This is a genomic window from Streptomyces sp. NPDC104202, from assembly GCF_055584185.1.
This window is the reverse complement of record NZ_JBVJMN010000045.1, coordinates 1-55,937: the sequence shown is the minus strand read 5'-3', so window position 1 is coordinate 55,937 and position 55,937 is coordinate 1. Positions and strand designations below refer to the sequence as shown.

The window sequence follows — 55,937 nt, the reverse complement described above, 5'->3', positions numbered from 1 at the left end:
GGGACGGATCTCCGGGAGGCGCCACGGCACCCCGCGGGATCCGCCGCGTCCCCGTCGCACGTGTCACGGTCACCCGAGGAGAGGCCACGCATGGAGCAGGTCCCCACCGGACACGAAGCCCGCTCCGCCCTCGACCACCAGGCCCTCCGTGAACTCCTCGCGTCCCAGCGCGCCCGCATCAGCGCCTTCGCGCGGGGCTACCCGGTCCGGCGGCACCCCGCCGGCCCGCCGCCGGCCGCGGAACCGCCGCCGCCGCTCCCCGACCTCGCCCAGCGGATCCTGGACGCCGTACCCATGGCCGGCATCCTCGTCGCCCCCGTCCTCGACGCCGACGGACACCTCACCGACTTCCTGTACGTCACCCAGAACACCCGCGCCGCCTCCTACTCCGAGGCCCACGTCCCCCGCGAATCGGTCGCCCCCTGGACCGGCCCCGTCTCCCTCTTCGACCGCTTCCCCGTCCTCGAACACACGGCCCTGCCCCGCATGCTCGCCGACGCCCACCGCACCCGCGCGCCCCAGGGACCCGAGCCCGTCGAATGGTTCATCCCCCGGGCCTCCGGCCCGCCCGCCCGGCTCAGCAACGACGTCCACGTGGCCCCCTGCGGCGACTACCTCCTCATCCTGTGGGAGCCCGGCCACCGCGTGCCCATGGCCGTCGCCGCACAGAAACTCGTCCGCACCTGCTGGGCCGAATGGAACATCTCCGACGGCACGGTCGCCCCCTCCCGCGGCTTCGGGTACGTCCTCGGCCTCGGCCCCTCCGTCCCCGCGCCCGCCGACCTCCTCGGCCTGGCCGACCTGGTCTCCCCCGGCAGCCTCCCCGAGCTGTACCGCCTCCTCTACGACGTCCTCCTCCGCAAGCGGCGCTCCGCCTGCGACCTCCGCCTGCCCGGCGCGTACGAGCGCACCATCCGCATGGTCGCCGAGCCGGTCCGCGCCGCCCCCCGCGGACCCGTCTGGGCCATCCGCGCCGTCCTCGTCGACGTCACCGAGGACCGCCGCCGCCGGGCCCTCGCGGAGGCCGCCGGCGCGGAGGCGCGTCGCCAGCACGACCGCGCCCGGGCGCTCGGCGAGGTCGCGGACTCGCTCCGCGACGCCGTCCTGCCCCGCTCGACGGGCGAACTCACCCCGTACGGCCTCGACGCGGCCGCCGTCTACCGCCCCGACTCCACCGGTGCCGGCATCGGCGGCGACTGGTACAAGGCCCGCAGGCTCCCCGGCGGCAAGCTCCTCATCGCCCTCGGCGACGCCCGCGGCCACGGCCTCGACGCCGTCACCCTCATGGCCAAACTCCGCTACGCCCTGGCCGGCCTCGTCTACACCGACGCGCGCGTCGAGCAACTCACCCGCTGGCTCAACGACATGGCCTGCGACGACGGCATCGAGTCCACCGCCACCGCGATCATCGCCCGCTACCACCCCGACCTCAGCGTGCTCCGCTGGACCTGCGCGGGCCATCCTCTCCCCGTCCTCCTGCGCGACGGCCGGGCCACGCTCCTCCCCGTGCCGCCCGGCGGCCCCGGCCTCACCCTCGGGGTCCTCCCCGGCAGCCGCTACACCGCCACCGAGACCCTCCTCGCCCCCGACGACATCGTCCTGCTCTACTCCGACGGCCTCGTCGAACGCAGGGACACCGACCCCGACGAGGACACCGCCCGACTGCTCGCGGCCGCCGAGGAGTGCCTGCGCGAGGCCGGCCCCGTCCACGACCACCCCGGCCTCCAGCACTTCGCCGAGCACCTGGTCGCCCACCTCGACGGCGCCCACCGCTCCGACGACGCCACCCTGCTCGCGGTCCGCCGGACCCGGTGACCGCGCCGCACCGATCCGGACCGGGCGTCCGTTTCGAGCCCGCCTCCTTCGTCGTCGGCACCGCGCGGGCGCAGCCGGCGCCGTACGGACCCTGGGCCGTGCGGCCTGGCCGCGCACGGGGAACCGCCCCGAAGGTGCCGGCTGCCTTCGGGGCGGTTCCCCGTCCGTGCGACGCGCCCGGGCGGCTCGGCGTGCGGCTTCGCCGGTGCGCGGCGGGTGGGTCCTACGGGACGATCTTCAGGAGACGGTTCGGGGAACCGCTGCCCGGACTGGTCACCTTGTTGGGCGTGGCGCCGTTCACGAGGGCCGTGGAGACCTGCGCGGGCGTCGCGGAGGGGTGCCCGGCCAGGTAGATCGCCGCGGCGCCCGCGACGTGCGGGGTCGCCATCGAGGTCCCGGAGATGGTGTTCGTCGCCGTGTCGCCGGTGTTCCAGCCCGCGGTGATGGACACACCGGGTGCGAACAGGTCCAGCACGGAACCGTAGTTGGACCAGCTCGCCTTGGCATCGGTGTTGCTCGTGGCGCCGACGGTGATGGCCGCCGCGACGCGCGCGGGGGACGAGGACGAGGCGTTCACCCCCGAGTTGCCTGCGGCGACCGCGTAGGTGACACCGTCCGCGATGGAGTTCTTCACCGCGTTGTCGAGGGCGGTGGAGGCCCCGCCGCCCAGGGAGAGGTTGGCCACCGCCGGGGCTCCCGCCGTGTGGTGGGCGGTGACCCAGTCGATGCCCGCGATGACGCCGGCGGTCGTGCCGGAGCCGTTGTTGTCGAGCACGCGGACGGCCACGATCTTCGCGGCCTTCGCCACGCCGTACGTCGACCCGGCGATGGTGGTGGCGACGTGGGTGCCGTGCCCGTTGCCGTCCTGGGCGACCGAGTCGCCGTCGACGGCGTCGTACCCGTTGACCGCCCGGCCGCCGAACTCGGTGTGGCTGATCCGCACGCCGGTGTCGATGACGTAGGCGGTGATCCCGCCGCCGGCGCTGTCCGGATAGGTGTACGTGCCGGACAGCGGCAGGTTCGCCTGGTCGATGCGGTCCAGGCCCCAGGGCGCGTTGTTCTGCGTCGCGTCCGAGCGGACGACCTGGTTCTGCTCGACGGACGCGACGGCGGGGTCGGCCGCGAGGCGGCGGGCCGCCGCCGCGTCGAGCGTCGCGGTGTAGCCGTTGACCGCCGCGCCGAAGGTCGTGCCGACCTTGCCGCCGTAACCGGCTATCAGCTGACGGCCCTTGGCGGAGCCGGCCTTGAAGCCCGCGCCCTGCCTGAGCGTGACGATGTAGCTGCCGGGGACCGCGTCGGCCGACTCGGCCGCGAGGACGACGCCCTCGGCGGGCGCCGCTTGGGCGGGAACGGCGGCGAACGTGCCTAGCAGAGCGGCGGTGGTCGCCGCCGAGACGGTCACGGCGAGGCGCGTCGTGGTGCTCTTCGGGAGTGCCATGGCGAGGGAGTCCTCCTCGTGTGCGTCGCGCGCCCGGGGTGGGGCGGCGCGACGGCTGTGGGGGGTGCACGTGGGGTCACGCACACGGCCGGAGCGGGTGTCCCCGATCCCGGCGTGATCAGCAGCCTGGCCGTTCCGAGGGCGCGGCTCAAGGAAGTTGAGGCCTTGTCATGCATCTGCCATATGCCTGCAATCGAAGCCCCGCCGAACCCGCCGGAGGTGGCCGGAACAGGCACGTCACCGGCCGGAACCGAGCCGTCAGGGCAGGCGCGGCCGACCATGGCGGAACACCCCGCGCGACAGCGAGGGGCGACCCCTCCCGCTCAGGGCGACTCCGCGCAACGCACGCCGAGCGCGGCCGCACGCTCCCACAAGTGGGCCCGCAGTGACGCCGGTTCCAGCGCCTCCGCGTCCATCCCCAGCCTCCACAGCGCCCGCTCGGCGTGCCGCGCGTCCTGGAACGTCACCTCCCACCGCAGCCGGCCGTCCGCCTCCGGCGCCTCCGCCCGCACCACGAGCGCCGTGTCCATCAGCGCCTCCCGCCGTGCCGGTTCGACCCGCAACCGCACGACGAGATGGTCGCCCCCGGCCAGGAAACGGGCCGACCACTGCCGCCACGCCCGTTCCGGATCCACCTCGCTCGGCCGCTGGGCCGCCTCCGCGCGCCCCTCGGCCGCCAGCAGCCGCGACAGCCGGTACGTACGGTCCTCACCCGCCCTCGTGGCCAGTAGGTACCCCCGGTCCCGCACCGTCACCAGACCGATCGGATCCACCGTGCGCCACCGCGCCTCCTCACCCGTCGCCGCGTAGTGGATCCGCAGCTTCCGCCCGATGTCGCGCAGCACGGTACGAGTGGACACCTCCAGCTCCCGCGCCAGGGTCTCCGCGGTCGACCGCCGTGGCCTGATGCGAACGTGGCGCCGGTCGGCTCTGAGGCGTGTCGCACCGAGGGCAAGGCCCTTGCTCCGAAGCGGAGATGCCGTGTGCACGGGAGTCGACGACTCCCGCGCACACGGCATTGAGTGGGGCGCCCGCAACGCTGTAGATCACGGCAAGGTAACGGGTCTGAACCAGACGTCCTCCATTCATCTGCGAGGGGGATGGCGTCCATCTGCTGATCCTCGGGCAGGCCCAGGCTCTTCCACGCCCGGCCACGACGGCCGTGCGCCCACCCCGCAGGTCCCTCCCCAAGGAGATGTCGTGCACCTGTCCCGTACGCTTCGCGCCGTCCTCGCAGGCACCGTCGCGGCAGCAGTGCTGCCGCTCGCCGCCGCACACGCCACCGCAGCGGGCGGCACGGAGGCGTCGGCCTCCGGCGTCGGCGCGGCGGCCAAGCGCCCCAAGTCGTTGGTGATCGGCGTCGACGGGGCGACGTTCGCCAAGTTCGAGAAGGCGCAGATGCCCCGGGTGAAGGGCCTCATGGCGGCCGGCATGACGGCGACCGGCAACCTCTACGCGAACCCGCTGGCCCCCACGTACTCGGGGCCGGGCTGGTCGACCATCGCCACCGGTGCGTGGCCCGACAAGCACAAGGTCGTCGACAACACCTTCAACGGCGCCCGGTACGACCTCTACCCGGACTACGCGACCCGGCTGGAGGCTGCCGACCCGACCGTCGACACGCTGGTCGTGGGTACCTGGAGCCCGATCCGTGACACGGTCTTCGGGGCCGCGGTGGACACCCGTCGCGGCGGGGTCAGCGACGCCGACACGACCACGACCGCCGTCTCCAAGCTGACCACCACGGACGCGGACGCCACCTTCGTGCACCTCGACGAGGTCGACGGCGCCGGCCACTCCTACGGCACCGAGAACCAGATCTACCTGGACGCCCTCCAGGCGGCCGACACCCGGATCGGCCGGATCCTCGACGCCGTCACCTCCCGTGCCACGTACGCCGACGAGGACTGGCAGATCATCGTCACCGCCGACCACGGCCACACGGCCGGCGGAGGCCACGGCGGGAACAGCCCGGCCGAACGGCAGACGTTCGTCATCGCCAAGGGAGCCGGCTTCACCGCGGGTTCCGTCCGCCAGGACGTCAAGATCACGGACATCGCCCCGACCGTCCTCACCCACTTCGGCGTCACCCCCGCCCCCGCCTGGCAGCTCGACGGCCAGGCGATCGGTGCCCTCGTGCCCGACGCCTTCGACGCCCTCCGCCCGTCCCTGAAGACCCGCGTGGACGAACTCGCCCTGCCGGCCGCCCTCAAGGGCTGGACGACCACCGCGCCCACCGGCTGGACCATCGACAACTCCGCCATGCCCACCGGCGGCGTGACCGAGTGGCGCGGCTGGTCCTTCGCGACCGACGAGTTCTGGAGCAACTCCCAGCTGGGCCAGGGCCGCGAGACCAACGTCCGGGCGCGCAACGTCTTCGCCGTCGCCGACTCCGACGAGTGGGACGACAAGTCCCACGGCGCCGGCCAGTTCGACTCCACCCTCGTCAGCCCGGCCTACAGCGTGACCGGCGGCGCCAAGGCGACCGTCTCCTACGCGACGAACTACAAGGTGGACGGCCCGCAGACCGGGGACGTCTACGTCTCCTTCGACGGCGGCACCCCGCAGCTCCTCCAGTCCTACCGCGCGGACCGCAACACCGTCGAGAAGCTGAGCTTCGCCGTCCCCGCCGGTGCCACCACCGCTCGGCTGCGCTTCCGGTACACGGGTACCAACAGCGCCTTCTGGACCATCGACCAGGTCACCGTCACCTCCTGACCCGCAGCCTCCCGAGGGGACGGAAGCGAGAGCGCACCTCGGCGCTCCCGCTTCCGTCCCCGACGGCGTCACCACCACCGGCCCCACCCGCTGCCCCGTGCACGGCCGGCCGGCCTCGCGTCTCCTCGCGGAGCCAAGGGGTCGGAAGTGCCCTCCGCGACCGGCGTCACCAGAGGCGGAGAAAGCTCCGCACGTCGTCGTAGCCGTCCTGCGCCCTGGCGTCCACATCCTCCGGGTCCGCCTCCGACCGCGCCGCCAGCGACTCGGCCGGCGCCAGAGCCTCCGCACCGAGGCGCCCGAAACGCCGCGCGGCGTGCCCCGGACACAGACCTGCCAGCCCGAGCAGAGGACTACCCGCCACAGCCCGGGTGCCGACCCGCACACACCAGTACTCGACGAACTCCGCGTCGTCGTGCAACGCCGTCCCGACCAGGACGGACGCCCCGTCGAACTCAGCCGACCCGTCGCGCAGGGCCCGTTCCAGCGTCTCGACCACCACGGCGTGGGGGAGCGCCGGCGGGTTCTCGAAGCTCCGATGCACGTGCATCCCGCGAGCGTACGCGGCTGCGTCGCCTGCCCTGCCTGCCGCACCCGCCCCTTCCGTATCGCCCATGTCCTCCTCTGACCGCGAGACGTGGGCTGACGACGGGACCTACGACGATTCCCGTCCGCCGGCCAGCCGGGCCTCCGCGTCGCCGAGCAACGTGTCCAGGACGGCCGGATAGGCGCTGTGGTTCATGCGGGCCGCGAGGAGGCGGGCGGTGGCGGAGATGTGGGGATGGGTGTCGGGCGGCAGCTGGGCGTAGGTGGAGGTCCACATGTCCTCGTCCGCCTCTCTGACCTCGTCGCCGATGGCGAGGGCGCCGGCGTCGAGCGCGGCGAAGGCGAGCGCCAGGTCGATGAAGGCGTGGTAGGTGGCGACGGCGTCGGTGTCGCCGAAGCCTGCGGTGCGGAGGACGCCGAGGATGGTCTCGTCCACCTCGATCTCGCGGGGACGGCCGGTGACGCGGCTCGCGGTGAGGAGGGCGGCCTGGGGGTGGGCGAGGTAGGAGGCGTGGATGGCGAGGCCGAGCGAGCGCAGGTCGGCCCGCCAGGCCCCGGTGGCGGTCCAGCTGTCCAGGGCGCGGCCCATCAGCTCCTCGCCGATGGCGCGGGTCAGACCGTCGAGGCCGGCGAAGTACCGGTAGAGGGTGCTGGGGTCGGCGCCCAGCGCGGCCCCCAGACGGCGGGCCGTCAGGCCGGCGCCGCCGTGCTCGCGGAGCATCCGCAGCGCCGTCTCCACGATGAGCTTCTCGGAGAGCACGGTGCCCTGGCGCGTCGGCCGCCGTCTGCGCCGTTCCCCCTCCGCGACCACCTTCTTCGGCATCGCGCACCGCCTTCCGCGAGGGGCGAGACGCGCCGGTTCGCCCTTCCGCCCATCCTTATGCCAACGCCGTAGACTTTAACGGAGCACATCGGGTTCCATCGAGCCGTGCCCGGCCGCACGCCGGGAGCGACTCGACGAAAGGGTGTCTGACATGCGTGTTCTTCTGGTGGGTGCGGGCGGCGTCGGCACCGCCGTCACCCGTATCGCGGCCCGTCGCGGCTTCCTGGCCCACATGGTCGTCGCCGACTACGACGTGGCCCGCGCGGAGGCCGCCGTGGCCGCGCTCGACGACGGTGAGGGCCGCTTCAGCGCCCGCCGCCTGGACGCCACGGACGAGGAGGCGGTCCGCGCACTCCTCGCCGAGGAGCGCTGCGACGTCCTGCTCAACGCGACCGACCCCAGGTTCGTCATGCCCCTCTTCCGCAGCGCCCTCGCCGCCGACGCGCACTACGTCGACATGGCGATGTCGCTGTCCGTGCCGCATCCGACCACCCCGTACGAGCAGTGCGGGGTCAAGCTCGGCGACGAGCAGTTCGCGATGGCGCGGGAGTGGGAGAGCTCCGGACGTCTGGCGCTCGTCGGCATGGGCGTGGAGCCGGGGCTCTCGGACGTGTTCGCCCGGTACGCGGCCGACGAGCTGTTCGACGAGATCGAGGAGCTCGGCGTCCGTGACGGCGCCAACCTGACCGTCGAGGGCTACGACTTCGCGCCGTCCTTCAGCATCTGGACCACGATCGAGGAGTGCCTCAACCCGCCCGTCGTCTACGAGAAGGACCGCGGCTGGTTCACCACCGCCCCCTTCAGCGAGCCGGAGGTCTTCGACTTCCCCGAGGGCATCGGCCCCGTGGAGTGCGTGAACGTCGAGCACGAGGAGGTCCTCCTCATGCCCCGCTGGCTCGACGCGCGCCGCGTGACCTTCAAGTACGGTCTCGGCGACGACTTCATCGCCAAGCTCAAGACCCTCCACGCCCTCGGCCTCGACGCGACCGCGAAGGTGACCGTCCCCGGCCCCGACGGCCCCGTCCAGGTCTCCCCGCGTGACGTGGTCGCCGCCTGTCTCCCCGACCCCGCCACCCTGGGCGACCGCATGAAGGGCAAGACCTGCGCCGGCACCTGGGTGAAGGGCACCAAGGACGGCGCCCCGCGCGAGGTGTACCTCTACCACGTCGTCGACAACGAGTGGACGATGCGCGAGTACGGCTCCCAGGCCGTGGTCTGGCAGACCGCCATCAACCCGGTGATCGCCCTCGAACTCCTCGCCGACGGCACCTGGAAGGCGGGCGGCGTCCTCGGCCCCGAGGCCCTTCCGCCCCAGCCCTTCCTCGACCTCCTGGGCGAGTACGGAGCCCCCTGGGGTCTTCGCGAAGAGCGCTGACCGCATACGGGCCCCGTCCTCGTGACGGGGCCCGGTCGCAGGTGCCGGTCGCCCGTCTGTGCCGGCCTCGGTCGACTCACAGCAGGGCGTACCGCGCCGGCGGCGGGCCATGCCTTGGTCCCGGGCACAGACCCCCGGGGCACCCCGGTGTGCCGGTGACCCGTCTGCGGCCGTGCCCCTGCCCTGGGGGCGGGGGCCGTGTTCTCGTGGGGCCGACTCCCCGTCTCTCGTGCCCCTGGAGAACGATGACCGCCCACGTCCTCTTCGCCGCCGCACCCTCCATGTCCGCCGGTGACACGCGGAGCGCGGTCCTGATCGGCTTCCTCCTCGTCGTCGTCGCGTCGCTCTTCGCGTGCCTGCTCCTGGGGCCCCAGCGCGAGGAGGCGGAGACCTTCTACGTCGGCCGGCGGCGCGACAAGCCGCTGCGCAACAGCCTTGCGCTGGCCGGCGACTACGTCTCGTCGGCGACCGTGGTGGGCACGGCGGGAACCGTGGCCCTGATGGGGTTCGACGGGCTGTTCGTGGCGGGCAGCACCCTTGCCGCGCTCGGCGTCCTGTACTTCCTCGCCGGTCCGCTGAGGGCACGCGGACGGTTCACCCTCGCCGACGTCTTCGCGGACCGGGCGCCGGGGACGGCCGTACGGGTCACGGCGGCCGTCGTCACCCTGATCGTCTGCCTGCTCTACCTGGTCGTGCAGCTCTCCGCGGTGGCGCTGGTCACCGCGCAGCTCCTGGGCCTGGAGACGGTGGGCGCGCAGCGCGCGATCGCCGTGATGACCGGCGTCCTCATCACCTGCGCCACCGCCGTCGGCGGCATGCGCGGCGCGACGGCCCTGCAGACGGCCAAGTCGGTCGTCGTCCTGATGGCGCTGACCCTCGTCGTCGGTGCGCTGCTGACCCGTTTCGGCTGGAACCCGGCCGGCCTGCTCGACGCCGCCGAGACCAACAACGGCGCCGGCCCCGCCTACTTCCGGCCCGGACTCCTCCAGCAGTCCAACCCCAGCGCCAGCTGGGGCTTCGACTTCGTGGGGCTCCAGCTCAGCATCGTGCTCGGGGCGGCCGTCATGCCGCACGTCCTGATGCGGCTGCACGCCACGCCCGGCCCCACCGCGGCCCGCCGGTCCGTCCGCGGGGCCCTGTTCGCCGTGGGAGCCGTCCTCGTCCTCACCGTGCTGATCGGCCTGGGCGCGGCGGCGACCGTCGGCGGCGCCAGACTGGCGGCGGTCAGTCCCGGAGGCACCGGAGCGCTGATGCTCACCACCGGCACCCTCGCGGGAGGCCCCGGGGCCACCTGGGGCGCGGTGCTGTTCGTCCTCGTCGCCACCGCCGTCTTCGCGACCTCCCTCGCCGTCATCGCGGGCATCACCCTGACCGCCTCGGCCGCGATCGGCCACGACCTCTACCGGCACGCCCTGCGTCGGACGGACGGACGGGACAAGGGAGTCGAACTCGGCACCGCCCGCTGGGGCGCCGTCGCCGTCAGCGCGGCGGGCATGGCCCTCACCTACGCGGCCCTCGCGTGGAACATGCAGATGTTCAGCTGGGTCGCCCTCGCCCTCGCGGCCTCCAGCCTCCTGCCCGCCCTCGTGTACTCCCTCTTCTGGAGCCGCTTCACCGAACGCGGCCTGCTGTGGACGCTCGCGGGCGGCGCCGCCCTCGTCCTCGTCCTCCAGGTCTTCACCCCCGTCGTGTCCGGCCTCCCCTCGTCGCTCCTCCCTCGGTACGACTTCGCCTGGCTGCCGCTCCAGTCCGTCGCCCCGCTCTCCATTCCGGCGGGGTTCGCCCTCGGGTGGCTCGGGAGCATCGTCGGCGGGGGCTCACGCGGCGCGGAGCGCGGTTCGGCGACGTCGACGGTGAAGGAGGCGACGACGAGGGTGACGGCCACGCCGTCGTGACGCGGGCCGTCGGCCGGCCGGCCGTGCGGGAGGTGAGGGCGAGCTCGTACGTGGTGACCGTCGTGGAGCCCCCTCCCTTGATCACTCTCACTCCCCAGGGTGAACCCAGACCGTCAAACAGGCGCACGAGGCATCGGCCGTACAGGCCGGACCCTCGCGCGCCCCACCGCACTCCCGGGCGCCGTTGGGGCCCGGCGAGTCGGGGGCAGGATGGCGACGACCCTCGACGGAAAGGCTGACCGTGGCAAGTGAGTTCCAGCGCGACAAGCTCCTGAACATGTTCCGCGCGTTCGACGCCGACGGCAACGGCTACCTCGACCAGAGCGACTTCCGGGCGCTCGCCGAACGCTGGAAGGAGCTGCCCCGCGTGCGCCAGGGATCCGACCTGGCCGGCCGCGTGGACGCGGTCATGCTCGGGTGGTGGGACCACCTCGCCGCCCAGGCGGACGCGAACAACGACGGCAAGGTCGACCTGGACGAGATCCTCGCCATGGTGGACCGGCTCCCCACGATGCGCGAGGTGGTCGCCGCGACCGCGGAGACGATCTTCGACGCCGTCGACGAGAACGGCGACGGCCGCATCTCTCCCGGCGAGCACCGGCAGCTGGTCGACACCTGGCACGGTGAGCGCGTCCAGGTCGACGACGTCTTCCACCGCCTCGACCAGGACGGGGACGGGTACCTGAGCCGTCCCGAGTTCACCGAACTGTGGATCCAGTTCTGGGTCAGCGACGACCCGGCCGAACCGGGCAACCACGTGTGCGGCCCCGTCCCGACCCGCACCTGACGACCACGGCGCCGACTCCGGCACGCGACGGCGCACGGAAGGAGAGGGGGAACACCGGTGGCACCCGGAGAGCTCGCGCGGAGCGTACGGGCGGCACCGGACCTCAGAGGTGTTCGTCCAGCACCCTCTGCATCTCGACGGTGCTGGTGCTCCCGGGACTGTGGGCCACCACCTGTCCGTCCTCCAGCAGGACGTAAGCAGTGGCCCCGGTGATCCCGTAGCGCTTGGTCGCGTCCGGGCAGCGCGTGATGTCCACGCGAACGGCCGTCAGCCGGTCCCCGTACTCGTCGGCGACGCCGCCGACGAGCAGGTCCATCGCACGGCTGGGCTCGATCGCCTTCGGCCACGTCCCGGTGAAATACGCGAGCACGGGAACTCGGCTCATCCTGAGGATGAAGTCGAACTCCGCGTCCTCCCGGGGCTGGTGGACCCGCTTCGCCATGGGAAGCTCCTGACCTCGTGTTCCGTCGTCTTCCGTCCATCATCTCCCGCGCGGGACGGGGTCCGGCCGCGCCCTGCCCCGGCCCGCGCCGCAGCATTCGGCAGGCCCCGGCCACCTCGTACGCCGTGGACGCGCGCCCGGCCCCACAGCGCGATGCCCTCCTGCGCCGGCGCTTCCTCTCCGCCGACAAACCGGTTGATCCGGAGCCGCGTGAACGCGCACCCTTGCGTGATGATCGTCGACCTGGCACCCCGCTTCCTGACCTGGGACGACGTGGATCCCGCCCGTCATCCCTTCGACAGCGCGTCGGTGCCGGAGGTGATCCGGTCGCTGGGACCGGCCCGCGCGGTGCCCCGCCGCCCGGAGCCGGGCCGGGACGGCGACGAGGAGTCGGGCCCGTACGGCAACGCGACGAGGGACTGGAGCTGGAACGAGGGCAAGCCCTGGGCCGACGCCATGTCCGCGGCCCTCGCCCGGCACTACGGCCCGTGGGCCGTCGGCTGGAGGTGGGCCCACGACGAGGGCGACTTCGACGGCGGCCCCGTCGGGAACTGGTGCTGCCCGAGCCACTCGATCACCACGCCGGAGGAGACCCTCGCCCGCGTCGCGGCGGCGCTGTGTGAATGGCGCGACTGGCTGGAGAGCCTCGCCGACCGGTTCGACGCGTACCCCCTCACGCTCGCCGACATCGAGGACCAGAGAATCCTGTGGGAGCGGGCGGCCCGCCATCTGATCCTCCAGGTCGTCGACCGCACCGGCTGCGGTAGCGGCTGGTACGGACACTGCGGCCAGGTGCTCGTCTGGTTCCTCAGCCGGTGGGGCGTCGCACCCGAGCGGGCGGAGAGCCTCGTGGAGGAGGCCGTCGGCGGACGCTTCGGGAGCTGGATCGGCCCTGACCAACGGCTCGTCGACGAGGTCGCGGAGCGCCTCGCGCTGTCGGTGGGACCCGCCGACCCCGCCGTACGCGCCCCCGAGCCGGTTCCCGACCACCTGGAACGCTGGCTGACCGTACGCGAGACCGTGCCCTGGCAGGAGGCCCCGGACGGCGGCGGGGACGGACCGGTGACGCCCGCGCGCGACGGCGCCGCGGAGGACATCCGCTCCTTCGACGCCGTACTGGACCCCGCCCGGGCCGCCGGCATGCTCGCCGCACTGGAACGGCTGCGCGCCGACGCGGCAGAGGGCGCCGTCCTCGACTTCGCCCTGCTCCAGAGCTGGCAGCAGCACGTACTGGGAACCCCGGGACCGCCCCCGTTCCGTCACCTGCCCGCGTTCGCCAAGGCAGGCCGGGAGCGCTACGGCATCGACCCGGACACCCGGCCCCGCCTGGACGCCTGCCTGGCCCAGGCCGTGAAGGACACCCGCAACCCCCTTCCCCTGACGGTCCGCGCCGCCCGCGCGTCTCTCGACGTCTGCTTCTTCCACCCCTTCGCCGACGGCAACGCCCGGGCCGCCTTCCTCACCCTCCTCTTCGTCCTCGCCCGCGAGGGTGTCGCACTCGACGACGTCACCCTGCTGCGCCGCATCACCTTCCAGGCCGACGCGCCGGAGGACGCACTGATCCTCACCCGCTACCTCGACTGCCACCTCGCCTCGACCCGGAAGGCCGTGAACGGTTCGTAGGACCTGCGCGACCATGCGGACCCGATCAGGCCGGTCGGACCGGACCCGAGGGGAAGGGGCAGGCAGACCCCAGGAAGGTCCCCCACGACCGGGCACTCCCGTCCGGCACCGGTGTGCCTGGTGACGGGTGCCCGGCCGGTCGAGGGTGCTCAGGCAGGGCCGGGGACGTATGCCAGGCCGTGTGCGCCGGCCTCGCCCAGCTTGGGGACGTCGAGCCGGGCCAGACGGTCCAGCGTCCCCAGGTCGACCACGTCGACGGTCGAGGAGACGGCGCAGGCCACATAGGCGAGCCGGCCGTCCGGCGACGAGGTGATCGTCAGCGGGAAGAGCCCGACCTCCAGCTCGCCCAGGTTCTCGCGGGTGTCGGCGGAGAACACCGTGAGGCGCCCCGGGACGTTGCGGCCGAGCCGGGAGTCCGGATCGGGCGCCATGCGCACCTCGCCGACGAGCAGCCGGCCCGTCGACGTCAGATGCACCGGCAGCACGATGTCCTGCGTGGGCAGCGTGTCGACGACGGTGGCCGTCAGCGCGTCGATGACGCGGATCCCCGGGGCGGCCTGCTCCTGTCCGGCGCCGGAGAAGCTGCCGTAGGGCCCGGCGACGAACACGTGGGACCCGTCGGAGGAGACGGCGAGGCCCTCACTGCCCGGGACCTCGACCTTCGAGGTGAGGGTTCCCCGTTCGAGGTCGACCACCGAGACGAAGGGCGCCTCCTTGTTGGTGGCGTAACCCGTCGTCCCCGCCGGGTCGATGGCGAACCAGTGCGGGCCGGGGGCGTCCGTGTCGATCCGGCCCAGGGGCCGACGGGTCGCCGTGTCGACCACCACGACACCGCCCGGCCGGGCCTCGCCGCCCTCGACGCTGACGTAGAGCCGACCGCGCGCCGCGTCCAGCGCCAAGCCGTGCGGCCCGTGCTCCGGGGCCAGGTCGACGATCTCGACGACGCGACGGGTGTCGGGGTCGATCACGGCCAGCTCGGTGCGCCGACCGCTGTTCGCGTGGTAGTACCCCGAGCGGTACGTCAGCGTGCACCACAGCAGGCGCTGCGCGGGATCGAAGCACAACTCATGCGGCTCGGCGGGGACATGCACCGTGCCGAGCGGCCGGTCCGAGGACGCGTCGAAGAACGACACCGTCGGCCCGCTCTGACTGACGACGGCCAGGACATCGCCTTCCCGACCGGTACGGGGGGACTGCTGCACAGCGACTCCTCGAAAGAGACGAAGGGAGGGAAGCCACGCGTTTTCGCGGGCATCCCCACTCTCGGCGCCGGAGACCGCCACAGCCATGCAAAGATTGACACACCATCATTGCCGCAGACGCAAAAATGCAGTTCAGGAGCGTCACGCATGGATCTCAACCTGCTACGGGTCCTGGACGCCCTGCTCCAGGAGAACAGCGTCACCCGCGCCGCCGAGCGCCTCGGCACCTCGCCAGCGGCCGTCAGTCGCACCCTGGCCCGACTCCGCCGCACCGTCGGCGACCCCCTGCTCGTCCGCGCCGGCCAAGGGCTCGTCCCCACCCCGCGTGCGACGGAACTGCGCGACGAGGTCGGAGCCCTGCTGCGCGGCTGCGACAACGTCCTGCGCCCCGGCCCCGGCTTCGACGCCGCCCACCTCCGCCGCACCTTCACCGTGCAGGCCGCCGACCTCCTCCTCGTCGGCCTGGCCGCGAGCCTCACCGAGCGCATCCATGCCGAAGCACCGCAGGTCGACGTCGTCTTCCTGCCGGAGGCACTGGAAGGCGGCCCCGGCCTCCGCGACGGCGCCGTGGACGTCGAACTGGGCGTCCTCGGTCACCTCGACCCGGAGATCCGTACCCGGCACCTCACCCGGATGACACCCGTCGGCATCGCGCGCAGCGGCCACCCCCTGTTCGACCGGCGGATCGACGCCCGCCGCTTCGCCGCCGCCGACCACATCGGCGTCTCCCGCCTCGGCAAGCGCCTCGGCCCCATCGACACCGCCCTCGCCGACCTCGGCCTCCGCCGCCGTACCGTCGTCGTGGTCCCCACCCACACCAGCGCCATGATGCTCGCCCGCGACACCGACCTCATCGCCCTCGGCCTCGCCGACTGGCTCCCCGACACCCTCTCCGCCATGGGCCTCACCCCCTTCCCCATCCCTCTCGACCTCGCCCCTCTGCACCTCGGCATGGCCTGGCACCCCCGCAACTCCGCCGACCCCGGCCACCGCTGGTTCCGCCGGCACCTGGCGGCCGCGGTACGGGACCCACGCGGAGGCCCGCAGGGCCGGCACGTGGACCGGCAGCGGGCCGAGGAGGCCGGCTGATCCGCTGGCCGAGATCGCACCTCCCACCGGGGAGGGCGCCCCATGCGGTGTGAAGAGGAGAGCCGTTGACCGCGTCGGGCGGGTCCCCGCCCTGTGCATGCCCCGGCCCCAGGCTCCCGGCTCCAGGCCCGCGGCCCCCGGCCCGGCCCCGCCACCCCGAGGCCCCGCCACCCACGACGCCGTACCCTGCCCGAGGTCCACCACTTCCTCCGATGATCGGGGTCCGCGTGAGCAAGAGGCCGTTCCTGTACGTCGTCGTCTGCGCCGCCGGCATCGCGGTCGACGCCCACCGACTGATCACCGCGGCCCAGGACCAGGGCTGGGCCGTCGGCGTCATCGCCACCCCGCAAGGTCTCGGCTTCCTCGACACCGAAGCCGTCCGAGCACAGACCGGCCACCCCATCCGCTCCGCCTGGCGCAGTCCGGGTGACCCCCGCCCCCTCCCGCCGCCCGACGCGATCGCCGTCGCCCCGGCCACCTTCAACACCATCAACAAATGGGCCGCCGGCATCGCCGACACCCTCGCCCTCGGCATCCTCTGCGAGGCGTACGGCCTGGGCATCCCCACCGCCGTACTCCCGCGCGTCAACGTCGCCATGGCCGCCCACCCGGCCTACGACCTCAGCCTCGACCGACTCCGATCCATGGGCGTCCGGATCGCCGCACACGACCCCCACCGGCCCAAGGGCGACGGGGGAAGCGACGACTTCCGCTGGGAAGAGGCGCTGGAGCTGCTCGACATCGAGGCCGTGCGGTGAGTCGCCGTCAGGCCCGGCGGCGCGCGCACGTGTCGTAGCGGTCGAGGAACGCGTCCGAGCATGCTCCAAGCAGCAAGACGACGAGCCTCCAGGGTCGCGGACGACGGCGAACGCCTCTGCGTGATCGCCGTCGTCCGCAAAGGCTCACCCCCTAGGCGCTCTGCCCGGCCCGCACGCCCTCGCTGATGCGCTTGCCGAGGGCGGCGTCGATGTTCGTCCAGTACGTGAAGGCGCGTTCCAGGACCGGCTCGCTGACGCCGTCGAGGAGGTGACCGACGACGTTGTTCACGAGACGGTCGCGGGCCGCGTCGTCGAGGACCTCGCGGACGAGGGTGCCGGCCTGGCCCCAGTCGTCGTCCTGCGGGTGGGAGACGTAGGCCGCACGGGTGATCTCCCCGTCGGCCGCCCAGCCGGGCGGGGTGCCGTACCGCTCGGTGTCGGCCGCGGGGCCGCCCTTGGAGTTGGGTGCGTAGACCGGATCGGACGTCTTCCGATAGGCCATCGCCCCGTCCTTCGAGTACGTGTGGACGTCGGAGACCGGGGCGTTGACGGGGAGCTGCTGGTAGTTGACGCCGACGCGGGCACGGTGGGCGTCGGCGTAGGAGAACAGCCGGCCGAGCAGCATGCGGTCGGGGCTGGGGCCGATGCCGGGGACGAAGTTGTTCGGCTGGAAGGCCGCCTGCTCGATCTCGGCGTGGTTGTCGGTCGGGTTGCGGTCCAGCGTCATCCGGCCGACGGGGATGAGCGGGTAGTCGCCGTGCGGCCAGACCTTGGTGAGGTCGAACGGGTTGAAGCGGTAGCCGGCCGCGTCCGCGTACGGCATGACCTGGACGTGCAGGGTCCACGACGGGAAGTCCCCGTCCCGGATGTGCTCGAACAGGTCCCGCATGTGGAAGTCCGAGTCCGCGCCCGCCATGCGGTCGGCCTCGTCCTGGGGGAAGAACTCGATGCCCTGGTCGGTCTTGAAGTGGTACTTCACCCAGAACCGTTCACCGGAGGCGTTGATCCACATGTACGTGTGCGAGGTGTAGCCGTTCATGTGACGCCAGGTCCGGGGGATGCCCCGGTCACCCATCAGCCACGTCACCTGGTGCGCGGACTCCGGGGACAGGGTCCAGAAGTCCCACTGCATGTCGTGGTCGCGCAGGTTGCTGTCCGCCCGGCGCTTCTGGGACCGGATGAAGTGCTGGAACTTCATCGGATCCTTGACGAAGAAGACCGGCGTGTTGTTGCCGACCATGTCGTAGTTGCCCTCGGACGTGTAGAACTTCAACGCGAAGCCGCGCGGGTCCCGCCAGGTGTCCGGGCTTCCCCGCTCACCGGCCACGGTCGAGAAGCGTGCGACCAGGTCGGTCCGCACGCCGGGCTGGAAGAGAGCCGCCTTCGTGTACCTGCTGACGTCGTGCGTGACCTCGAAGTGGCCGAAGGCGCCACTTCCCTTCGCGTGTGGCTGGCGTTCGGGGATCCGCTCGCGGTTGAACTGCGCCATCTGCTCGATCAGGTACGCGTCCTGCAGGAGGATCGGGCCCCCTGCCCCCACGGTGAGCGAATGCTCGTCGCTCTCCACCGGGGCACCGGAGTCGGTCGTCGTCGCGGGTCGGCCTTCGGTCATCACTCTGCCCTTTCGTCGCGCCCCGCCTACCCTCCACCCCATCGGCCGATGCCGCTACCTGAACGACTACTTCCCGTAGCGAAGCAGGCGACGATATGGCATGCATACGCCATCATGCGCCCTTCAGGCGACCACCCCGTGTGATGAAGAGGGGGAGGTCGGGACACCATGAGCGTGCAAGGGGGAGTCTCGGGGTCCTGCACGGTCACGGAACGTGGGCATCCACGCCGCTGCGCAGGCGAACCCCGAGACAGGACCGCCCGGTGGGACCGGCGCACGTCCGGGTACGGCAGTACGGCACCGCGCGAGCAGCACCTCCTTCAGGGGACGCCCTTGGCCGATCCCGGGGTCGCCCCGGACGCCCTGCGCGTACACGCCGCCCTGGCGTTCAGCCATGCCGACCCCGGCGGGCGTACCCTCACGGTCGCCGTATCGCGCCTACGGGTCACGGACACGGCCCACCGCATCGGCGCGCTGCTCATGAACGACGGCGAGCCGGCCGGCCCCAGCCTCCACCTGCCGCTGACGAAGTCGGCCGTGATGGGCGAGGTCGCCGGCCGCTACGACCTCATCGGCATGGACCCCCGCTTCGTCGGCCGGAGCACGCCGCTGGACTGCGGCTGGGACCTCGGCTCCGCCCTCTTGCTTTGTCCACGAACGGGTTCCGGTCCACTTTCCGTGGAGGCTCACGGATCGTGACGTCAGTGGTGTGTGGTGGGATGGCCGGACTGTGCCGTTGATCTCCTGGGAGACCGTCGTGACGTCTTCGTACTCGTCCCTGACTCGTGCCTTGGCTGAGGCTTTGGCCGATGTCCTGTGGTTCATCGAGGGCAGTGACGACGAGCAGATGGATCAGGACGATGCGGTCAAGGTCATGGAGGGCGTCGCCCACGTGGTCAGTACGCTGTCGAGTGATCAGCAGCAGGAGCTGATCGCCCTGCTCGGGGCGATGGCAGCTGCCGAGACCAACCCCGCTCGCCGTGAGTTCCTGGAGGAGCTCCCGGAGGGCTTCGGGCTCATCGACGATCTGTAATGAAGGGTCTCAGCTTGCCGTGCAAGGTCGGCAGCAAACCGTGGCGCTGGCGGTTGATCCTCCACCCGGACTCGTCACCATGAACGCGACGATGTTGGATGGGCGGCGTGGTGAGACGCAAGAAGGAGAAGAAGAAGCGGCCCGCCTGGGGCATGCCGAAGGGGATCTTCCTGTGTGCGACGCCGGAAGGCTGGCGCACCAGCGTCCTCACCGAAAGCGGAAATCTCTGCGGGGAGCTGGGCGTCCCGATCAACACCGACCCGCAAGACGCGCGGGCTGCGGCGGCGGCGATGGTGACGGAACTCGCGCGCGACTTCCATGACACTGAGGTGGAGGTGAGCTGGGAGCCGCCCCAGGAGCCCTGGTCATGGACCGCGCAGGTCACACTCGCCGCCGAAAGCGCCAGCGGGTGACGGCGCGGGCGGATGGCGGTCGCGGGCCGACCGGTTGGGGCTTGTCCCGTAGGTTCCGGCTGACGTAGGCGCGGACGTTGCCGTAGCCGTCGGGGTAGCCCTGTGCCTTGATCTCCTCTCACAGCTTCCAGGCGTTGGTGCAGCCCTGCTGCCATCGCTGGTCGAGGTAGGGCTGAAGGCATCGAGCGTGGTGGTCGGCTTTGCCACTGGCCGGTGAACAGTCGCTCCGGCTCTGTGGCGCGGGAAAATCGGAGAACGGTGTTGAGGCCAGGTCGCGCCAGAGCCTGTACAGCCAGTCACAGAGCCGGGCTGAGGGCGGCTGGTCCAGCCGGCGAAATTCGCTGGACCGGCCGGGAGGGACCGTGCAACGGTCCTGGCATGCCGAGCGAGAGCACCCTGTCCCAGTCCTTCGGGGCCACAGCGTCGTTGGAGTCCTTCGACGGCACGGCCCTCACCTATCGCCGGATCGGCTCGGGACCAGCGGTCGTCATGGTCCACGGCTCTGGCGGTGGACTGCACTCCTGGCAGCCGGTGGCCGAGCTCCTCGCCGACCGGTTCGAGCTCTGGACACCCGCCCGCCGCGGGTACGCCCCGAGCGGGCCGGGCCGATCGCCGAAGCGGTTCGCCGACGAGGTCGGGGATCTCCAGGCGCTGATCGCCGAGATCGGCCGCCCCGTCCACCTCGTCGGCATGTCCTACGGCGCCTCCGTCGCCCTGCACGCCGCGGCGGCGGGACTGCCGGTTCGGTCGCTGGTGCTGTGGGAGCCACCTCTCTACGCGGCCGGCGAGGAACTGGTCCCCGTCCTGGCCGAGTTCGCAGCGCTGACCGCGAACGGTGAGCGGCGGCAGGCCGATCGGCTGCTGGCCGAGAAAGTGGCCCGCGTCCCGGCCGCGCTTCTGGACCTCATGGACGGGGGCGAGCCCACCGACGACCCTGCCGACGACGAACCCGATGACGCGTCCGGCTGGCTCCGCGACCTCGAATCGATGGCCGTCGACTCGGCGGACATGGAGCGCTGGTCCACGGTCACCGTCCCGACGTTGCTGATGGGGGGCGCCGACACCTGGCAGCCGATGCCGGCCACGCTCGACCGGCTCGCGACCGCACTGCCGCACGTCACCTCCATGACGTTCCCCGGCCAGATGCACTTCGCGCCCTCGGCGATCCCCGAGGCCGTGGGGGCGGAGATCGCTCGCTTCCTGTCGCGGTCCTGAGGCCGTCCGGTACCTGCGGGGCCGAGCGGGTCACGACACGACGGGAACGGGATCGGGGGCGTGCACGGGGACGGGGATGGGGCCGGAACGGGGACGTCGCCCCACCGGCCCGGCCTGATGAGCCGGGCCGAGTGGGGCGACGTCCGCCGGACAGGCCCGCCCTAGACTTCCTCGCCCTTCAGATGGAAGTTGATGCGCTCCCTGACGACGGGAAAGCCGGCCTTGGCGAAGTTCGCGGCCATGGGGAAGTTGCCCAGGTCCGTCGCCCCGGTGACGAACTCCGCGCCCTGCTCCACGAGGACGTGGGTGCACTCGGCGAGGAGGTCATAGGCGTAGCCGTGCCCGCGGTGTTCGGGGAGGACACCGATGAAGCCGATCGTCGGGCCGGAGGGGTTGTGGGCCGGGATGTGGATCCCGGCCAGCTCACCCTCCGGCGTGCGCGCGACCTGCCACCACTCCCGGGGTGAGGGGCACCAGTGGAAGAAGTCGAGCTCCTCCTGGGCGGCCCGATCGAGGCCGCCCTCCTCGATGGCCTTCAGCGCGTGCGCGTCCAGGGTGACCGAGTGGATGCGGCGCAACGCGTCGAAGAACACGGCGTCGTCGGGTTCTGCACCGAAACGCAGGCGTCCGGGCCTCTCGGGGAGACCCCGCTCCGGCGTCCAGCGGTACAGGAAGCGCTCCACCAGGGGTTCGTACCCAGCGGCTCGCGCGGCGGCGAAGCGCGCCTCGGCCGCGGCCCGCAGCGTCGACGACGCCCGCCACCCGCCGGGCAGGTTGACCTCCAGCTCGACCCGCCAGGGCGCGGAGCGCAGGAGCTCGGCCCCCGCCTCCTCCTCACCCTCGGCCACATCGAACCAGTTGATGTTCACGGGCTCCCCGTCGTCGGGGCCACCCCACCACGCGCCACGCGCGACGACCTCGCCGTCGCGCAGTGCGACGCGCTTCCACTCGGTGCGGAACTGCGTCAGCCGATGCCCCTCGCCGGCGCTCAGCGGGTCGGGGAGTGCGTCGAAGAGATGTGCATCGCTCGCCGACAGCGAGCGGATGACCAGACCGGTCATTGGATTCCTCCGGGATAAAGCCGTAGGGAGCGCTCCCGGTCAGAACTCAGAACTGACGAACCACGCCGGGGTAGTCGAGGGAGCGCTGGAACTGTGTGGACTGCACGGCACTCGCCTCCTTCATCCGTCTCAGAGCGTGGAGCCCCACCGTACGGGACCTCTCCCGGCCCCGTCCACGCAATTCTTCGTCGGCCGGACAGGGGTGGCTCCGGCGCACCCGTGATCGCTAACCTCACCGGCTATGAAGCAGCGGCAGCAGAAGAAGCTCTCCCACCGCCTGTTCGAGGCCATCTTGTCTGCCGACGCCGGGAGCGCGAGCAGCTTGCTGCGCAGGGGCGCGAGTCCTGAGCGGCGGAACGCCGAGGGCACCACTCCTCTGTATCTGGCGTCCGTACAGGGCGATGCCGCGCTGGTCCGTCTGCTCCTGGAGGCCGGAGCCGCCCCGAACACCGAGAGCCGCGGCCCGGGTTCGGACGGGACACCGCTCTGCGCGGCCGCCTGCTGGGGACACACGGCCACGGTCCGGGAGCTGTTGGCTTTCGGCGCCGACCCCGACCTGCGCGAAGACCAGGGCGAGGGCTGGACGCCACTGGACTGGGCGGACAACGGACCCCATCCCGAGACCGCCCACGTCCTGAAGGCGGCAGGAGCGCACCGCACGACCAGGGCCGCCCCGAGTCCGTAGCAGGTGAAACGCCTGCACCTTCGGTCGTCCGAGGCCCTAGCCTTCGAAGGTGATCCGTCGTACACCACAACGCCGCATAGACGTGGAGCAGTTGTTTCCCGAGCTCTCGGCCTTTCGCAAGGAGACCGTGCGGCTTCACCCGCGCGTCGGCCGCCCGTCGCACGAGCTCGGTCGGAGGGCCGTTGCTCTGGCCGGTCGAGGAGCCGTGGCCAGGATGCCCCGAACACGACGGTTCGCCGATGGTGCCCGTCGTGCAGATCTACCGCGGCGACGTTCCGGACATCGTGCCGTTTCCCGTGGGGCGTGACCTGCTCCAGGTGCTGTGGTGCCCCCGCCCCCACCGTGGCTACCGCTGGGTGCTCCCGCTCGTGCGGTGGCGAAGCGCCGACGCGGTCCGCGCGGCACGCACGACCATGCCCGACCCGGTCGAGCCGTCGGCGAGGTACGTCCCTCGCCCGTGTGCGGTGTATCCGGAGCGGGTGACCGAGTACCCCTCCTGGGACCTGCCCGAGGCGCTGTGGGACACGTGGGAACAGCCCTTCCTGGACCTGGCAGAGAGGACCGGACTCGACTACCAGAGCCACCTCTCCACCGCGCCCGGCACCAAGCTCGTCGGATACCCGGGCTGGAGCCAGGATCCCGACTGGCCGGAGTGCACCGGATGCGGACGCCGGATGGAACACCTGCTGACCGTCGAGTCCACCGAAGCCGACGCCCTCTCGCGGCACGCCTGGACCCCGGTCGAGGAGCGCCACACCTCTGTCGAGGGTCCCGGCCTGATCCTGGGAGACCTGGGCGGGGTGTACTTCTTCGAGTGTCACGCATGCCCTGGGCGCCCCTTCGCGTACCGCTACGACTGCTCGTGATGCCGGGGCCCGCCGTACGCTCCCCTGAAGGACGGTCCAGGCGGTGGAGGGCTCCCGAGAGGCCTCCGAGCCCACGACCTGGGAGAACTGGTGTCCGGGCGGCTACCGGACAGTGCCCGGCGAGGTCTCGCCGTCGTGCGTCGCCCGGCTGCGGTCGGGATCTCGGCTCGGGTGCACTGAACCCGAGACCCCGGCCGGGCATCCGACGCCCATCCACCGCCCTCGGCTCCCGCTCGGCGGCCGGCCCCGACCGGCGTGGCCCTGCTCGCCGCCGCCGTGTGTCGTCGCGACGTTCACGGCGGACATCGGGTGGGGAACGGGCTGCCTTGTTGTTCCTCGCCGTCGCCGTGGCGGGGAGCACGGCCGTCGGCGTGTTCCGATGGCTGTCCGCTCACCCTTCGGTGCCCGCCGTGCTGGTGCCGCCGCCCGGCCGCCGCCATGGCCGCCCGGGCGCACCGGCGCACCTGCACGTCCTCATCGGCGCCGGCCGTCCCGTGTACAACGCCGACGTCGTGGCGTCATGTGTCGTCCACGACCACGGACGAGGCCGACCCGACAGGGGATCGGCCTCGTCCACACGGACTGTCAGCCGCCGAGGCGAGGTGACGTCACCGTGGGCAGGAACCGCGGGGCCCGCCACGCGTCGAGCCGCTGCTCGACCGCGGCCCCCAGCGTCAGGAGTTCGGTGTCCTGGTGCTTGCCGGCCATGAGGAGCAGGCCGACGGGGAGTTCGCCGACGAAGCCGGCGGGTACGGAGAGGGACGGGTATCCGGCGACGGCGGCCGGAGTGGAGGACGGGATCACGTCGTTGTCGCCTCGCGCGCAGTCGGTGGTCCAGGCGGGCGGATTGGCCGGGGAGGCGATGGCGTCGAGGCGGTAGGCGGCCAGGGTCTCGTCGATGGACCGCCGGGAGAGGTCGTTCAGCTCGGCACGCATCGCCCGGTAGGCGGGTTCGGCGGTCGAGGGCGCGGCCAGGGCCGCCTCGAACAGTTCCTGTCCGGCGAAGCAGGTCCGTTCCGCCGCATGCGTACGGTTGAACTCCACCAGCCCTGCGAGGTCGCGGGGACCGTTGCGGGTGGCGAGGTACGCGTCGATGTCCCGGTGGAACTCGCTCAGCAGGGCCGGGAACTCCAGCTCGGCGAGCCGGGCCTGATAGGGCGGAGTCACCTCGACGACCTGGGCCCCCGCAGCGCGTAGCCGCGCCGCCGTCCGGGTCATGAGGGCGTCCACCTCGGCACCGAGGGACGGGAGCCGCCACAGCCCGATCCGCTTGCCGCGCAGACCGGAGGGGTGACCGGCGGACGGGGCGAGCCCGAAGGCGCCGTCGTTCTTCTCGCCACGCTGGTCGCCGCTGAGGACCGACAGGGTGATCGCGGCGTCGACGACGTTGCGCGCCATGGGGCCGGCGGTGTCCTGCTCGGCGGAGATCGGGACGACGCCGGACTGGCTGACGAGCCCGAGACTGGGCTTGTGGCCGACGATCCCGTTCATCCCCGCCGGGCACACGATGGACCCGTCCGTCTCGGTCCCGACCGCCACCTGCGCCAACGACGCCGCCACGGCGGCCGCGGAACCCGACGACGACCCGCACGGGTTCCGGTCCAGGACGAACGGGTTGCGCGTCTGCCCACCCACCGCGGACCAACCCGATGTCGGCTTGGTGGCGCGGAAGTTGGCCCACTCGGACATGTTCGCCTTACCGAGGATCACCGCCCCGGCCGCGCGCAGGTGGGCGACCAGTTGCGCGTCCTTGTCCGGCGGACTTCCCGCCAGAGCCAGCGACCCCGCCGTCGTCGGCATGTCCCGCGTGTTCACGTTGTCCTTGAGCAGGACGGGGATCCCGTCCAGCGGGCCGCGAGCCCGCCCGAGGCGATGCCGGACGTCACTGGCCGCCGCCTGGCTCAGCGCAGTCGGGCTGACGCGCAGTACGGCGTTGATCCGTGGGTCGACTGTCCTGATGCGGCTCAGGTACGCGAGGGTCAGCGCGGAGGCCGTCAGGTCCCCCCGCTTCATCCGGGCCTGCAACTCGGGGATCGTCACCGAGTCGAGGTCCAGCCCGCGCGGTAAGGCGGAGCCGACATGCCCGGCTTCGGCTCCGGCACTGCCACGGGCCACTGCATCGGCAGAGGCCCGCCCATCTGCGGCTCGCGCTGCTGACCGGTCACCGGCATCCAGGCCGACTTGGCTGCCGGCTTCGACCGGGTCACCGGCCTGCTCGGCCGCCACCGCACCCCCAGGGCCACCCGTCGCCAGAACGGCGGCCACGGCCAGCGCCGCTGTCGCCGACATCACGCTTCTCGTCTTCATGGGGCACAGCCCACTGCAGGGGACCGCAGGACACAAGGACGTTCTGCGCCTCTCCACCGGGTGTCGGCAAGCCGCCGTTATTCGCAGGAACGCAGGAGCCCCCCTTGGTACGGTGCGCCGATGGCAGCGATCAGGAAGTTCCAGGTCACTTTCGACTGCGCCGAACCCGAGCGACTCGCTCGATTCTGGTGTGAGGTGCTGGGGTACGTCGTACCGCCCCCACCGGAGGGCTTCGCGTCGTGGGGCGCTTTCCGGCAGGCCCAGCCGGCTGAGGAACAGGATGCGTGGTTCGCCTGCGTCGATCCCGAGGGAGCCGGTCCCCGCCTCTACTTCCAGCGCGTCCCTGAAGGGAAGGCGGCCAAGAACCGGGTTCATCTCGACGTGCGGGTCGCCACCGGACTCGTGGGGGAGGAGCGCCTCGCCGCGCTGGAGGCCGAGTGCGCACGACTGCTGGTGCTCGGCGCGGTGCACGTACAGACGCTGTACGACGGCAAGGACGCCTGCATTCCCATGCTGGACATCGAGGACAACGAGTTCTGTCTCGACTGACTGGGACTTGCACGGAACGACGGCACCGACCGCACCGATGGCACCGACAGCACCGACCGCAGCGACAGCACCGACCGCGACGTCGGGGAACTCCGTTGGAATCGACGATTTCTCTGCGGGGCCGAGCCGACCGAGGATGCGGATCAGAAGTGGGTCGCGATCCCGAACGCCTCACGGAGCTGCGCCATGTCGTGGTGGTCGCGGTCGGCGGGCTCGTACCCCTGGTGGAAGTAGACCTGCTGTTCCGCGGACAGACAGGGAACGGTGGCGCCGTCGATGCTCCCCGTGACGAAGCAGGACGACGGGTAGACGAACGGGCGCTCGGGTTCCACCGAGGACTGGGTGGCGCTTCCGTCGGGCGCGAACACCAGGGGGTGCAGGTCGATCTCCCGTCCCGAGGGGTCTGTGACGACGAACCGCACGGGGCGCCAGTCGAGCGTTTCCACGACCCGGCGTCGCCGAGGGCCTCGAGCACGATCGGCTCGTGCTCCCTTCGGTGCATCAGGTCCAGGTCGCGATGGGGCCGCGTCTGCTTGCCCAGCAGGGCGTCGATGCCCCAGCCTCCACCGATCCAGACGTCCGCGCCGGCGTCGCGCAGCAGCGTGACGATCTCCACCGCCCCATCCCCCTTCACCGGCCCACGCTCCCTCGGTTGCGTCGAGGTGGAGAGCCTACGGAGCGGATCCCCGTCCCCGCATGGCGTTTTCGGCGCTGTGCCGAACCACGGGCGGGCTGGCCGGCCACCCCTACGCGGTCGTCACGGAAGCGCAGCGACCCGATGCCGGGCCGGGGCGGTCGGTCTGCGGGCTCACGCGTCCCAGGCTCGCGGACGGTTCAGGACCTCCCACTCGGGGCGCAGCAGCGCGGACACGGAGCGGTCGTAGCGTCGTCCGCGATGGAGGCAGGCGGAACGGCTGATGCCTTCCTGGGTGAAGCCGGAGTGGGCGAGGACGGCGAGTGCGGGGGCGTTGTCGGTATGGGTCTTCGCCGTCAGCCGGTACATGGGGAGTTCGCCGAAGGCGAGGTCCACCAGCGCGTCGAGGGCGGCGCGGCCGAGACCTTTCCCGCGGTTCGGGGCGGCGAGCATCAGCTCGACGTGCGCCGTTCCGTCGACGATGTTCTGGTGGGTGAGCGCGATGTGGCCGACGGGAGTGCCATCGGGAAGGATGACGAGGAAGTCGTCGCGGTCGTCGTTCTCGATGTCGCGTTCGAGTCGGTCGCGCAGCGAGGAGAGTGGGCGGGGCCAGAATCCGACATGATGCGCGGCGACGGGGTCGGACTGCCAACTGTGCATCAGCTCGGCGTCGTCCACGTCGAGTGCGGAGAGGCCGATGGACGGGGCACGCCAGGCGATCTCCCTTTCCTTTACGGTCTCTTTGTCCTGATCTTCGGCCGCACTTCTCATGACAGTGGTCATAGGCGGATGTTAGGAGTGCCTCCCGCCCGCTGCCACCGGGTTTCCCGCACGACGGTGCACCTGGTCGTGCGGCCGCTGCTGCGAAGGCAAAGGCAAAGGCAAAGGCGAAGGACCGGAGAAGCATCGTCCAAGGCGTCAGATCGTGGACGCGAGCTTTTTCGAGCCGTGCGAAGCTCAGGCCATGACCCCTTCGACAGGTGCCACTGGCATGTCGTAGCCCCACTTCCCCGCCTTCGTCGCGAGTCCGGGTTTGGAGACGGCCTGGCCGTGTTCATGGAGACGCCTGGGTGGCCTGGCCGGCGCCAGGTGCGAGGCCGGTAGCCTCCGCGCATGCGAGAGAACGAGGTCGAGATCCAGCACCGCCCCGCCGTGTGGACGGCGGCCCGGCTGCGCGAAGCACTGGAGGGCGTGCCTGACGACGCCCTCGTCCACGTGGCCGTCGCACCCGTTCCCGGGGCCGAGGACTTCGACGACCGGGTCTTGGTCGGGTACGCGGCCGTGACGATGCATCGTCCGGCTTCCCCGGAGGAGCCGGCGCGGAGGGAGACCGAGTACACGCTGTTCGCCGACTGGCCGGCGGGCACGTACCAGGAGGACGACTTCCGGCGGGATGTGAGCTGAGGCGGCTGTCAGGAGGGCAACGCCCGGTTGGGATGCGGCTGCCCCTGTCCCTGCTGGAGGGACAGCCGCCGCAACCCGGCGGGAGACCCGAGGGTGAGGCGCTGCCCAGCCCCGGCTGCCCGGCGACACCTCTTGCCTCACCTATCGAAAATCGATAGATTCCCATCGTAACTCGATGGAAGGCTGCGTCATGGGAAAGCTGACAGTGCGGGCGCTGCGCGCCGTGCTCGTCGTGGTGCTCGTCGGCACCGTGTTGGTGCAGGCGTCGATGGTGTGGGCGCTGGGGCACGACCCGGAAGACGGGTCGCTGCCGCTGACCCCGCTGCGGGTGATCACGATCCTGGGCATGGTGTCGGCCCAGGTCGCCCTGGTGTGCGTGTGGCGGCTGGTGGCGATGGTTCGGCGAGGAACCGTGTTCTCGCACGCCGCCTTCCGGTACGTGGACGGTGTGATCGGCGCGATCGTGTCGGCCGCCCTGCTGTGGTTCGCCGTCACGGCCGTCAACGCACCGGGCCAGCGGGAGGACCCCGGCGTCACGGTGATCATGGGCGGGATCGGGCTGGCCATCCTGGGGGTCGCGCTCATCGTGCTCGTCCTGCGGATGCTGCTCGCCCAGGCGGTGGCACGCGACGTCGAGGCGACGCAGATGAAGGCCGAGCTGGACGAGGTGATCTGATGCCGATCGTCGTCGACATCGACGTGATGCTGGCCAGGCGCAAGATGTCCGTCGGCGAACTCGCCGAACGCGTCGGGATCACACCCGCCAACCTGGCCGTACTCAAGAACGGTCGCGCCAAGGCGGTGCGCTTCGCCACCCTCGCCGCCCTGTGCGAGGTACTCGAATGCCAGCCGGGCGACCTGCTGCGCTGGGAGGCCGAGGAAGTCGCGCGGGTCTGAGCCGCGTACCCCAGCGCGGGACGGATGCGGTACCTACCTCACGCCAGGCCCGGGACGGATGCGGTACGTACCTCACGCCAGGCCCGGGACGGATGCGCCTGGCCGTCATGTGCCGCCAGGCCAATCGATCCGTCCCGGCTTCGTCCGGGAGGCGCGCTCTCCTCACGACGCACGTCGGGCCCAGGGCAGCTCAGGCCGGGGCGCGGTCGGCCCGGTCGAGGGTGGGGGCGGATCAGGGGCGGGGGGCCGGACGCCACGCGGGTACAGAGCCTCTCACCAGGCGCGTAGCATCGTACGGAACCGTCCTGGAGGATCAGCGCATGGCCCGCACCACGCCCCCACGCCCCGTCGACGTCGAGAAGTTGTTTCCCGCCCTCGCCGGGTGTCGGCGGACCGCCACCCGCCTGCACCCCCGCCAGGGGACGGCGAATCCGGCGGCGAGCTCGGTGGCAGGACCCCTCCTGTGGCCGGCGGACGAACCGTGGCCGAGGTGCACCGCCTCCCACCCGAAGGGCACAGGGCACCTCCTCTCCGACGTACGGCTCCGCCGACGCGTCCTGGACGAGGCCAGGGGCCGGGAACTCACCGAGGAGGAGCGGCGCGTGCTCGACGCGATGACCCGAGCCACCCACCTCCCGGACCTCCCCGACGACGCCCCGCTGCCGATGCTGGCCGTGGCCCAGCTCTCCACCCGCGACGTCCCGGACCTCGTCGCCCCGGACGGGTACGACCTGCTCCAGGTGTTCTGGTGCCCCTTCGAAGCCCACGGCCACGACCGGACCGTCGATGTCGAACTGAGGTGGCGCCGAGCGGCCGAGGTCGGCGCCGTGCTCAATCCCCAGCCCGAACCACCCGTCGTCGGCCGCGCCGAATCCGTCCCCACGCCCTGCGTCCTCCACCCGGAACAGGTCGTCGAGTACGAGTACCTCGGGCTGCTCGCCGAGGACCTCCAGGAGGAGATCGCGGAATGGGAGGAGGGACTGCTCGGCGATGACGGGGAGGAAGACGAGGACGGGGGTGAGGGGAGCGCGGAGTGCGGAACGGAGGACGGTCACGGGCAAGAAGCGTCCTCGGCGAGCTACGCGACGTACGCGGAGTACGAAGCCGCCATGGCGGCAGCCCGTGCGCAGGACCCCGAGGAGACCGACTACATGAGCGACCTGTCGATCGCCCCGGGCTGGAAGGTCGGCGGCTTCGCCTCCTGGCATCTGACCGATCCCGCCCCGGTGGACTGCCCGACGTGCGACACGACGATGCCGCCCCTGCTCACCGTCGCCACGGTGGAATGCGACGGAGCCTCGCGGAGCTGGCTCCCGGCCGAGGACCGCGACGCGGCGGACGACCCGCGGGTGATCGACCCGGTCGGCGTCTACCTGGGCCGCGGCCTGATGCGCATCCACACCTGCCCGACTGACCCGTCCCACCCCCACCGGCTGACGTTCCAGTGACCCGACCACGTCTCGCCTGACCGCCACGTCGACTCCGGCCCCGGCGTGAGCGCCGACCTCGGCGCCGACTCCGGCACCGACCCGACCTTGCCCCACCCTGAGCTCGTCCCCCGGCCTCGACCGGTGGAGGCGAGCTTCGCGTCGCTCGTCGGGGGAGTCAACCGGAGCCGCGGGTCGTGGTCGATACTGCTCGCATGGGGGATCACGAGACCGTACTCGCACGTCTGCACGCCGCGTTGCGCGCCCAGGACCCATGGACCGCGCTGTACCTGCTCCACTCCGAGCACCCGGACGGACTCGCCGAGGCGGCCGAGGAGGTGTACCGGTCGGACGCGGACCGTTCCGCACTCCGCCCGCACCTCTCCTGGTTCCTCCGCCTTCTGGGCGAGCCTGGTGAGGCGGTCCTGCGGAGACTGATCGCCGACCCGACGTTCACGAACGAGGAGCGGGGAGACCTGCTGCGCACCGCGGTCTCCTGTGGACTCCGTCTGCCGGCCGACCTGCTGCGCGCGTTCGTCGCGGAGTCGGCGGATGCCCCGCCGCAGACAGGTCGTGGTGCACGCGCCGACGTCACGCCCGCTCCCGAGCTGGTCGACGCCATGGGGCTCAGCGGCGATCCCTCCTTCGCACCGTATCTCGGCGACCTCCTCGCGGACCCTGCCGCGCCCCGCTGTCGTGCCGCCCTCGCGCTGGGCCGCCTCGGGGCACGGGAATGGACGGCTCCGATCGCCACGCGCCTGTCGGACGTCCGGGGACTCGACCACACCGCGTTCGTCGTCGCCCTGGAGCTGATGGGCGACCCCGCCGCCGTACCGCACCTCCTGCGCTGGCTGTCCCAGACCACCGAAACCCGCGTCCACGACGTCCACCACGCCCTCGTACGGCTCACCGGACGCGACCCCCTCCTGCCGGAACTGGCCGGCGGAGAGGTGTACGCGGCGGCCGTCCGCGCCGCGTGGGCCGACGGCGGCACCCAGCGCACCCCCGCTGTGGTGCGCGACGTGGTCGTGCAGTCCGGGACGCAGGCCCGCTTCTCCGTCGACGGCGGCGCGGGCCGTATCCGCGTCGCCTTCAACCCCCCTGCACCCGGCAGCACTTGGCCGCGCTGGGACCGATCCCTCACCTTCGACGGGAAACCGCTCTACGGAATGGGTTCCTCGTGCGACACCTGCGAACTGGGCCTGACGCTGCTGGGCTGGCCCCACGACCAGGCGGCCCGAACCGCGGAGCGCCTGCGCGGCGGCCTGGCCGGCCTGGACCGGCTCGACACGGCGCTCTTCGCCGAATGGAGCCCTCTCCTCGGCGAACTCGAAACCGGCCACTACCGCGCGCTGCTGCTCGACCTCCCGCTGGAGCACGTGACCGACCCGGCCCGCTCATGGTGGTTCCGCCGTACAGCGGCCCGCATCCAGGAAGACGGCGACGACTCCGCGGACGGCGGGAGCCGCCCTGAGGACCACTGGCCCGGCACCTCGCACTTCCAGCTCACCTCACCCGTACCGGCCGGCCAGGTGCCGTCCACGTACGGCGCCCTCATGCCCTCGCAGTCGCCCGACGACCTCGATCCCGCGACCGTCGCCCGTCACGCGGCGGCCATCGCCGCCGGCGCGCGCCCCGCGGCCGTCGTCCTCGGCTGGATCGACGACCGCTACGTGCAGGCCGAGTACGACGAGCGCTGGCTCGTCGCCACGGTCCTGGACGGCCACCACCGCCTCGCGGCATACGCGGAATCCGGCGTCCCGGCCCGGGTGATCCTGCTCGCCGGTGTGGGCAAGGGGTGCGGTGCGGACGGCGGGCTGAAGGGTCTGGCGGAGCTGGCCGCGGCGTACGGTTGCCGAGGCTGAACCCGGCGCCGTGGGAAGGTGCGTCGCGGGCCTGAGGGAGACCCGGCAGCAGGCTTGCGCGGTTGCGGTTGCGGTTGCGGTTGCGGTTGCGGTCGCGGTCGCGGTCGAGATCCGGTGCGGTGCCCGGGCAGCCTGCGGTTGGCCGACTTCGGCTTGATCGACGAGCCGGAGGAGAGAAGACACGAGGCTGGGCTGTGAACACCCCCATGGCTGCCCGGGAGAGATGTGCCAGGTGTCTATCAGTCGCTGACCCCGAGGTGCAGGATCGTGGCCCAGTCGTCGGTGACCAACAGCAGGTTGCGCCACCACACGTCGCCATCAGAGGGACCGCCCACCTCGGCGCGGTGTCGGACGGGCCCGAGCTCCGCCTCGACGATGTCAGCGACGGCCCCGGCGAGTTCACCGGTCTGAAGAATCTCCACCGACGTGCGCAGGCGAGGGTCGGAGAACCTGACCACGGGCTGCGTGTACTCCTCGGTCACCTGCCGGCGGAGGATCTCCCGCCCCGCATGTGGCGACCCGGACGGATCGACCGATTCCCTCACCTCGATCCCGCTGGTCCCCGCTTCGTCCACGGCTTGAGCGAGGTCCTTCAGCAGATCGGGACCGGGCGCCGTCCCCGCACGAGGAACGACGCGGCAGAGGGAGAGGGCCGACACGTGGTGGCAGGCGTCGAGCAGCTCCACCCCGGTCTTGCGGACCGTCTCGACCAGCAGCATCGCCCCGGCCTACTCCGGCCTGCGAGACCACCGCCCGGCCGCCGCACTCGACGTGGGCGCGCGGGTGCGACCCGATGCGCTTCTTCACCTGAGACGTGCCTCGGCGCCGGCAGGGCGGGGAGCGCCGGCAACCGGACAGGGGCGGCTCTCGCGCCTCCGGCTGAGCGTCACACCTCGTCGGCCTCGGCGGCATCGGGCCAAGGGCGGAAGACAGCTTGCCTTCGAGGTCGCGCCGTCTCAGTCGGCGGCCGCGCACAGGGGTGACGCGGGCAGGACCTCCGGCGTGTGTCACGATCTCCCCAACCTGTGGGGGGTGTTGCTGAATGGCGCAGGACGTTGCGCTGCGGCCGGTGGTGGATCCGGCCCTCGACGACGCGGAGCGCGCGCTGCTGGAGAAGTCCGCCGACGGACTCTTCCCGGCCACGCTGCCGCTGCCCGAGGAGCCGGGGCTGGGCGGCCGTACCAAGGCGGACATCTGGACGGCCCTGGGGGTCTCCGCGGTGTGCGCCCTGTTGCCCGTGACGATCCTGTGGGCGCTGATCGGCGTGTGGCCCGGCCTGGCCGTCGGGCTCGCGGCGCAGGCGGGGCTGATCTGGGTCGGGGTCCACTTCGGGTTCGAGGCGTTCATCCTGACCGTCGTGGTCGTGCACCTGCTGGCCTGGCTGCTGATCGTCGTCCTCCGCTGCGGGACCGACGAGCGGCAGCGGGTGGCCCGGCTGCGCCACGGCCGCTACTACCTGGCCGAGGACTTCGGCGACGACTCCCTGCGCGAGCTGCTGGGCCACTCGCCGCTGCGCCGGATGGAGCGCGCCCAGGACGCCGTGACGGCGGTGCTGCAGTCGCAGGTCGACCGTGAAGGACTCCTGGACGACATCGCCAACGACGTGACGCTGCCGGCCCAGCAGTACGAGATCGCGCAGCGCCTGGCCGAGCTGACCCGGCTGGCGCGGAAGGTGCGCACCGCTGCCGGGGACGCCTCCGGGTCGCGGGTGGAGGAGGTGCTGCGGACTCAGCGTCAGGCGCTGCGGCTGTCGTCGAGCGCGCTGGAGGAGCGGGTGGAGGCGCTGGAGCGGTACGCCGAGAACACCCGCGCGGCGGACGCGGCGTACCGCGAGTGGGAGGCCGTACGAGAGCTGGAGCAACTCGGCGAGGACATGCACGAGCTGGTGGTGAACACGGTGCGGGACGAGCTGGCCGTCGCCGAGATCGAAGGGCTCGTCGACCGGTCCCGGTTCCAGGACCTGCACCGGATGCTGGACGAGGCGCGGGAGGCGGGGCTGCTGGCCACGCGGTTCGCCGACGAGCCGGCCGACCGCCGGTCCGGCGACGGCGGCCGGGCGTGAGGGGGAGGACGACATGACGCAGACATCCCAGCCGCGACCCGAGTTCCACTCCGGCCGCGGCAAGAAGACCTTCGACCGGATCCCGGGAGGGTTCTACCTGGTCGGCGCCCTGGTGATCCTCTTCGAAGTGGTCACGCTCGGCGCGTTGGGTCTGGCCCTGGCCGTCGGCGACCCGAGCGACGACGGGGCGTCCCCGGACAAGGAGCCCCGGCGGGTCGAGGTCACCTACATCGCGACGGGCGACCACCCTTCGGTGAACCTCACCGTCGGGGAGGCGAACGGTGACCACGAGTCCCACAGTGTCGTCATCCTGCCGTACCGCAAGACCGTCGAGCTGGCGGCGGGCGCCGACTTCTATCTGGACGTCAGAAGCCGCGAGGACCAGGAAGGGGGCACTCTCACGTGCACCGTGCTGGTCGGTGGCAAGGTGGTCCAGCAGGTGCACAGCACACCGGACGCCTCGGCCGCCACCTGCGCGGGCAGCACCGCCGACGCCCCGCAGCGGGCCATCCCCGTGCCGACTCTCACCCCCGGTGTCTCCCCGCTGCCCGAGGAGCGGCGGCTCACCGGGACCGTCAAGGTGCCGGACTACCCGGGCAAGGGCTCGCCGGTCATCGGCACCGTCACGGACTCCTCCCTGGAGTACGCGGAGCTGGGCGGCACGTGGGACCGGAGCGAGACGCTGGATCCGGTCTTCGACGGTTTCACCCGCAAACAGGAGGGGCGTCAGCGCGCACTCGTGAAGTCCACGCAGGTCGACGAGGACATCATGGCCGCGGCCGGCGGCACCGGGGAGCTGCGGGGTGTGGCGGGCGCGGTGATGGACGAGCGGCGGCGCTACGAGTACCCCCGCGACCAGGCGATCCTGGTCGACGTCGCCTCGCAGCCGCTGAAGGTCGACGGACATGACGCCTGGCTCCTGGTCAGCGAGATCCACTTCCACAAACGCGGGGTGCCGTCCACGATGGACCTGAACGCGGTCCTCGTGGTCGACACCGGGCGGGTCCGCCCCTCGGTGCTGTGGGTCGTCCTGCCGGAGACGAACAAGAAGCTCTGGCCGGACCTGAACACTCTGGTCGCCTCCGTCCAGGTCCGCTGACCTGTACGTGCACCGATGCGGGACGGGCCCGGGCGCGCGACGCGTCCCGGGCCCGTCCGGTAGAGCGCGATGCTGCGGGCCGAGCCCGGCGTGTGCGGTCGGCAGGTGATCGTGGACCTGGACGGGCTGCTCGTGCCGGAACATGCCGGCGGCGGCATGTGGGTGACAAAGGCCAGGTCATCGGTGTGAGGAAGATCTTCAAGCGGCCGTTGGAGGACATCGTTTCTGCACGAGTACGGCCCTGAGATCCGCTGTCGGGCATTGGAGTGAGACGCCGTATCCCGTCGTTCCCGGGGGCGTTTGACCGGCCGACGGGCACTTTCTGGCACGTCATTCGGAGATCTTGAGGAGTAGCTATGCGTTCTCTGGCCGCGTCTGTCCTGGCCGTGGGCATCCTGTTCGGCGGCGCCGGTGCCGCGCTCGCCAACGACGGCGTCGGAATCGGGAGTTTCTCCGAGGGTGGCGCCGGCTTCACCTCGCACTGCGCGCTGACCGGTGTTCCGTCCGTGTACGGCACGATCTTCACCGGCTCCTGCTCGGACAGCGGCTGGGAAGTGGGCGCGGAGGCCGCCTGGCTCGGCGCTCACTGAGCTGCCACCGCCTCCGGCGGCAGGTTGCGCTAGGACGAATCCCGCAGGTGCCCGCTCACGGCCTGCGGGACATGGCCCGCTCTCGCAGGTGCGAGTGCGGGCCCGTTCGTGTGCGGGACAGGCTTCCGCCCGGCCACTGACGAAGGTGCCCTGGCACCGCAGAGATGCGCGGGCCCTCGGTCCGGGGTGCCGAGACCTGAGCGGGCGGTCCGGCGTAGCCTCGCCGCCATGAGCGGTGACGTCGTGGCGTTGGTGACGATCTTCGGAGGTCTCACGGCCGTGGTCGTCGCCCTCGCGTGGCCGGCACGCCGTGTGCGGCGTCGGGGCGCGGCGAGCGCGGGCGTGGCCGCTGCCCTGGCGGCCTATCAAGAGGCCTATCGGGTAAGCGCGTACGAGGCGCACTGGGAGCTCACAGCGCAGGCGGAGCGTCAGGTCCTCGTGCCGTCTCCGGACGGCCACGGGGCGAATGCCGGCCGGAAGCCGGGGGAGTACCGGGAGCAGGGCGCGAGGCCTTCGGCTGGGCGGTCGCGGAGGGGCGGCGTGAACTGGCGTCGGTTGACGCGGCGGTGTCATGGTGCTGAGTGCCGGCGAGATCGGTTTCGTGCGGGAGGGGGATCGATGGGCCGTGGGCGAGGTCAGTAACCAGTCCACCGGGTACTGCCCCGACATCGACTCCTGGCCGGACGTTGCGCGTGCTGTGGACGCCATCGGGCTCGCCAGGCCCTCCGGTTTCACCCATGAGGTGGTGTTCCGCCGCTGCCCTGGCTGCCAGGAGCACAACATCGTGAGGGAGGACGACTTCGTCTGTGTGTTCTGCGGCGGCGAACTGCCGGAGGCGTGGAACGTGGATCCGAGCGCGTGATGCCGGAGAGGCGCGGCTGTCGGACTACCTGGAGTACGTGGCCGGGGAACGAGACTGGCAGGGGCCGACAGCCGCCGTCTCCTGCGGCATCGGACGGGGCTTCAGGACGCGGCCGGCCCCGTCGGATCCGGTCTCAGGCCATGCAACCGGGCAGGGCCTCCGTGTGACCGGTGGGGAGTGCCTTGTACGATCCTGCCGGGCGGAGCCGTAGCGCAGAGGTCGACGCGCGCGGTCTCCAAAATCGCGAGGACGCCGGTTCGATTCCGGTCGGCTCCGCCTGTTCGTCGGGTGCGAGTGACCCTGGACGCTGCGGAGTTGCCGGTCAGCGGTGCGTCCTGTCCCAGGAAAGCGCGGGAATTCCGGTAATCCGGCGGTATTACGTGCTGGTTTTCGCTCCTTCGCGGGGCTGCTCAGGCCCTCCCTTCCCGTACGCCGGTCAGTGACCGTCTGTTTTCCATCAAAGCGGCGGCATTCGGCCAACATTCCGGTGATTGAGGAACCTTGGGACAACCAGGCGCCATGACGTGCCCTCTCACCGCACGGGCGCAGCGAGTGGCTGCCACCGCGGCGGCCGGGTCCGTTCTACCGGCACGCGAGGCGGAGTGGCCCGCTGGCGGCTTCCTTTTCAGAGCATCCGGAGGACGAGGGAACGATGACCACCACGCGCACCACCCGCCTGCGGCGTCCGCTGCTGGCCGGCACCACGGCTGTTGCCGCCATGGCGGTGACGGCGGGCTTCATGGCCGCCAGTCCCGAGCAGGCGAGCGCCGCGACGGGTCCCAAGCTGAGCCTCATCGCGGCGACCGACTCGGTCACGCTGACCTCCTGGAAGGAGGAGCCGGGGGTCTACCTGGACCTGGGGACGTACCTGACGGCGGAGGGGAATCCGCTGGAGCTGAAGGTGACCCGCACGTCGTACAAGGACCCGGTGACGATCACCCAGACGGTGTACGAGGGCGGCAAGGCCAAGGCGAAGGTCCTGCCCGCGGGGACGGTGAAGGACTTCTCCGGCCTGCCGGGCTTCGCGGAGATCACCGTCACGGACAAGGACGGCAAGAAGGTCTTCAGCCGGACGGAGAGCTTCTGCCCGAACAACGCCAGCGGGCGGGTCCGGCCCGATGCGCCGGCCACGTCGAAGTACCCGGAGAGCTGCCCCACCAACCCCTTCACCCTCGGATCCGTGTGGGGCGTGGAGAAGGGGTGGGCCGCCAACACCTACGGCGGTGCCTACACGCAGCCGGTCAAGCTCGCCGCCGGCACCTACACGGCGAAGATCGGCGTCGCGAAGAAGTACCGGGACCTCTTCGGGATCGCCGACCGGCCGGCGACGGTGAAGGTCACCATCCAGGAGCGCAGCTGGGACGAAGGCCGCGGCGCCGCGGCCGCCGGGCTGACCGCCACCGGCGGGCACGCCGGGCACGGCGGCTCCCACCAGGCTCCGGCCGCCCACGCCGGGCACGGGGGTCCGGGTCACGATCCGACGCCCGCCCAGGTCGCCGCACCCGACACCAGCGGGGGCGGCCCCACGTACAACGTGGGCCACGGGCCCCTGAAGGCCGCACCGCCGGCCGTGCCGTGGGCGGTGAAGAAGCAGCAGGCCGCGGCCCTCGCCCACACGCAGGCCGGGGACACCGCCGGCCAGACCGATGGCTCGCGCCAGGCCCCGGCGCTGGCGCCGCAGGCCAAGCGGCCCACCGGCACCCCGTCCGTCCCGAACGTGCCCAAGCCCGACCTCCGGTCGCTGCCGGCGTACGGCATCACCATCAGCGACGGCGGTCAGAACGTTCCCGGCAAGGACTACCTCGCCTTCAGCGCCAACGTGTGGAACGCCGGCCCGGCCCAGCTCGTCGTCGACGGCTTCCGCTCGCCCGGCAAGGCCACGATGGACGCCTACCAGTACTTCTACGACGCCAACGGCAAGCAGGTCGGCTACACCCCGACCGGCACCATGGAGTGGGACCCGCGCCCCGGTCACGTCCACTGGCACTTCACCGACTTCGCCAGCTACCGCCTCCTGAAGGCCGACCAGAAGGAAGCGGTCCGGAGCGGCAAGGAAGCGTTCTGCCTGGCCAACACCGACGCCGTCGACTACACGGTCAAGAACGCCAACTGGCACCCCTACAACACCGACCTCTCCACCGCCTGCGGCCAGGAGAACTCCATCTCCGTCCGCGAGGTGCTGGACGTCGGTTCCGGTGACACCTACACCCAGGACCTGCCCGGCCAGTCCTTCGACATCACGGACCTGCCCAACGGCACCTACTACATCCAGGTCCTCGCCAACCCGGCCAAGCGCCTGAAGGAGACCAACCTCGACAACAACAGCGCCCTGCGCAAGGTCGTCCTCGGCGGTACCCCCGGCCGGCGCACCGTCACCGTCCCCGCGCACGACCTCGTGAACGCGAACTGATCTGACCCCGCGTGCTCCCACCCGCCCCGCCGAGCCCGAAGTCCAGGGCGAGCGGGTGGGGCCGCCGGAGGCAACGCAAAGGGCCGAGCGGGCCTTCGGGGCTCGCTCGGCCCTTTGCGCGTCGTGGGGGATTTCTGCTGTCGAACCGCGGCAGGCACTCCCCGGACCCGAGAACGACGTCGGAGGTCCCGGAGCCCGACCGTGACGATGGCGACCCGGTCGGTCCGAACCCCGGCGTCAGGACCTCGTCGCCGAGGCCGGGGCCACGGCCGCCGAGTCCTGGAGCCGCCGTCGCTGCCACCAGCGGGTCTTACGGGGCGGATGGACGGCCCGTCCGAGCCGCCGGCCGAGGAGCACGTAGCCGAGCAGCGCACCCGTCGTGTTGAGGATGACGTCGTCGATGTCGAACGCCCGACCCGTGATGAGCGCGCCCTGCACCAGCTCCACGAGCAGCATCGTGCCCGCCGTCACCAGCGCCACCCGGATGAAGCCGCGGGCCCTGCGGGACAGCAGCGGCAGCAGGATGCCGAACGGGACACCGAGGGCGATGTTGCCCCCCAGCTGCTTCACGGTCTCGATGAAGGCGGGCTGGTTCAGGTACGCCTCGATCGAGCTGCCCGGCGTCAGGTTGCTGTGCGTCAGCGGTACGGACGCCGGGGACGCCTCCAGCGTCAGCTTCGCCAGCACGACGGCGAAGGCCACCATGCCGACGATCGCCGTCAGCGCTGCCAGCGCCCGGACCACCCGGCCGGGCCGGCGACGGACCGGGGCGGCCGTCGCCGTGGGCACCGTCTCCGCACGCTTCGGCTTTCTGGCCTCGCGTTCCTTGGTCTTGGCGGCCTTGGGCTCGACCGCCTTCGGATCGGCTTCCACCGGCGTCTTCGCCGCGGGCCGTGTCCCGGCGCCCTTGACCCGGGACGCGACGCGCATCACCGTCCGCTTGCCCGCGCCGGCACCGGCCGTCTTGCTCTGTCTGCGCGGGCTTCCCCACCCGATCACACGCATGCGTCCTCCCTCAGGGCCACCGGCCATCTGCCCCCGCGTACCCAGGACGAGGAGGTGTAAGCCGACGGGATGGTAGGGGCGTCGCACGCGCATCAGCGGTCACTTGGCTGGTGGCCGGGATACGGGACGAGTAGTTGGGGCGGAGCCGGGCATCGGCGGCTTCTCTGAGCCTCTTCCCTTGTGGGGCAAGGGTGTTGGAGGATCCGCGCATGGATCAGCATGCGACTGAATCGACCGCCGACGCGGCGGCCACGTACCTCACGGCGCTCCAGGGACGGCTGACGGCCGACGGCTGCACGGTGACCTCGCCGGAGTGGAGGGACCATCGGGTGGTGATCGGCTGCCGCGCGGACCGGAAGGCCCGGTGGTTCGGGACCAAGGTCGAGGTGTTCGTCTTCGCCGCCGACGTGCCGGAGGTCGACGCGGCCACCATGGCGGAGTTCACCACGTGGGCCATGCGCTACGCCAAGAGCCTGCGCAGCGGCATACGCGGTGCCCGTAACGCGGCGTTCGTCCTTCCCGCGCTGGTGAGTGCGCGCGTCAGGCCGGACGCGGCGCAGTGGGCCGCCCAGGACGCGCGCATCCTGGACACGACGCTGATCAGCCGGCCGATCACGGTCCAGACCGCCCCGAACGCCGTGCGGACCACGATGTACCGGGGTCGGGTCGTCTGGGGCGGCATGTTCACGAAGCACGTCCTGGAGAAGGCGGCCTTGTACTTCCCCTGATCCTGCTCGGGGAGGGGCGCCGCACTGCGTGGCACCCCTCCTATTATGGGTACATGGGTTCGAATATGGGGGTGCCGGGTCGGCCGGTACTCAGTGCGGCGTTGAGCGGCGACGAGCTGTCCCGCTGGTACTGGACGCTGGCCGAGCTGACCGGCCTGGCCCGGGAGCTCGGGGTGGCGCGGGGAGGCGGGAAGGTGGCGCTCGCGGAGCGGCTGCGGGCTGCGCTGGACGGCGCGGAACTGCCCGCCGCGCCGCCTCGGAGGCCGAGTGCCGGCCGTCAACTCTCGGCGCCGGTGGACGGGGCCACGGTCCTCCCGCAGGGGCAGAGGTGCAGTCAGGTGCTGCGTGAGTTCTTCCGGCGCGAGATCGGGGCGGGCTTCCACTTCGACGCCTCCATGCGGGCGTTCGTCGCGGAGGGGGCGGGACGCACTCTGGCCGATGCCGTCGCTCACTGGCATGCCACGCGCCGGGCGGCCGCCCAGCCGCAGGAGATCGGCGCTCAGTTCGAACTCAACCGCTTCCTGCGTGACTGGAGGGCCGGGAATCCGGGCGGCAGTCACGCCGAGGCGCTCGCCGCCTGGCGTGCGCACCGTGCACGGCCGAGGGGTTCGGTCGCGGGCTGAGCGGGGCCGTTCTCGTCACCGTCCTCACCCACCGACATCGCTGCCGACCGCCACCACGTCGACAGCCGCCGCCGGGAGCCGCCGCCACCACATCGACAGCCACCGTCGGGAGCCGCCGCCACCGCCGGGAGCCATCGCCACCGACCGCGGGCCGCGTCGCGCACGACGCGGCCCGCGGTCGGTCGGTCACCTCAACTTCGCAGGTAGGAAGCACCGTTGAGGTCGAGGATGGTGCCGGACGACCACTCGGCGCTGGGGGAGGCGAGCCAGAGGACGGCTGCGGCGACGTCCTCCGTGGAACCCACGCGGCCGAACGGGCTCTGTTCACGGATCGCGTCGCCCTCCGGTCCCTCCAGGCGCGGTGCGACGCGCTCGGTGGTGAAGAAGCCGGGGGCCACCGAGGCGACCGCGATGCCGTGCGGGGCGAGGGAGACGGCGAGCGACTGGCCGAGGGCGTGGACCGCTGCCTTGGTCGCCCCGTAGGCGGGGTGGTCGGGCTCTCCGCGGAAGGCGCCGCGGGAGCCGATGTTCACGATCCGCCCGCCGGTGCCCTGCTTGATCATGAGGCGGGCGCCGAGGTGGCTCAGGTTCGCCGTGGCCAGCAGGTTCACCGCCACGTGCTTCTGCCACACGGCCACCCACTCCGCGTACGAGGTCTCCGGCAGGGGGTGGCGGATGTTCACCGCGGCGTTGTTGACGAGGACGTCGAGCCCTTCGAGCCCTTCCGTCGCCATGTCCATCACGGCAGCGGCGCCCATCGGGTCGGTGAGGTCGCCGCCGACCAGTACATGGCCCGTGCCGGTGAGGGAGTCCAGGGTCGCGCGCGCGTCGTCGGTGCGTGAGCCGAAGTGCACGGCGACCCGGTCGCCGTTGGCGGCGAACGCCTGGGCCATCGCGCGTCCGAGGCCGCGCGACGCGCCGCTGACGAGGACGCGCCTGCCCGATGCAGGCAGATTCATGAAGACTCCTTTCGAACGGCGGCGAAGGGGGAGTCCGTAGTGCCCTTGCCGTCCCACTGTGTACGCGGTCGGACGATCCGTACGGCGAGGCCGGTGCAACTCGGTCGTCCCCGGAGATCGTCGACCCGCCCAGCGTAGAGATCCGCACGGTGTGCTGGGTGCCGCCGGTCGGGCGTGGCGATCCGTTCAGGACACCTTCGCCCGATGACGTGTGAACGAGGTTTGAGTCCGTGGTCGGCTCCCCGCGCCTGGTTCTCCGTCGCAGGCTGAGCAGTTGGCCTTGAGGGCGGAGTGGAGTGAGGGTTTCCGTGCGGCGGCCGGTTGGCCGTCACACGCCGTGGAGTTCGTCAACTGGACGTTGGCCGAGGCTCGTTTGGGAGTACCTCTACCGAGTGACCGCGCGGCGCTCGTCGACGCCTTCAGCGGCGGTGTACGCGAGGTCCTCGACGGCCGTGTCGAGCGCCGGACGGGGAGCCCGTTCACCTGGGTGGGTGGGGGAGTGGTGATCTATATGATCGGCGACACCGGTGTGCGTGTGGATGCAAGGGAGAGTGCCGTGCCCCCCTACGACCTTCGAGGACGGCTGGTCATCGGTATCGCGTCCAGCGCCCTGTTCGACCTCGCGGACGCGGATGCCGTGTTCCGCGACGAGGGAGAGGAGGCGTATCGCGCGTACCAGGAGGCGCATCTGGACGACACCCTCGCGAAGGGGGTCGCGTTCTCCTTCATCCGGCGGCTGCTGTCCCTCAACGACCTGAGCCCGGCCTCGGACGACCCCCTGGTCGAGGTCATCGTCCTGTCGCGGAACGACCCCGACACGGGGCTTCGCGTCATGCGCTCGATCCAGGAACACGGTCTGCCCATCACCCGGGCCATCTTCATGCAGGGCCGGTCGCCCTACCGGTTCATGCCCGCGCTGAACATGTCGCTCTTCCTGTCCGCGAACGAGACCGACGTCCGCGAGGCCGTGGCCCTCGGCCTGCCCGCCGGCCACGTCCTCGGCACGGCCGCCGTCGAGGAGGACGAGGACGCCGACCTGCGGATCGCTTTCGACTTCGACGGAGTCCTCGCCGACGACTCCTCCGAGCAGGTCTTCCAGACCGACGGACTCGAACGCTTCCGCTCCCACGAGGCGACGAACGCCGCCACCCCGCACGACCCCGGGCCCCTCCGCGACTTTCTCGCCCACGTCAACCGCCTCCAGCGGCGCGAGGAGGAGCAACGCCTCCGGGACCCGGACTACAAGCTCCGCGTCCACGTCGCCCTCGTCACCGCCCGCAACGCCCCCGCCCACGAACGCGCCGTCCGCAGCCTCAAGGGCTGGGGCGTGACCGTCAACGACGCGTTCTTCCTCGGCGGCATAGAGAAGAGCACGATCACCAGCATCCTCCGGCCCCACATCTTCTTCGACGACCAGGTCAGCCACCTGACGGGCACCTCCGCAAGCACCCCCAGCGTGCACGTGCCGTTCGGCAAGATGAACGAAGCCAGGGACTGACGGGCGGCGGGGCCGGTGGCCGCAGACACCCCGCGGGCCGCGCCTGGCCTGACGCTGGGCTGCCCGCCGGATGACGTCGACTGGCTCCGGAAGCGACCAGGTCAGGCAGGGGACGCCGCAGTCGCCGCTTCGTTGTCCTTGATCGTCCTGCCCTGGTCGTCCTTCCAGGCCGTCCGGCCGTTCTTGCTGCCCCCGCACAGCACGCTGGCCGCGCTCGAAGGGCTGTCGAAGACGTACGTGCCGGTCAGCCGGTACTGGTCGACGCCCTCGTCGACCAGGACTCCCTCCTTGATCAGCTCCTCGCGGATCTTCTCGTACCCGGGAAGCATGACCTTGGTCTCCCTGCGGGATCGCGCTCCCGCAAGGACGACGAAGCCCCGTGCGTCGCTGTAGCCTTCGGCCTCGGTCAGGGGGGCGGTGAGGGTGTACCGCGTTCCCGTGATGTCCGCCCGGTCCTCCTTCGTCACGGCGGTCGTCGCCACGTCGGTCGGTTCGTCATAGATCTCGAAGGCGGTCACCCCCAGCAGGGGCAGCAGGACGAGAGCCTCGTCGAGATACGCCTCCATGTCTGCTGTCTCCGGCTCGGAGAGCCTTCCCGCCGTGTAGGGACTGGTGCCGTTCTCCAGCGAAGAGGTCTTCGCGGCCTGGGCCATGGAGATCAGGCGTGCCTCGAGATACCGGACGTGCGCCTTGTTGAGCGAGTCGTCCTTCGTCGACAACACGAAGGCGTGGCTCCAGAACTCCTTGTCCCGGTAGTGGGAGTCCAGGCGGATCCTCACCTCCTCACCCTCGCCGATGTACAGCCTGGGGCGCAGTCCTTCAGGGTCCCTTCCCACCAGCACGTAGACGCCGGAGTTGCGAAGCTCCTCGCGCTGACGGGCTCGGGCGTAGTCGGAGCGCGAGAAACTCAGGCAGCATCCGGTCCAACCTATGCGTTCGGTCAGACGCATTCCCTGGGGTGTTCCGTCGATCAGGAAGATACGAATGCTGGTGCCGCGCTGCTTCGAGATCATCACGCTCCACTGGTTCGGCCGGTGATGCCTTCCCGGCGCCGCGCGGAACCGCGGAAGCCGGAGGAGGCGGGAGGCAAGATCATAGGAGGACCGCTCATGACCGTGCAGGGATTCGCGCTGAGGGATCGGCAGACGGTCGCTCGATGTGGAGTTGAGCGCGTCGCACTGCGCTGGGGGTCGGAGGCCGAGCATCAGGGGTGCGTCGGCCAGGCGGCCCGAAACCGGTGGTGGTGGTGTCGAAACTCGGTGGACATCGTGGGGGCGGGTGGGGAGCGTGGAGGGCATGCAGCAGCAGGAGATCTGGGGCACCGAGACTGCCCAGCGGTATGACACGCCCGGTGCCGGGATGTTCGCGCCGGAGGTGCTGGGGCCGACGGTGGAGCGGTTGGTCGAGCTCGCGGGGGACGGGCGGGCGTTGGAGTTCGCGGTGGGGACGGGGCGGGTGGCCGTGCCGCTGGCGGAGAGGGGCGTGGAGGTCACCGGGATCGAGCTGTCGGGGCCGATGGTGGAGCAGTTGCGTACCAAGGCGGACGAGGCGACGGTTCCGGTGGTCATGGGGGACACGGCGGTCGCCGTCGCCCCGGGGGAGTACACCCTCGTCTATCTGGTGTTCAACACGATCTCCAACCTGCTGACGCAGGAGGAGCAGGTGCAGTGCTTCCGTAATGCCGCCCGTCATCTCGTGCCCGGTGGGCGGTTCGTGATCGAGCTGTGGGTGCCGGAGCTGCGGAGTCTTCCGGCGGGACAGACGGCCACGGTGTGGCAGTCCGAGAGCGGATACATCGGGCTGGACACCTATGACGTCCTGCGGCAGCGGGTGGTGTCGCACCACTTCCGGTTCGACGAGACGGAGAAGGCGACGTTGTTCCGCAGTCCGCACCGCTACATCTGGCCGGCCGAGCTGGACCTCATGGCCCGGATGGCGGGGTTCGAGCTCGAGAGCAGGCACGCGGACTGGGAGGGCGGCGCCTTCACCGCCGAGTCGCGCTCGCATGTGTCGGTGTATCGGATTCCGCCCGCGTAGGAGTCCCAGGAGGAGCGCCGGGGCGTACCGGGACGAGCGCCCCTCGTGCCGGACCGATCGTCCTCTCCGCGGGTCACCGCGCCGGCTTCCACGGCGCCCGGGCCGATGGGCGGGACGCGGAACGAGCGAGGAGTCCTCGCCGGCCTTCCGTCTGCCGCCGGCGCGCCACGGTTTCACCGCAGCCAAGCACGCCAGGATCTCGTCCGCCGAGAACGCCCTCATCGCCGCGTGCGTCCGCAGCTTCGGTCGGCCTCACGGCTCAGGAGCCCGAGAGCGACGCGTCGGAGCGGCTGCCGTCGGATCGGCGGTACGGCCTGCTCAGCCGCCGGGAGGCGGAGGCGCGGGGCTACCACCTGCCGCCGCGGAACCCGGCGGAGAGGCCGGCGATGAGGTACGTCGACAGCAGCGGAGACGTCCACTCCGTCTACGTCCACGGCCAGAACCAGAACGACCAGGGGGTGGGCCATCGCTTCCCGACCCCGAGGAGGCCGGCGCCCGCGTCACCGTCCTCGCCGGAGCCGGAGTAGCCGACCCGGTGCAGGTTGCCCTTCCACCACCAGCCGTCGAGGACGCGGCGGGCGAGGTCGGGTGGTCGTCGAGCCAGTCGCCGACTCGAGCCGAAACAGCCCGACGACTGGTGGCTGATCCGCGACTGACACCGCTGAACGCCTGTGGGCCCCTCCCGAACACGGGAGGGGCCCTCGCGCAGGGGTCGACGTCAGGCCCCCGCTCGGCGAGGGAGTGGTTGCCCGGTCCGTGGCGTGCGCCGGACCGCGGGGGTCACCGCGCGAACGGGCCGTACAGCGCCGCCCACTGCAGGAGCAGGATGGTCTTGCCGTCGGCGATGCGCCCGTCGCGGGTCATGGACAGCGCCTCGGTGAAGGGCAGCTCCAGGACCTCGATGTCCTCGCCGTCCTCCTCGAGTCCGCCGCCGGCACCGGTGCGGTCGGCCGGGGTGTACGGGGCGACGAAGAAGTGCAGCCGCTCGGTGACGGAGCCGGGGCTCATGTAGGCGTCGAGGACGTGGATGAGAGAGTCAAGGGTGACACCGAGCTCCTCGGCGCTCTCGCGGCGGATCGCGGTGAGCGGGTCGTCCGCGTCGAGCAGGCCCGCCGCGGCCTCGACGAGCAGGCCGTCCGGGTGGTCGTTGACGTAGGCCGGGTAGCGGAACTGCCGGGTGAGCAGGACGCGGCCCCGCGCGGCGTCGTACGGAAGGACGACGGCGCCGTTCCCGCGGTCGTAGGTCTCGCGCTGCTGGGACTCCCAGCGCCCGTCGCGGCGCCGGTAGTCGAAGGTGGTGCGGCGCAGGACGTGCCAGCCCTGGGAGGTGACCTCGACGTCGCGGACGCGGACGGCGGGGTTGCGGACGAGGTCGCGACCGGCCTGGTCGAGGCCGGTGCGGCCGCGGTGGTCGGGCGTGTCGACGCCGGGGCGGCTGGTCATGGGGCCTCCTGCGGGGTGGGCGGAGCGTGTCGGTCCGAGGCGCTAAGATACATGCAGAATCGTGCAAGAATATGAAGGAACGTGAATGCTGGCTGCTGAACGACGTGACCACCTGCTCGGCCTGCTCGCCGCCCAGGGGAAGATCGTCGCCAAGGACGTCGCCGCCGAGCTGGGCATCTCCGAGGACAGCGTGCGTCGCGACCTGCGCGACCTCGCCGCCGAGGGCCTCTGTCAGCGGGTCTACGGCGGCGCCCTGCCCGTGTCCCCCGCCGTCGTCGACTACGGCGCCCGGCAGTCCGTGTCCCCGGACGGCAAGCGCAAGGTCGCCGGCGTGGCCGCCGGACTGGTGCGGCCGGGCAGCGCGGTCATCCTCGACGGCGGCACCACCGCCCTCGCCGTCGCCCGCGCGCTCCCCAGGGAACTCGCCTGCACCGTCATCACCCACAGTCCCACGATCGCCGCGGCCCTCCTCGACCACCCGCAGACCGAGCTCTTCCTCCTCGGCGGCCGCCTCTTCAAGCACTCCGCCGTCACCTGCGGCGCCGCCGCGGTCGAAGCCGCGCAGAACGTCTCCGCCGACCTCTGTCTGCTCGGCGTCACCGGTGTCCACCCCGACGCGGGACTCACCACGGGTGACGCGGAGGAAGCCGCCATGAAGCGCGCCCTCTCCTCCCGAGCGGCCGAGACCTACATCCTCGCCTCGTCCGAGAAGATCGGCACGGCCTCACGCTTCCGCGTCCTGTCCTGGGCCGACGTCAGCGGACTGATCACCGACGCCGACCCCCACGACCCCGTCCTCGCCCAGCTCACGGCGCTCGGCCTCGCGATCCTCCCGGCGGGCTGACGGCCCGGGACGCACCCCTAGAGACGGGGAAGCGTCTCGTCGGCGCGAGCCTCGCGGCGTCGGTCGAGCCAGAAGAGGTAGCCGCGCAGGTAGGTCTCCAGCCCGTCGTCCAGGTAGGCGATGAAGTCCCGATGCCCTTGCGCCGCGTCCTGGTAGTGACCGCGGTAGACGGGATCGGCGTTGAAGCCCCAGCCGGGGTGGCTGTCGGCGCCCCAGTCCGCCGCGATGGCCACGGCCCATTCCCTGACCCGGCCGCGCTCGCGCCACCAGTCGCGGACGGACTCCACCGTCCAGTGGTCGTCGCCGTCCCAGTTGTAGCCCCGGCCCAACTCCAGCAGGCTGCCGTGGATCAGGGCCGCCGTCTGGGTCTCGTCGACCGGCTGGCGATAGACGAACTCGAACCCGAAACCGCCGCCCAGGTCGTCGTCGTAGGCGATGTGGTCCGGAGCGTCCAGACGTCCCATGGCCATGCTGTCGGTCTCGCCGGTGTAGAAGGGCCCCGGCACGTTGCGCCAGTTCCGCTGCTCCCACGCACCCGTGAAGAGGTCCTCCGCGCGCTCCCCTGTGTCCTCCAGTACCTGGCGGGCCGTGGGCAGGGGGTTCCAGTAGCCGATCATGGCCCCATCCTGCCCCTTCGCGGAGCGCGTCCGCGGCGTGGAGACCTGTTGGGGCGCGTGGTTCAGGAGTGCGGGACCTTCTGCGGCCACGCCTCACGGTTCACCACGTCGAGGACGAGCGCCGCGATGTTCCAGGCGTCGTCCTCGCCGCTGTGGTGGCGCCCTTCGAGGGGCGGGCCCGCGATGTGGAGGGCCTGCGCCATGCCGGGCTTCCTGCGGAGCCCGTACGCGTCGGTGAACACGGCCTTGGCGTTGGTGTGGGTACGGTCCGTCGGGTAGCCGAAGGGGTAGGGGATCCCGTCGGCCTGGCACTGCCGGGCGAACTGCCGGCGGTCGTACTCGCCCCAGCTGGCCCAGGGCCGTACCCCGGCGCCGTGCTCCTCGGCGAGGATCCGGCACGCCTCGGCGAACGTGACGCCCCGGTCCACCTCCGCCTGGGTCAGGCCGGTCAGTTCGGTGCAGAACGCGCTCACCGTCGACCGGGCCGGGCGGACCAGCACGCGGTGGCGGGACACGCGGCGGCGGGCCGGCACGTCCACGACGGTGAGGCCGATCTCGATGATCTCGTTGACGGACCCGGGCGGCGGTTGTCCGTTCCAGCAGGTGGCTTCCACGTCGATGACGTTCAGCAGGGCGGATTCATGGTGCATGGGGTGAGGGTAGGGGCGTGGGGCGACGGCGGCATCCGGGTTTCCGGCGACCCCCGGCCGAGGGGTCGAGCAACGCCTCTCGCGGCAGAACCGACGACCTGCCCGCCCATGCCCCCCCGCCGTCCGCTCCGGCGCCCGGGGCCTCGCGGGCGGCTCGTCGGGTGTCGGATCACGGGGACGGAATCCGGCCGGATTTCCGATGTCCCTGACGTCCTCGCGGTCAGTGGGTAGCGTCTGCGCTCAAGATCCGGCTGCGGCGTGAGGTCGGCCGGGCGGTCGCGAACACAGAGAGCGAGTACTGATGTTGACTGTGGAGACGTCTCTGAAGGAGGCGATGACCTCGATCGAGGGAAGTCTGGGGGTGGCGCTCGTCGACTACACGAGCGGCATGGCGCTGGGGACGCTGGGCGGGGGCAAGGACCTCGACCTGTCGGTGGCCGCGGCGGGGAACACCGACGTGATCCGCGCGAAGGTCCGCACGATGGAGATGCTGGACCTCAGGGACGACATCGAGGACGTGCTGATCACCCTCGGGAGCCAGTACCACCTCATCCGGCTGCTCGGCGGCCGTGGCGGCAACGGTCTGTTCCTGTACCTCGTGCTGGACAAGGCGCGGGCGAACCTGGCCATGGCCAGGCACCAGCTGAAGCGCATCGAAGCGGAACTGGAGCTGTAGTCGTTCTCTCCCGTTCCCGGCTTCGCGCGCCCACGAGTTGAAGGATTCTTCAACTCGACACATCTGAAAGTGATCAGCCGGGGGGCGTGCCGGAGCCGGGAAGCGGGAGAATGACAGGAGCTGGGCGTGGAGAAACCGGCAGGTCCGGCCGGTAGCCCTTGGAATCGTCGTACCCGGGTGGGAGTGTTGTCGCATGCAGGTGCCGCTGTACCAGGCCAAGGCGGAGTTCTTCCGCATGCTCGGACACCCCGCCCGGATCCGCGTCCTCGAACTCCTCCAGAACGGCCCGGTGCCCGTCCGCGAGCTCCTGAACGAGATCGACATCGAACCGTCCAACCTCTCACAGCAACTCGCCGTCCTCCGTCGGTCCGGCATCGTCGTCTCCGTACGGGACGGGTCGACCGTCAGCTACGCACTCGCCGGCGGTGACGTGGCCGACCTGCTGCGCGCCGCACGACGCATCCTCACCGAACTCCTGGCCGGACAGAGCGAGTTGCTGGCCGAGCTGCGCGACACCGACGCCGACACCGCGGTGCCGGCGAGCCCGCCCCGGCGATGACCGGGTCCGGCAGGCGCCCGACCGTGACCGCCGCGCGCGCCGCGGGCGCGAAGGGCCCCTGACGGAGCCGCCGCACTGCTGCCAGACTGCACGGCATGGCCGCTGCCCCGCACACCCCGAGACCGTCGATGCGCGAGCTGATCCAACGCCGAAGGCGCGCCGGATTCCTCGGACGGGGAGCCGAACTCGACGCGTACCGGAGGAACTTCGCCCTGGGGCCCGAGGATCCTGCGTACCGCTTCCTCTTCCACGTCCGCGGCAACGCCGGCATCGGCAAGACGTCCCTGCTCCAGGAGCTGGAGCGGATCGCCCGCGAGCACGGTGCGGTGACCGCGCGCACGGACGACTCCCAGGCCGGCGGCATGGAGGTCATGGCCGCCGTCAGCGCCCGATGCGGCGAGCAGGGGCACCCGTTGAAGGCGGTCGACCGCCTCCTGCACACCTACCGGCAGCGCCGTCACGAGGCGGAGTCCGCGCTCGGCGCTCCCGGCGGCGACCCGGCGGAACCCGTAGCGCCGACCCCGGCGGCGCGCGCGACCGCCCAGGCGGCCCTCACCGGCCTGGGGATGCTCCCGGTCGTCGGGGCACTCGCCGGAGCGCTCGATCCCGGCCAGGTCGCGGAGGGCGCCGACCGGCTCCGGACCGTGCTCAGCGCCCGGCTGCGGAGCCACGACGACGTGCAACTGGTCCTGGACCCGCTCTCGGTCGTCACCCCGGTGTTCGTCACCGAGGTCGGGCGGATCGCCGACGAGGTCCCGTGGGTGGCCCTCTTCCTCGACACGTACGAGCGGACGGCACCCTTCCTGGACCGCTGGCTGCGCGACCTGCTGGCCGGCGAGAGGTACGGGGCGCTGCCCGGCGACGTCGTCGTGACCCTCGCGGGCCAGCGGACCCTGGAACCCGCGTACTGGGCCGACTGGGCGGACCTCGTCGTCGACCTGCCCCTGGCCCCCTTCTCCGAGGCGGAGACCCGCACCTACCTGGGCGGGCGCGGAGTCCACGCCGAGCCGGTGGTGCGGGACGTGCTGCGCCTCTCGGGCGGCCTCCCCGTCCTCGTGTCCACCCTGGCCGAAACCGCCGCCCAGGCCGGCGCCGTGGACGATCCCAGCACCACGGCCGTCGAGCGGTTCCTGCGCGGGGAGTCCGACCCGGTGCGCCGCGCGGCCGCCCTCTCCGGTGCGCTGCCCCGCCACCTGGACGAGGACGTCTTCCGTGCCGCCGCCGACGACCCGGGCACGGACCTCTTCGGCTGGCTGCGCGCCCTCCCGTTCGTCGACGTGCGCGGCGACCGGGCGCGCTACCACGAGGTCGTCCGCGCACCGATGCTGCGGCTACAGCGCACCACCTCCGGCGGCCGATGGCGGGCGGCGCACGAACGGCTCGCGCGCTGCTTCACCGACCGCCGGGAGATCGAGGCCAGGGGCCTCGGCCCGCACCTGTGCTGGGGCGAGGAGGGCTGGCGGGCCGCGCGCCTGGAGGAGGCGTACCACCTGCTGTGCGCCAACCCGCGCGAGGCGCTCCCCGCCATCCTCCACGACGGCGTCGACGCGTGCGACGAGGGACCCGAGGTGGCCCGCCGCTGGGCGGCCACCGTCCGGGCGGCCGGCGAGGACGGCGACGCGAGCGTGCTGCGGGAATGGGGGACCGGGCTGCTCGACGCCCTGCGGGACGAGGAGCGCGGCACGATCGCCGTCCTCGGCATGCTCCTCGGCCGGGCCGGACTCACCGACGGCCGGCGCGCCGGGGCCCTGTCGGTCCGGGGGCAGGCGTACCGCAGACGCGGGGAGTTCGCGGAGGCGTTCGCCGACTTCGACCGGGCGATCGAACTGTCCCCGCGCGCGCCGCGGCCGTACACCGGGCGGGCGGTGACCCATCGCGTGCTCGGCGCCTTCGACCGGGCCCTGGAGGACCACGACCGTGCCTGCGCCCTGATGCCGGACGGGGAGCGGACTCTCGGGAACCGCGGGGAGACGTACCGCCTTGCCGGACGCCTGGACGAGGCGCTGGCGGACTTCGACCGAGCCCTCGGCATCGCGCCCACCACCACCTGGATGCGGGCGAGCCGGGCGGACGTCCTGCGACGCCTGGGCCGCCCCCGAGAGGCGCTGGTGGACCTCGACCGGGCCCTCGCCCTGGAGCCGGACTACGTCTGGGCCCTGGTCAGGCGCTCGCGGCTCCGGCGCGCGCTGGGTGACGCCGACGGAGGGGTCCTGGACCTGGACCGGGCGCAGGCCCTGTCCCCGGACGACCCGTGGCTGGTCGGCGAACGGGGCGAGACGCTGCGCGAACGAGGCCGGTACGCGGAGGCCGTTGCCCAGTACGACCGCGCTCTGCGGCTCGACCCCGGCTACACGTGGGCGCTGGGCAGCCGCGCCCTTGCCCAGCACGCCCTGGGCCGCAGCGATCTCGCCCTCGCGGACCTGGACCGGGCGCTCGCCATGGACCCGGAGTACGCCTGGGCCCGGGCGCGACGGGCGGAGATCGTGGCCGCCACCACAGCCGGGGGAGGATCCACCGCGTCGTGACGGAGGCGCCCGAAACGGGTCCGAGGCACCAGGTGGTGCGTGGAGCCGGTGGTCCGGCGGCGCCGGCGGTGCCCGGGCGCGGGGCCGTCAGGGTGAGGCGGGCCCTCCCCCCGGCCCGCATCCGGATGCCTGCCGGGGGAGAAGAGGTCGTGGAGGGGCGAACGTCGCCCGCCGCGGACGTGTGACCCGGCTGACGGGCGGGCAGCCGCCGTGCGCGTGATCCGCCGGTTCCCGAGGAGGCAGCCATGGCCCGCTCACGGGCAGTGCAGGGACGAACCGCAGTCGTCACGGGAGCAGCCCGCGGGCTGGGCGCCGGCCTGGCGCTGCGGCTCGCCGAACGAGGGGCGAAGGTGGCCCTGCTCGGAAGGGAGGCCGCCACGCTGGAAGCCGTCGCCAGGACCCTGCCGACCGAGAGCCACATCGTCGAGGTCGACGTCACCGACGACGCGGCCATGCGCCGAGCCTCCGACGACGTCACCAGGCACCTCGGCGCCCCCTCGGTCGTCATCGCCAACGCCGGCGTCGCCGAGGGCGGCCCCTTCGAGACGTCCGACCCCGAGACGTGGCGGCGGGTCGTCGAGGTCAACCTCGTCGGGAGCGCCATCACCGCGCGTTCCTTCCTCCCGGGGCTGCGGAGCACACGGGGGTACTTCCTCCAGGTCGCCTCGACGGCGGCGTTCGGCGCGGCCCCCATGATGAGCGCGTACTGCGCCTCCAAGGCCGGCGCCGAGGCCTTCGCCCGTTCCCTGCGCGCCGAAGTGGCCCACCAGGGGGTCGCCGTGGGCGTGGCGTACCTGCACTGGACCGACACCGACATGGTCCGCGACGTCGACCGCCACACGGTCCTGCGGGAGCTGCGCGGACACATGCCCGCTCCCGCCCGCCGCGTCTACTCGGTGGAGCAGGTGTCGGACTGGATCGCCCGCGGCGTCGACCGGCGCGCGGGGTCCGTCTACGCGCCGCCCTGGCTCAGGCTCGCCCAGGTCGGGCGCCCCGTCTTCCCCCTCTTCGTCGAACTCGTGTCGCGGCGCGACCTGCCGCGCCTGATGCGCGACTACGCCTTCGACCAGACCGGCCTGCTCGGTCACGGCGGCCGCATCGAGGAGGCCTCACTGGGACGCACCGCCGCCACCACGGACTCGCCCGCGGCTGCCGCACATGACGGACGACCGAAGCGGGTTTGAGCCCTTGGCCGGGGAGGTGTCCCGAAGGGGGACCCTCTTGCGGTGCCTGTGTTCCGGTGATTCCTTCCGGTGGCGTCCTCCGGACGTACCGCGCGGCGGAAGCGGGCGGGCGCATCCCGGAAGGACCGCGGAGGGGAACCCTGTACGAGTATTGGATCGGCTCAGTCTGCCAAGGAGGCCCGCCGATGGCCGGAGCGAGGACGCTCGTCGTGGGGGCGACGGGAATGATCGGGGGACTGACCGCGCGGACAGCCGCGGGGAGAGGCGCCTCGCTGGCCCTCGCCGGCCGTGACGCGGTGCGGCTGGAAGAGCGGTCGCACCTGCTGGGCGGCTGCCCGCACCGCGCCTTCGACGCCTACGACCTGGACGGATGCGCCGCCCTGGGGCCGTGGGCCGCGCGGGCCCTCGGAGGTCTGGACACGGTCGTCGTCGCGATCGGCGTCGCGGGCTTCGGCCGCGCCGAGGACGTCGGTGACGCGGCCGCCGAGCACCTCATGACCGTGAACGCCCTGGCCCCCATGGCCGTCGTACGGGGAGCGCTGCCGGCTCTGGAGCCCGGGGGAGCCGTCGTGGTCGTCACCGGGATCGTCGTGGACAAGCCGCCGCTGGGGACAGCCGACTACACGGCGTCGAAGACGGCGCTCGCCGCGTGGCTCGCGGTGGTGGGGCGTGAACAGCGCAGACGGGGCATCCGCGTCGTCGACGTCCGCATGCCGCATCTCGCCGGGGGTTTCGCCGACCGCGCGGTGACCGGCAGCCCGCCGAGGATGCCGCCGGGCGAGGACCCGGCCCGGGCGGTGGAGCACTACGTGCTCGGTCCGCTCGACCCGACGGAGGCGCGCGCCGCCTGAGCGGGCGCCTGGAAGGAACCCGGGTGAATTCCCCGGGATCTGCTGCATCCGGATCGGCGCCAGGGAAGAAGAGTCGACGGAGCCTCCGTCGTACCCCCCCCGAGCGGCGGAGGTTCCGCACGTCGGGGGGGGGGGGGGGGGGGGGGGGGGGGGAGGGGGCGCCCCCCCCCCCCCCCCCCCATCCCCCCCCCCCCCCCCCCCTCCTCTCCCCCCCCCCCCCCCCCCCGCCCCCCCCCCCC

The 55,937-nt window shown here is 72.0% G+C and carries 50 protein-coding genes, 1 tRNA gene and 3 pseudogenes; 36 read left to right on the top strand and 18 right to left on the bottom strand.

Translation table 11 applies throughout. The features are described from left to right. The first annotated feature begins 90 nt into the window (after positions 1-90). On the top strand, positions 91-1,815 hold the full coding sequence (locus ACZ60W_RS25960) for a PP2C family protein-serine/threonine phosphatase (protein WP_469757775.1): 1,725 nt from the start codon (positions 91-93) through the stop codon (positions 1,813-1,815). Between the two features lie 223 nt (positions 1,816-2,038). On the opposite strand, the gene ACZ60W_RS25955 is transcribed toward ACZ60W_RS25960, so the two are convergent. Together ACZ60W_RS25955 and ACZ60W_RS25950 are read right to left on the bottom strand one after the other, a co-directional pair. Further along, complete coding sequence (locus ACZ60W_RS25955) at positions 2,039-3,253, bottom strand: S8 family peptidase (RefSeq protein WP_469757774.1); 1,215 nt, start codon at positions 3,251-3,253, stop codon at positions 2,039-2,041. Between the two features lie 323 nt (positions 3,254-3,576). After that, a pseudogene (locus tag ACZ60W_RS25950) lies at positions 3,577-4,083 on the bottom strand (helix-turn-helix transcriptional regulator); the annotation flags it as partial. A gap of 370 nt (positions 4,084-4,453) precedes the next feature. On the opposite strand from ACZ60W_RS25950, the gene ACZ60W_RS25945 reads away from it, so the two are divergent. Continuing rightward, the gene (locus ACZ60W_RS25945) at positions 4,454-5,971 is read left to right on the top strand and encodes an alkaline phosphatase family protein (RefSeq protein ID WP_469757773.1); all 1,518 of its coding nucleotides are present in this window, start codon (positions 4,454-4,456) and stop codon (positions 5,969-5,971) included. Between the two features lie 166 nt (positions 5,972-6,137). Here ACZ60W_RS25945 and ACZ60W_RS25940 read toward each other — a convergent pair whose 3' ends face one another. Beyond that, positions 6,138-6,518: a hypothetical protein gene (locus ACZ60W_RS25940; protein WP_469757772.1), complete on the bottom strand. Its 381-nt coding sequence runs from the start codon at positions 6,516-6,518 to the stop codon at positions 6,138-6,140. Positions 6,519-6,623: 105 nt separating this feature from the next. Continuing rightward, positions 6,624-7,337: a TetR/AcrR family transcriptional regulator gene (locus ACZ60W_RS25935; RefSeq protein WP_469757771.1), complete on the bottom strand. Its 714-nt coding sequence runs from the start codon at positions 7,335-7,337 to the stop codon at positions 6,624-6,626. Between the two features lie 151 nt (positions 7,338-7,488). On the opposite strand from ACZ60W_RS25935, the gene ACZ60W_RS25930 reads away from it, so the two are divergent. The 3 genes from ACZ60W_RS25930 (at position 7,489) to ACZ60W_RS25920 (ending at position 11,394) form a co-directional block, all read left to right on the top strand. Further along, positions 7,489-8,712: a saccharopine dehydrogenase family protein gene (locus tag ACZ60W_RS25930; RefSeq protein ID WP_469757770.1), complete on the top strand. Its 1,224-nt coding sequence runs from the start codon at positions 7,489-7,491 to the stop codon at positions 8,710-8,712. 245 nt (positions 8,713-8,957) lie between these two features. Beyond that, positions 8,958-10,607, top strand: a complete 1,650-nt coding sequence (locus ACZ60W_RS25925) for a sodium/solute symporter (RefSeq protein ID WP_469757769.1) — start codon at positions 8,958-8,960, stop codon at positions 10,605-10,607. Positions 10,608-10,848: 241 nt separating this feature from the next. Next, a complete protein-coding gene (locus tag ACZ60W_RS25920; RefSeq protein ID WP_469757768.1) occupies positions 10,849-11,394 on the top strand; it encodes an EF-hand domain-containing protein in 546 nt (181 codons plus the stop codon). A gap of 103 nt (positions 11,395-11,497) precedes the next feature. Here the strand turns inward: ACZ60W_RS25920 and ACZ60W_RS25915 are convergent, their stop codons facing one another. Continuing rightward, positions 11,498-11,836: a thioredoxin family protein gene (locus tag ACZ60W_RS25915; protein WP_469757767.1), complete on the bottom strand. Its 339-nt coding sequence runs from the start codon at positions 11,834-11,836 to the stop codon at positions 11,498-11,500. 231 nt (positions 11,837-12,067) lie between these two features. Between ACZ60W_RS25915 and ACZ60W_RS25910 the strand changes: the two genes are divergently transcribed. Next, a complete protein-coding gene (locus ACZ60W_RS25910) occupies positions 12,068-13,459 on the top strand; it encodes a Fic family protein (protein ID WP_469757766.1) in 1,392 nt (463 codons plus the stop codon). A 149-nt stretch (positions 13,460-13,608) separates the two neighbouring features. On the opposite strand, the gene ACZ60W_RS25905 is transcribed toward ACZ60W_RS25910, so the two are convergent. Further along, positions 13,609-14,661: a YncE family protein gene (locus tag ACZ60W_RS25905; protein ID WP_469757765.1), complete on the bottom strand. Its 1,053-nt coding sequence runs from the start codon at positions 14,659-14,661 to the stop codon at positions 13,609-13,611. A 147-nt stretch (positions 14,662-14,808) separates the two neighbouring features. On the opposite strand from ACZ60W_RS25905, the gene ACZ60W_RS25900 reads away from it, so the two are divergent. Next, positions 14,809-15,750: a LysR family transcriptional regulator gene (locus ACZ60W_RS25900; protein ID WP_469757764.1), complete on the top strand. Its 942-nt coding sequence runs from the start codon at positions 14,809-14,811 to the stop codon at positions 15,748-15,750. A gap of 227 nt (positions 15,751-15,977) precedes the next feature. Continuing rightward, positions 15,978-16,508: a flavoprotein gene (locus ACZ60W_RS25895; protein ID WP_469757763.1), complete on the top strand. Its 531-nt coding sequence runs from the start codon at positions 15,978-15,980 to the stop codon at positions 16,506-16,508. Positions 16,509-16,659: 151 nt separating this feature from the next. On the opposite strand, the gene ACZ60W_RS25890 is transcribed toward ACZ60W_RS25895, so the two are convergent. After that, a complete protein-coding gene (locus ACZ60W_RS25890) occupies positions 16,660-18,120 on the bottom strand; it encodes a catalase (protein WP_469757762.1) in 1,461 nt (486 codons plus the stop codon). Positions 18,121-18,453: 333 nt separating this feature from the next. On the opposite strand from ACZ60W_RS25890, the gene ACZ60W_RS25885 reads away from it, so the two are divergent. The 4 genes from ACZ60W_RS25885 (at position 18,454) to ACZ60W_RS25870 (ending at position 20,781) form a co-directional block, all read left to right on the top strand. After that, a complete protein-coding gene (locus ACZ60W_RS25885) occupies positions 18,454-18,819 on the top strand; it encodes a hypothetical protein (protein ID WP_469757761.1) in 366 nt (121 codons plus the stop codon). Between the two features lie 91 nt (positions 18,820-18,910). Then, positions 18,911-19,153 carry a hypothetical protein gene (locus tag ACZ60W_RS25880; protein WP_469757760.1) on the top strand — a complete coding sequence of 81 codons (243 nt, stop codon included), beginning with the start codon at positions 18,911-18,913 and terminating at the stop codon, positions 19,151-19,153. 107 nt (positions 19,154-19,260) lie between these two features. Beyond that, entirely contained in the window at positions 19,261-19,566 is a 306-nt protein-coding gene (locus ACZ60W_RS25875; protein WP_469757759.1) for a hypothetical protein, read from the top strand. Between the two features lie 378 nt (positions 19,567-19,944). After that, on the top strand, positions 19,945-20,781 hold the full coding sequence (locus ACZ60W_RS25870) for an alpha/beta fold hydrolase (RefSeq protein WP_469757758.1): 837 nt from the start codon (positions 19,945-19,947) through the stop codon (positions 20,779-20,781). Between the two features lie 161 nt (positions 20,782-20,942). On the opposite strand, the gene ACZ60W_RS25865 is transcribed toward ACZ60W_RS25870, so the two are convergent. Continuing rightward, the gene (locus ACZ60W_RS25865; protein ID WP_469757757.1) at positions 20,943-21,842 is read right to left on the bottom strand and encodes a GNAT family N-acetyltransferase; all 900 of its coding nucleotides are present in this window, start codon (positions 21,840-21,842) and stop codon (positions 20,943-20,945) included. 241 nt (positions 21,843-22,083) lie between these two features. Between ACZ60W_RS25865 and ACZ60W_RS25860 the strand changes: the two genes are divergently transcribed. Continuing rightward, a complete protein-coding gene (locus ACZ60W_RS25860; protein ID WP_469757756.1) occupies positions 22,084-22,527 on the top strand; it encodes an ankyrin repeat domain-containing protein in 444 nt (147 codons plus the stop codon). A 239-nt stretch (positions 22,528-22,766) separates the two neighbouring features. Next, positions 22,767-23,393: a DUF1963 domain-containing protein gene (locus ACZ60W_RS25855; RefSeq protein WP_469757755.1), complete on the top strand. Its 627-nt coding sequence runs from the start codon at positions 22,767-22,769 to the stop codon at positions 23,391-23,393. Positions 23,394-23,978: 585 nt separating this feature from the next. Here the strand turns inward: ACZ60W_RS25855 and ACZ60W_RS25850 are convergent. Further along, entirely contained in the window at positions 23,979-25,700 is a 1,722-nt protein-coding gene (locus ACZ60W_RS25850) for an amidase family protein (RefSeq protein WP_469757754.1), read from the bottom strand. Positions 25,701-25,820: 120 nt separating this feature from the next. On the opposite strand from ACZ60W_RS25850, the gene ACZ60W_RS25845 reads away from it, so the two are divergent. After that, positions 25,821-26,249 carry a VOC family protein gene (locus ACZ60W_RS25845; RefSeq protein ID WP_469757753.1) on the top strand — a complete coding sequence of 143 codons (429 nt, stop codon included), beginning with the start codon at positions 25,821-25,823 and terminating at the stop codon, positions 26,247-26,249. A 143-nt stretch (positions 26,250-26,392) separates the two neighbouring features. Here the strand turns inward: ACZ60W_RS25845 and ACZ60W_RS25840 are convergent. Next, positions 26,393-26,883 (bottom strand): annotated as a pseudogene (locus ACZ60W_RS25840) (nucleotidyltransferase domain-containing protein). 174 nt (positions 26,884-27,057) lie between these two features. After that, positions 27,058-27,666 carry a GNAT family N-acetyltransferase gene (locus ACZ60W_RS25835; RefSeq protein ID WP_469757752.1) on the bottom strand — a complete coding sequence of 203 codons (609 nt, stop codon included), beginning with the start codon at positions 27,664-27,666 and terminating at the stop codon, positions 27,058-27,060. Between the two features lie 330 nt (positions 27,667-27,996). Here ACZ60W_RS25835 and ACZ60W_RS25830 point away from each other — a divergent pair, with 330 nt between their 5' ends. The 5 genes from ACZ60W_RS25830 (at position 27,997) to ACZ60W_RS25810 (ending at position 32,476) form a co-directional block, all read left to right on the top strand. Beyond that, a complete protein-coding gene (locus tag ACZ60W_RS25830; RefSeq protein WP_469757751.1) occupies positions 27,997-28,287 on the top strand; it encodes a DUF6225 family protein in 291 nt (96 codons plus the stop codon). Between the two features lie 190 nt (positions 28,288-28,477). Continuing rightward, the gene (locus tag ACZ60W_RS25825; RefSeq protein WP_469757750.1) at positions 28,478-28,963 is read left to right on the top strand and encodes a DUF2975 domain-containing protein; all 486 of its coding nucleotides are present in this window, start codon (positions 28,478-28,480) and stop codon (positions 28,961-28,963) included. Next, entirely contained in the window at positions 28,963-29,184 is a 222-nt protein-coding gene (locus ACZ60W_RS25820; RefSeq protein WP_469757749.1) for a helix-turn-helix domain-containing protein, read from the top strand. Before ACZ60W_RS25825 ends, ACZ60W_RS25820 begins: the two co-directional genes overlap by 1 nt. Positions 29,185-29,504: 320 nt before the next feature. Beyond that, positions 29,505-30,632, top strand: a complete 1,128-nt coding sequence (locus ACZ60W_RS25815) for a hypothetical protein (RefSeq protein WP_469757748.1) — start codon at positions 29,505-29,507, stop codon at positions 30,630-30,632. A 194-nt stretch (positions 30,633-30,826) separates the two neighbouring features. Next, positions 30,827-32,476: a hypothetical protein gene (locus ACZ60W_RS25810; RefSeq protein WP_469757747.1), complete on the top strand. Its 1,650-nt coding sequence runs from the start codon at positions 30,827-30,829 to the stop codon at positions 32,474-32,476. A gap of 239 nt (positions 32,477-32,715) precedes the next feature. Here the strand turns inward: ACZ60W_RS25810 and ACZ60W_RS25805 are convergent, their stop codons facing one another. After that, complete coding sequence (locus ACZ60W_RS25805; protein ID WP_469757746.1) at positions 32,716-33,195, bottom strand: hypothetical protein; 480 nt, start codon at positions 33,193-33,195, stop codon at positions 32,716-32,718. 323 nt (positions 33,196-33,518) lie between these two features. Here ACZ60W_RS25805 and ACZ60W_RS25800 point away from each other — a divergent pair, with 323 nt between their 5' ends. The 6 genes and pseudogenes from ACZ60W_RS25800 to ACZ60W_RS25775 all read left to right on the top strand — a co-directional run bounded on the left by ACZ60W_RS25800 (position 33,519) and on the right by ACZ60W_RS25775 (position 39,499). Continuing rightward, positions 33,519-34,538: a hypothetical protein gene (locus ACZ60W_RS25800; RefSeq protein ID WP_469757745.1), complete on the top strand. Its 1,020-nt coding sequence runs from the start codon at positions 33,519-33,521 to the stop codon at positions 34,536-34,538. Positions 34,539-34,551: 13 nt separating this feature from the next. Then, entirely contained in the window at positions 34,552-35,637 is a 1,086-nt protein-coding gene (locus tag ACZ60W_RS25795; RefSeq protein WP_469757744.1) for a hypothetical protein, read from the top strand. A 356-nt stretch (positions 35,638-35,993) separates the two neighbouring features. After that, positions 35,994-36,227, top strand: a complete 234-nt coding sequence (locus ACZ60W_RS25790; protein WP_469757743.1) for a hypothetical protein — start codon at positions 35,994-35,996, stop codon at positions 36,225-36,227. Between the two features lie 562 nt (positions 36,228-36,789). Next, a pseudogene (locus ACZ60W_RS25785) lies at positions 36,790-37,089 on the top strand (hypothetical protein); the annotation flags it as partial. Positions 37,090-37,290: 201 nt separating this feature from the next. Continuing rightward, positions 37,291-37,365: transfer RNA gene (locus ACZ60W_RS25780), tRNA-Trp, on the top strand. A gap of 376 nt (positions 37,366-37,741) precedes the next feature. Then, the gene (locus ACZ60W_RS25775) at positions 37,742-39,499 is read left to right on the top strand and encodes a lysyl oxidase family protein (RefSeq protein ID WP_469757742.1); all 1,758 of its coding nucleotides are present in this window, start codon (positions 37,742-37,744) and stop codon (positions 39,497-39,499) included. 237 nt (positions 39,500-39,736) lie between these two features. Here ACZ60W_RS25775 and ACZ60W_RS25770 read toward each other — a convergent pair whose 3' ends face one another. Further along, positions 39,737-40,504: a VanZ family protein gene (locus tag ACZ60W_RS25770; RefSeq protein ID WP_469757741.1), complete on the bottom strand. Its 768-nt coding sequence runs from the start codon at positions 40,502-40,504 to the stop codon at positions 39,737-39,739. Positions 40,505-40,713: 209 nt separating this feature from the next. Here ACZ60W_RS25770 and ACZ60W_RS25765 point away from each other — a divergent pair, with 209 nt between their 5' ends. Together ACZ60W_RS25765 and ACZ60W_RS25760 are read left to right on the top strand one after the other, a co-directional pair. Then, positions 40,714-41,232, top strand: a complete 519-nt coding sequence (locus tag ACZ60W_RS25765; RefSeq protein WP_469757740.1) for a hypothetical protein — start codon at positions 40,714-40,716, stop codon at positions 41,230-41,232. Positions 41,233-41,285: 53 nt separating this feature from the next. Next, a complete protein-coding gene (locus ACZ60W_RS25760; RefSeq protein ID WP_469757739.1) occupies positions 41,286-41,855 on the top strand; it encodes a DUF6434 domain-containing protein in 570 nt (189 codons plus the stop codon). Positions 41,856-42,046: 191 nt separating this feature from the next. Here ACZ60W_RS25760 and ACZ60W_RS25755 read toward each other — a convergent pair whose 3' ends face one another. Then, positions 42,047-42,814 carry an SDR family NAD(P)-dependent oxidoreductase gene (locus ACZ60W_RS25755; RefSeq protein ID WP_469757738.1) on the bottom strand — a complete coding sequence of 256 codons (768 nt, stop codon included), beginning with the start codon at positions 42,812-42,814 and terminating at the stop codon, positions 42,047-42,049. Positions 42,815-43,370: 556 nt separating this feature from the next. On the opposite strand from ACZ60W_RS25755, the gene ACZ60W_RS25750 reads away from it, so the two are divergent. After that, complete coding sequence (locus tag ACZ60W_RS25750) at positions 43,371-44,312, top strand: 5'-nucleotidase (protein WP_469757737.1); 942 nt, start codon at positions 43,371-43,373, stop codon at positions 44,310-44,312. Positions 44,313-44,413: 101 nt separating this feature from the next. On the opposite strand, the gene ACZ60W_RS25745 is transcribed toward ACZ60W_RS25750, so the two are convergent. After that, on the bottom strand, positions 44,414-45,325 hold the full coding sequence (locus ACZ60W_RS25745; protein ID WP_469757736.1) for a GIY-YIG nuclease family protein: 912 nt from the start codon (positions 45,323-45,325) through the stop codon (positions 44,414-44,416). 283 nt (positions 45,326-45,608) lie between these two features. Between ACZ60W_RS25745 and ACZ60W_RS25740 the strand changes: the two genes are divergently transcribed. Next, positions 45,609-46,349 carry a class I SAM-dependent methyltransferase gene (locus ACZ60W_RS25740; protein WP_469757735.1) on the top strand — a complete coding sequence of 247 codons (741 nt, stop codon included), beginning with the start codon at positions 45,609-45,611 and terminating at the stop codon, positions 46,347-46,349. A gap of 780 nt (positions 46,350-47,129) precedes the next feature. Here the strand turns inward: ACZ60W_RS25740 and ACZ60W_RS25735 are convergent. After that, a complete protein-coding gene (locus ACZ60W_RS25735; RefSeq protein ID WP_469757734.1) occupies positions 47,130-47,792 on the bottom strand; it encodes an NUDIX domain-containing protein in 663 nt (220 codons plus the stop codon). An 85-nt stretch (positions 47,793-47,877) separates the two neighbouring features. On the opposite strand from ACZ60W_RS25735, the gene ACZ60W_RS25730 reads away from it, so the two are divergent. Further along, on the top strand, positions 47,878-48,636 hold the full coding sequence (locus ACZ60W_RS25730) for a DeoR/GlpR family DNA-binding transcription regulator (RefSeq protein WP_469757733.1): 759 nt from the start codon (positions 47,878-47,880) through the stop codon (positions 48,634-48,636). Positions 48,637-48,653: 17 nt separating this feature from the next. Here ACZ60W_RS25730 and ACZ60W_RS25725 read toward each other — a convergent pair whose 3' ends face one another. Both ACZ60W_RS25725 and ACZ60W_RS25720 read right to left on the bottom strand, forming a co-directional pair. Next, positions 48,654-49,253 carry a hypothetical protein gene (locus ACZ60W_RS25725; RefSeq protein WP_469757732.1) on the bottom strand — a complete coding sequence of 200 codons (600 nt, stop codon included), beginning with the start codon at positions 49,251-49,253 and terminating at the stop codon, positions 48,654-48,656. Between the two features lie 62 nt (positions 49,254-49,315). Beyond that, positions 49,316-49,903, bottom strand: a complete 588-nt coding sequence (locus tag ACZ60W_RS25720) for a 3'-5' exonuclease (RefSeq protein WP_469757731.1) — start codon at positions 49,901-49,903, stop codon at positions 49,316-49,318. 301 nt (positions 49,904-50,204) lie between these two features. Between ACZ60W_RS25720 and ACZ60W_RS25715 the strand changes: the two genes are divergently transcribed. The 5 genes from ACZ60W_RS25715 (at position 50,205) to ACZ60W_RS25695 (ending at position 55,698) form a co-directional block, all read left to right on the top strand. Continuing rightward, positions 50,205-50,579: a hypothetical protein gene (locus tag ACZ60W_RS25715; RefSeq protein ID WP_384879252.1), complete on the top strand. Its 375-nt coding sequence runs from the start codon at positions 50,205-50,207 to the stop codon at positions 50,577-50,579. A gap of 193 nt (positions 50,580-50,772) precedes the next feature. Next, positions 50,773-51,138, top strand: a complete 366-nt coding sequence (locus tag ACZ60W_RS25710; RefSeq protein ID WP_469757730.1) for an ArsR/SmtB family transcription factor — start codon at positions 50,773-50,775, stop codon at positions 51,136-51,138. 95 nt (positions 51,139-51,233) lie between these two features. Continuing rightward, positions 51,234-53,663, top strand: a complete 2,430-nt coding sequence (locus tag ACZ60W_RS25705; protein WP_469757729.1) for a tetratricopeptide repeat protein — start codon at positions 51,234-51,236, stop codon at positions 53,661-53,663. A gap of 245 nt (positions 53,664-53,908) precedes the next feature. Further along, positions 53,909-54,847 (top strand): SDR family oxidoreductase, encoded by a 939-nt coding sequence (locus ACZ60W_RS25700; RefSeq protein WP_469757728.1) that lies wholly within the window; start codon positions 53,909-53,911, stop codon positions 54,845-54,847. 185 nt (positions 54,848-55,032) lie between these two features. Beyond that, the gene (locus ACZ60W_RS25695; RefSeq protein WP_469757727.1) at positions 55,033-55,698 is read left to right on the top strand and encodes an SDR family NAD(P)-dependent oxidoreductase; all 666 of its coding nucleotides are present in this window, start codon (positions 55,033-55,035) and stop codon (positions 55,696-55,698) included. The last annotated feature ends 239 nt before the right edge of the window (positions 55,699-55,937 follow it).

Coding starts and splice junctions, on each gene's coding strand:
- ACZ60W_RS25800 (WP_469757745.1), top strand. CDS start 33,519: ATGGCGCAGGACGTTGCGCTGCGGCCGGTGGTGGATCCGGCCCTCGAC.
- ACZ60W_RS25710 (WP_469757730.1), top strand. CDS start 50,773: ATGCAGGTGCCGCTGTACCAGGCCAAGGCGGAGTTCTTCCGCATGCTC.
- ACZ60W_RS25855 (WP_469757755.1), top strand. CDS start 22,767: ATGGTGCCCGTCGTGCAGATCTACCGCGGCGACGTTCCGGACATCGTG.
- ACZ60W_RS25695 (WP_469757727.1), top strand. CDS start 55,033: ATGGCCGGAGCGAGGACGCTCGTCGTGGGGGCGACGGGAATGATCGGG.
- ACZ60W_RS25820 (WP_469757749.1), top strand. CDS start 28,963: ATGCCGATCGTCGTCGACATCGACGTGATGCTGGCCAGGCGCAAGATG.
- ACZ60W_RS25730 (WP_469757733.1), top strand. CDS start 47,878: ATGCTGGCTGCTGAACGACGTGACCACCTGCTCGGCCTGCTCGCCGCC.
- ACZ60W_RS25865 (WP_469757757.1), bottom strand. CDS start 21,842: ATGACCGGTCTGGTCATCCGCTCGCTGTCGGCGAGCGATGCACATCTC.
- ACZ60W_RS25870 (WP_469757758.1), top strand. CDS start 19,945: ATGCCGAGCGAGAGCACCCTGTCCCAGTCCTTCGGGGCCACAGCGTCG.
- ACZ60W_RS25825 (WP_469757750.1), top strand. CDS start 28,478: ATGGGAAAGCTGACAGTGCGGGCGCTGCGCGCCGTGCTCGTCGTGGTG.
- ACZ60W_RS25810 (WP_469757747.1), top strand. CDS start 30,827: ATGGGGGATCACGAGACCGTACTCGCACGTCTGCACGCCGCGTTGCGC.
- ACZ60W_RS25770 (WP_469757741.1), bottom strand. CDS start 40,504: ATGCGTGTGATCGGGTGGGGAAGCCCGCGCAGACAGAGCAAGACGGCC.
- ACZ60W_RS25735 (WP_469757734.1), bottom strand. CDS start 47,792: ATGACCAGCCGCCCCGGCGTCGACACGCCCGACCACCGCGGCCGCACC.
- ACZ60W_RS25925 (WP_469757769.1), top strand. CDS start 8,958: ATGACCGCCCACGTCCTCTTCGCCGCCGCACCCTCCATGTCCGCCGGT.
- ACZ60W_RS25935 (WP_469757771.1), bottom strand. CDS start 7,337: ATGCCGAAGAAGGTGGTCGCGGAGGGGGAACGGCGCAGACGGCGGCCG.
- ACZ60W_RS25835 (WP_469757752.1), bottom strand. CDS start 27,666: ATGACCACTGTCATGAGAAGTGCGGCCGAAGATCAGGACAAAGAGACC.
- ACZ60W_RS25910 (WP_469757766.1), top strand. CDS start 12,068: ATGATCGTCGACCTGGCACCCCGCTTCCTGACCTGGGACGACGTGGAT.
- ACZ60W_RS25740 (WP_469757735.1), top strand. CDS start 45,609: ATGCAGCAGCAGGAGATCTGGGGCACCGAGACTGCCCAGCGGTATGAC.
- ACZ60W_RS25890 (WP_469757762.1), bottom strand. CDS start 18,120: ATGACCGAAGGCCGACCCGCGACGACGACCGACTCCGGTGCCCCGGTG.
- ACZ60W_RS25795 (WP_469757744.1), top strand. CDS start 34,552: ATGACGCAGACATCCCAGCCGCGACCCGAGTTCCACTCCGGCCGCGGC.
- ACZ60W_RS25900 (WP_469757764.1), top strand. CDS start 14,809: ATGGATCTCAACCTGCTACGGGTCCTGGACGCCCTGCTCCAGGAGAAC.
- ACZ60W_RS25715 (WP_384879252.1), top strand. CDS start 50,205: ATGTTGACTGTGGAGACGTCTCTGAAGGAGGCGATGACCTCGATCGAG.
- ACZ60W_RS25830 (WP_469757751.1), top strand. CDS start 27,997: ATGCGAGAGAACGAGGTCGAGATCCAGCACCGCCCCGCCGTGTGGACG.
- ACZ60W_RS25860 (WP_469757756.1), top strand. CDS start 22,084: ATGAAGCAGCGGCAGCAGAAGAAGCTCTCCCACCGCCTGTTCGAGGCC.
- ACZ60W_RS25745 (WP_469757736.1), bottom strand. CDS start 45,325: ATGATCTCGAAGCAGCGCGGCACCAGCATTCGTATCTTCCTGATCGAC.
- ACZ60W_RS25775 (WP_469757742.1), top strand. CDS start 37,742: ATGACCACCACGCGCACCACCCGCCTGCGGCGTCCGCTGCTGGCCGGC.
- ACZ60W_RS25915 (WP_469757767.1), bottom strand. CDS start 11,836: ATGGCGAAGCGGGTCCACCAGCCCCGGGAGGACGCGGAGTTCGACTTC.
- ACZ60W_RS25765 (WP_469757740.1), top strand. CDS start 40,714: ATGGATCAGCATGCGACTGAATCGACCGCCGACGCGGCGGCCACGTAC.
- ACZ60W_RS25850 (WP_469757754.1), bottom strand. CDS start 25,700: ATGAAGACGAGAAGCGTGATGTCGGCGACAGCGGCGCTGGCCGTGGCC.
- ACZ60W_RS25960 (WP_469757775.1), top strand. CDS start 91: ATGGAGCAGGTCCCCACCGGACACGAAGCCCGCTCCGCCCTCGACCAC.
- ACZ60W_RS25815 (WP_469757748.1), top strand. CDS start 29,505: ATGGCCCGCACCACGCCCCCACGCCCCGTCGACGTCGAGAAGTTGTTT.
- ACZ60W_RS25940 (WP_469757772.1), bottom strand. CDS start 6,518: ATGCACGTGCATCGGAGCTTCGAGAACCCGCCGGCGCTCCCCCACGCC.
- ACZ60W_RS25805 (WP_469757746.1), bottom strand. CDS start 33,195: ATGCTGCTGGTCGAGACGGTCCGCAAGACCGGGGTGGAGCTGCTCGAC.
- ACZ60W_RS25725 (WP_469757732.1), bottom strand. CDS start 49,253: ATGATCGGCTACTGGAACCCCCTGCCCACGGCCCGCCAGGTACTGGAG.
- ACZ60W_RS25700 (WP_469757728.1), top strand. CDS start 53,909: ATGGCCCGCTCACGGGCAGTGCAGGGACGAACCGCAGTCGTCACGGGA.
- ACZ60W_RS25720 (WP_469757731.1), bottom strand. CDS start 49,903: ATGCACCATGAATCCGCCCTGCTGAACGTCATCGACGTGGAAGCCACC.
- ACZ60W_RS25755 (WP_469757738.1), bottom strand. CDS start 42,814: ATGAATCTGCCTGCATCGGGCAGGCGCGTCCTCGTCAGCGGCGCGTCG.
- ACZ60W_RS25930 (WP_469757770.1), top strand. CDS start 7,489: ATGCGTGTTCTTCTGGTGGGTGCGGGCGGCGTCGGCACCGCCGTCACC.
- ACZ60W_RS25790 (WP_469757743.1), top strand. CDS start 35,994: ATGCGTTCTCTGGCCGCGTCTGTCCTGGCCGTGGGCATCCTGTTCGGC.
- ACZ60W_RS25845 (WP_469757753.1), top strand. CDS start 25,821: ATGGCAGCGATCAGGAAGTTCCAGGTCACTTTCGACTGCGCCGAACCC.
- ACZ60W_RS25955 (WP_469757774.1), bottom strand. CDS start 3,253: ATGGCACTCCCGAAGAGCACCACGACGCGCCTCGCCGTGACCGTCTCG.
- ACZ60W_RS25760 (WP_469757739.1), top strand. CDS start 41,286: ATGGGTTCGAATATGGGGGTGCCGGGTCGGCCGGTACTCAGTGCGGCG.
- ACZ60W_RS25705 (WP_469757729.1), top strand. CDS start 51,234: ATGGCCGCTGCCCCGCACACCCCGAGACCGTCGATGCGCGAGCTGATC.